The 57671-nt window shown below is 50.5% G+C and carries 53 protein-coding genes and 7 pseudogenes (2 of these 60 running past the window's edge); 28 read left to right on the forward strand and 32 right to left on the reverse strand.

Annotated features, from left to right (window positions below):
• The 3 genes in view from F3I20_RS16425 to F3I20_RS16435 are tightly spaced (at most 10 nt apart) and all read right to left on the reverse strand, a layout consistent with a single transcriptional unit that may run on beyond the window.
• A protein-coding gene (locus F3I20_RS16425) for a sugar ABC transporter permease (protein ID WP_013196085.1) crosses the window boundary here: on the reverse strand, positions 1–646 show its 5' portion. The gene continues 206 nt to the left of window position 1, outside the view; the window shows 646 of its 852 coding nt (coding positions 1–646); its start codon is at positions 644–646; its stop codon lies off the left edge, out of view.
• Between the two features lie 10 nt (positions 647–656).
• The gene (locus tag F3I20_RS16430) at positions 657–2006 is read right to left on the reverse strand and encodes a carbohydrate ABC transporter permease (protein WP_370513517.1); all 1350 of its coding nucleotides are present in this window, start codon (positions 2004–2006) and stop codon (positions 657–659) included.
• On the reverse strand, positions 2006–3226 hold the full coding sequence (locus F3I20_RS16435) for an extracellular solute-binding protein (RefSeq protein ID WP_150037957.1): 1221 nt from the start codon (positions 3224–3226) through the stop codon (positions 2006–2008). The genes F3I20_RS16430 and F3I20_RS16435 overlap by 1 nt, the downstream gene beginning before the upstream one ends.
• Before the next feature lie 324 nt (positions 3227–3550).
• Here F3I20_RS16435 and F3I20_RS16440 point away from each other — a divergent pair, with 324 nt between their 5' ends.
• Positions 3551–4669 (forward strand): ABC transporter ATP-binding protein, encoded by a 1119-nt coding sequence (locus F3I20_RS16440; protein ID WP_150015424.1) that lies wholly within the window; start codon positions 3551–3553, stop codon positions 4667–4669.
• Between the two features lie 174 nt (positions 4670–4843).
• Here F3I20_RS16440 and F3I20_RS16445 read toward each other — a convergent pair whose 3' ends face one another.
• The 6 genes from F3I20_RS16445 to F3I20_RS16485 form a co-directional block, all read right to left on the reverse strand.
• Complete coding sequence (locus F3I20_RS16445) at positions 4844–5155, reverse strand: cupin domain-containing protein (RefSeq protein ID WP_150015425.1); 312 nt, start codon at positions 5153–5155, stop codon at positions 4844–4846.
• Between the two features lie 2110 nt (positions 5156–7265).
• Positions 7266–7685: a hypothetical protein gene (locus tag F3I20_RS16460; RefSeq protein WP_072052758.1), complete on the reverse strand. Its 420-nt coding sequence runs from the start codon at positions 7683–7685 to the stop codon at positions 7266–7268.
• An 890-nt stretch (positions 7686–8575) separates the two neighbouring features.
• On the reverse strand, positions 8576–8947 hold the full coding sequence (locus tag F3I20_RS16470; protein ID WP_150015427.1) for a hypothetical protein: 372 nt from the start codon (positions 8945–8947) through the stop codon (positions 8576–8578).
• A gap of 129 nt (positions 8948–9076) precedes the next feature.
• The gene (locus F3I20_RS16475; RefSeq protein ID WP_150015428.1) at positions 9077–9781 is read right to left on the reverse strand and encodes a DUF1868 domain-containing protein; all 705 of its coding nucleotides are present in this window, start codon (positions 9779–9781) and stop codon (positions 9077–9079) included.
• A 70-nt stretch (positions 9782–9851) separates the two neighbouring features.
• Positions 9852–10970 carry an ROK family transcriptional regulator gene (locus tag F3I20_RS16480; RefSeq protein WP_150015429.1) on the reverse strand — a complete coding sequence of 373 codons (1119 nt, stop codon included), beginning with the start codon at positions 10968–10970 and terminating at the stop codon, positions 9852–9854.
• Between the two features lie 29 nt (positions 10971–10999).
• Positions 11000–11827, reverse strand: coding sequence for a glycerophosphodiester phosphodiesterase (locus F3I20_RS16485; RefSeq protein WP_046102943.1), 828 nt, complete (start codon positions 11825–11827; stop codon positions 11000–11002).
• Positions 11828–12042: 215 nt separating this feature from the next.
• Between F3I20_RS16485 and F3I20_RS16490 the strand changes: the two genes are divergently transcribed.
• The 6 genes and pseudogenes from F3I20_RS16490 (at position 12043) to F3I20_RS16510 (ending at position 18344) form a co-directional block, all read left to right on the forward strand.
• Complete coding sequence (locus tag F3I20_RS16490) at positions 12043–13110, forward strand: ABC transporter ATP-binding protein (RefSeq protein ID WP_150015440.1); 1068 nt, start codon at positions 12043–12045, stop codon at positions 13108–13110.
• Positions 13107–13976: an ABC transporter permease gene (locus tag F3I20_RS16495; RefSeq protein WP_150015430.1), complete on the forward strand. Its 870-nt coding sequence runs from the start codon at positions 13107–13109 to the stop codon at positions 13974–13976. Before F3I20_RS16490 ends, F3I20_RS16495 begins: the two co-directional genes overlap by 4 nt.
• Positions 13973–14815: an ABC transporter permease gene (locus F3I20_RS16500; protein WP_150037956.1), complete on the forward strand. Its 843-nt coding sequence runs from the start codon at positions 13973–13975 to the stop codon at positions 14813–14815. Before F3I20_RS16495 ends, F3I20_RS16500 begins: the two co-directional genes overlap by 4 nt.
• 15 nt (positions 14816–14830) lie before the next feature.
• Positions 14831–15931 carry an ABC transporter substrate-binding protein gene (locus tag F3I20_RS16505; protein WP_150015432.1) on the forward strand — a complete coding sequence of 367 codons (1101 nt, stop codon included), beginning with the start codon at positions 14831–14833 and terminating at the stop codon, positions 15929–15931.
• A gap of 435 nt (positions 15932–16366) precedes the next feature.
• A pseudogene (locus F3I20_RS24595) lies at positions 16367–16506 on the forward strand (DUF1281 domain-containing protein); the annotation flags it as partial.
• A gap of 197 nt (positions 16507–16703) precedes the next feature.
• Positions 16704–18344: a methyl-accepting chemotaxis protein gene (locus tag F3I20_RS16510; protein WP_150014236.1), complete on the forward strand. Its 1641-nt coding sequence runs from the start codon at positions 16704–16706 to the stop codon at positions 18342–18344.
• A gap of 35 nt (positions 18345–18379) precedes the next feature.
• Here the strand turns inward: F3I20_RS16510 and F3I20_RS24195 are convergent.
• A pseudogene (locus F3I20_RS24195) lies at positions 18380–18682 on the reverse strand (IS66 family transposase); the annotation flags it as partial.
• A gap of 127 nt (positions 18683–18809) precedes the next feature.
• On the opposite strand from F3I20_RS24195, the gene F3I20_RS16520 reads away from it, so the two are divergent.
• On the forward strand, positions 18810–19412 hold the full coding sequence (locus tag F3I20_RS16520; protein ID WP_150014238.1) for a site-specific integrase: 603 nt from the start codon (positions 18810–18812) through the stop codon (positions 19410–19412).
• An 84-nt stretch (positions 19413–19496) separates the two neighbouring features.
• Here the strand turns inward: F3I20_RS16520 and F3I20_RS16525 are convergent, their stop codons facing one another.
• The 3 genes from F3I20_RS16525 to F3I20_RS16535 form a co-directional block, all read right to left on the reverse strand.
• Entirely contained in the window at positions 19497–20111 is a 615-nt protein-coding gene (locus tag F3I20_RS16525) for a LysE family translocator (RefSeq protein WP_084690480.1), read from the reverse strand.
• A gap of 94 nt (positions 20112–20205) precedes the next feature.
• Complete coding sequence (locus F3I20_RS16530; protein WP_223811707.1) at positions 20206–21078, reverse strand: AraC family transcriptional regulator; 873 nt, start codon at positions 21076–21078, stop codon at positions 20206–20208.
• Positions 21020–21316 carry a chorismate mutase gene (locus F3I20_RS16535; RefSeq protein ID WP_150014240.1) on the reverse strand — a complete coding sequence of 99 codons (297 nt, stop codon included), beginning with the start codon at positions 21314–21316 and terminating at the stop codon, positions 21020–21022. The genes F3I20_RS16530 and F3I20_RS16535 overlap by 59 nt, the downstream gene beginning before the upstream one ends.
• A 275-nt stretch (positions 21317–21591) precedes the next feature.
• Here F3I20_RS16535 and F3I20_RS16540 point away from each other — a divergent pair, with 275 nt between their 5' ends.
• On the forward strand, positions 21592–22110 hold the full coding sequence (locus tag F3I20_RS16540; RefSeq protein ID WP_150037955.1) for a GNAT family N-acetyltransferase: 519 nt from the start codon (positions 21592–21594) through the stop codon (positions 22108–22110).
• Positions 22111–22345: 235 nt separating this feature from the next.
• Here the strand turns inward: F3I20_RS16540 and F3I20_RS16545 are convergent, their stop codons facing one another.
• From F3I20_RS16545 to F3I20_RS16560, 4 genes are all read right to left on the reverse strand, one after another.
• Positions 22346–22699: a YgiW/YdeI family stress tolerance OB fold protein gene (locus F3I20_RS16545; protein WP_223811688.1), complete on the reverse strand. Its 354-nt coding sequence runs from the start codon at positions 22697–22699 to the stop codon at positions 22346–22348.
• A gap of 93 nt (positions 22700–22792) precedes the next feature.
• Positions 22793–23593, reverse strand: a complete 801-nt coding sequence (locus tag F3I20_RS16550) for a glucose 1-dehydrogenase (protein ID WP_150014242.1) — start codon at positions 23591–23593, stop codon at positions 22793–22795.
• Between the two features lie 122 nt (positions 23594–23715).
• Entirely contained in the window at positions 23716–24366 is a 651-nt protein-coding gene (locus tag F3I20_RS16555) for an endonuclease III domain-containing protein (RefSeq protein ID WP_046102933.1), read from the reverse strand.
• A gap of 69 nt (positions 24367–24435) precedes the next feature.
• On the reverse strand, positions 24436–25551 hold the full coding sequence (locus tag F3I20_RS16560; protein WP_150014244.1) for an alcohol dehydrogenase catalytic domain-containing protein: 1116 nt from the start codon (positions 25549–25551) through the stop codon (positions 24436–24438).
• A 324-nt stretch (positions 25552–25875) separates the two neighbouring features.
• On the opposite strand from F3I20_RS16560, the gene F3I20_RS16565 reads away from it, so the two are divergent.
• The 3 genes and pseudogenes from F3I20_RS16565 to F3I20_RS16580 all read left to right on the forward strand — a co-directional run bounded on the left by F3I20_RS16565 (position 25876) and on the right by F3I20_RS16580 (position 29270).
• A complete protein-coding gene (locus tag F3I20_RS16565; RefSeq protein ID WP_150014246.1) occupies positions 25876–26712 on the forward strand; it encodes a helix-turn-helix domain-containing protein in 837 nt (278 codons plus the stop codon).
• A 248-nt stretch (positions 26713–26960) separates the two neighbouring features.
• Positions 26961–28150: pseudogene (locus F3I20_RS16570) on the forward strand (MFS transporter).
• Positions 28151–28757: 607 nt separating this feature from the next.
• The gene (locus F3I20_RS16580) at positions 28758–29270 is read left to right on the forward strand and encodes a GrpB family protein (RefSeq protein WP_150014250.1); all 513 of its coding nucleotides are present in this window, start codon (positions 28758–28760) and stop codon (positions 29268–29270) included.
• 191 nt (positions 29271–29461) lie between these two features.
• Here F3I20_RS16580 and F3I20_RS16585 read toward each other — a convergent pair whose 3' ends face one another.
• Positions 29462–29887 (reverse strand): VOC family protein, encoded by a 426-nt coding sequence (locus F3I20_RS16585; RefSeq protein WP_150014252.1) that lies wholly within the window; start codon positions 29885–29887, stop codon positions 29462–29464.
• Positions 29888–30341: 454 nt separating this feature from the next.
• Here F3I20_RS16585 and F3I20_RS16590 point away from each other — a divergent pair, with 454 nt between their 5' ends.
• Positions 30342–30962, forward strand: a complete 621-nt coding sequence (locus F3I20_RS16590) for a protein phosphatase CheZ (RefSeq protein ID WP_150014254.1) — start codon at positions 30342–30344, stop codon at positions 30960–30962.
• A 147-nt stretch (positions 30963–31109) separates the two neighbouring features.
• On the opposite strand, the gene F3I20_RS16595 is transcribed toward F3I20_RS16590, so the two are convergent.
• On the reverse strand, positions 31110–31835 hold the full coding sequence (locus F3I20_RS16595; protein WP_150014256.1) for a type 1 glutamine amidotransferase: 726 nt from the start codon (positions 31833–31835) through the stop codon (positions 31110–31112).
• 116 nt (positions 31836–31951) lie between these two features.
• Here F3I20_RS16595 and F3I20_RS24450 point away from each other — a divergent pair.
• Positions 31952–32724: pseudogene (locus F3I20_RS24450) on the forward strand (AraC family transcriptional regulator).
• 96 nt (positions 32725–32820) lie between these two features.
• On the opposite strand, the gene F3I20_RS16610 reads toward F3I20_RS24450, so the two are convergent.
• Complete coding sequence (locus F3I20_RS16610) at positions 32821–34179, reverse strand: esterase-like activity of phytase family protein (protein WP_150037954.1); 1359 nt, start codon at positions 34177–34179, stop codon at positions 32821–32823.
• Between the two features lie 312 nt (positions 34180–34491).
• Between F3I20_RS16610 and F3I20_RS24600 the strand changes: the two are divergent.
• Positions 34492–34644, forward strand: a pseudogene (locus F3I20_RS24600) (phage tail protein); the annotation flags it as partial.
• Positions 34637–35129 (forward strand): annotated as a pseudogene (locus F3I20_RS16620) (phage virion morphogenesis protein). The pseudogenes F3I20_RS24600 and F3I20_RS16620, both read left to right, overlap by 8 nt.
• On the opposite strand, the gene F3I20_RS16625 reads toward F3I20_RS16620, so the two are convergent.
• A complete protein-coding gene (locus F3I20_RS16625) occupies positions 35086–35781 on the reverse strand; it encodes a hypothetical protein (protein WP_150037953.1) in 696 nt (231 codons plus the stop codon). The pseudogene F3I20_RS16620 and the gene F3I20_RS16625 overlap by 44 nt on opposite strands.
• A 99-nt stretch (positions 35782–35880) precedes the next feature.
• On the opposite strand from F3I20_RS16625, the pseudogene F3I20_RS24205 reads away from it, so the two are divergent.
• The 8 genes and pseudogenes from F3I20_RS24205 to F3I20_RS16665 all read left to right on the forward strand — a co-directional run.
• Positions 35881–36224, forward strand: a pseudogene (locus F3I20_RS24205) (phage baseplate assembly protein V); the annotation flags it as partial.
• A 300-nt stretch (positions 36225–36524) separates the two neighbouring features.
• Positions 36525–36980, forward strand: a complete 456-nt coding sequence (locus F3I20_RS16635) for an STM2901 family protein (RefSeq protein WP_150014266.1) — start codon at positions 36525–36527, stop codon at positions 36978–36980.
• A complete protein-coding gene (locus F3I20_RS16640) occupies positions 36977–37300 on the forward strand; it encodes a DUF1493 family protein (protein ID WP_150014268.1) in 324 nt (107 codons plus the stop codon). Before F3I20_RS16635 ends, F3I20_RS16640 begins: the two co-directional genes overlap by 4 nt.
• 432 nt (positions 37301–37732) lie before the next feature.
• On the forward strand, positions 37733–39943 hold the full coding sequence (locus F3I20_RS16645) for a DUF4401 domain-containing protein (RefSeq protein WP_150037952.1): 2211 nt from the start codon (positions 37733–37735) through the stop codon (positions 39941–39943).
• Complete coding sequence (locus F3I20_RS16650) at positions 39936–40466, forward strand: GDYXXLXY domain-containing protein (RefSeq protein ID WP_150037951.1); 531 nt, start codon at positions 39936–39938, stop codon at positions 40464–40466. The genes F3I20_RS16645 and F3I20_RS16650 overlap by 8 nt, the downstream gene beginning before the upstream one ends.
• A gap of 191 nt (positions 40467–40657) precedes the next feature.
• A complete protein-coding gene (locus tag F3I20_RS16655) occupies positions 40658–41344 on the forward strand; it encodes a hypothetical protein (protein ID WP_150037950.1) in 687 nt (228 codons plus the stop codon).
• Between the two features lie 365 nt (positions 41345–41709).
• Positions 41710–42330, forward strand: a complete 621-nt coding sequence (locus F3I20_RS16660; protein WP_150037949.1) for a dTMP kinase — start codon at positions 41710–41712, stop codon at positions 42328–42330.
• Between the two features lie 190 nt (positions 42331–42520).
• Positions 42521–43834: an NAD(P)/FAD-dependent oxidoreductase gene (locus tag F3I20_RS16665; RefSeq protein ID WP_150037948.1), complete on the forward strand. Its 1314-nt coding sequence runs from the start codon at positions 42521–42523 to the stop codon at positions 43832–43834.
• Positions 43835–44843: 1009 nt separating this feature from the next.
• Here F3I20_RS16665 and F3I20_RS16670 read toward each other — a convergent pair.
• Complete coding sequence (locus tag F3I20_RS16670) at positions 44844–45752, reverse strand: LysR family transcriptional regulator (RefSeq protein ID WP_150014280.1); 909 nt, start codon at positions 45750–45752, stop codon at positions 44844–44846.
• 128 nt (positions 45753–45880) lie between these two features.
• Between F3I20_RS16670 and F3I20_RS16675 the strand changes: the two genes are divergently transcribed.
• From F3I20_RS16675 to F3I20_RS16685, 3 genes are read left to right on the forward strand one after another with little or no spacing between them, the layout of a single operon-like run.
• Positions 45881–47191: an MFS transporter gene (locus F3I20_RS16675; protein ID WP_150037947.1), complete on the forward strand. Its 1311-nt coding sequence runs from the start codon at positions 45881–45883 to the stop codon at positions 47189–47191.
• Positions 47192–47205: 14 nt separating this feature from the next.
• On the forward strand, positions 47206–48294 hold the full coding sequence (locus tag F3I20_RS16680) for a tartrate dehydrogenase (RefSeq protein WP_150014285.1): 1089 nt from the start codon (positions 47206–47208) through the stop codon (positions 48292–48294).
• 2 nt (positions 48295–48296) lie between these two features.
• Positions 48297–49556, forward strand: a complete 1260-nt coding sequence (locus F3I20_RS16685) for a glycerate kinase type-2 family protein (RefSeq protein ID WP_150037946.1) — start codon at positions 48297–48299, stop codon at positions 49554–49556.
• Positions 49557–49784: 228 nt separating this feature from the next.
• On the opposite strand, the gene F3I20_RS16690 is transcribed toward F3I20_RS16685, so the two are convergent.
• The 4 genes from F3I20_RS16690 to F3I20_RS16705 form a co-directional block, all read right to left on the reverse strand.
• Positions 49785–50462: an anti-sigma factor gene (locus F3I20_RS16690; protein WP_150014289.1), complete on the reverse strand. Its 678-nt coding sequence runs from the start codon at positions 50460–50462 to the stop codon at positions 49785–49787.
• Positions 50459–51007, reverse strand: coding sequence for a sigma-70 family RNA polymerase sigma factor (locus F3I20_RS16695; RefSeq protein WP_150037945.1), 549 nt, complete (start codon positions 51005–51007; stop codon positions 50459–50461). Before F3I20_RS16695 ends, F3I20_RS16690 begins: the two co-directional genes overlap by 4 nt.
• A 61-nt stretch (positions 51008–51068) precedes the next feature.
• Positions 51069–51629: a fasciclin domain-containing protein gene (locus F3I20_RS16700; protein ID WP_150037944.1), complete on the reverse strand. Its 561-nt coding sequence runs from the start codon at positions 51627–51629 to the stop codon at positions 51069–51071.
• A gap of 129 nt (positions 51630–51758) precedes the next feature.
• The gene (locus F3I20_RS16705; RefSeq protein WP_150037943.1) at positions 51759–52160 is read right to left on the reverse strand and encodes a RidA family protein; all 402 of its coding nucleotides are present in this window, start codon (positions 52158–52160) and stop codon (positions 51759–51761) included.
• Between the two features lie 143 nt (positions 52161–52303).
• Between F3I20_RS16705 and F3I20_RS16710 the strand changes: the two genes are divergently transcribed.
• The gene (locus F3I20_RS16710; RefSeq protein ID WP_150014297.1) at positions 52304–52897 is read left to right on the forward strand and encodes a TetR/AcrR family transcriptional regulator; all 594 of its coding nucleotides are present in this window, start codon (positions 52304–52306) and stop codon (positions 52895–52897) included.
• 64 nt (positions 52898–52961) lie between these two features.
• On the opposite strand, the gene F3I20_RS16715 is transcribed toward F3I20_RS16710, so the two are convergent.
• The 6 genes from F3I20_RS16715 to F3I20_RS16740 all read right to left on the reverse strand — a co-directional run.
• Positions 52962–53741: an ABC transporter ATP-binding protein gene (locus F3I20_RS16715; RefSeq protein WP_150037942.1), complete on the reverse strand. Its 780-nt coding sequence runs from the start codon at positions 53739–53741 to the stop codon at positions 52962–52964.
• Entirely contained in the window at positions 53738–54424 is a 687-nt protein-coding gene (locus F3I20_RS16720) for an ABC transporter permease (RefSeq protein WP_150014299.1), read from the reverse strand. Before F3I20_RS16720 ends, F3I20_RS16715 begins: the two co-directional genes overlap by 4 nt.
• A 9-nt stretch (positions 54425–54433) precedes the next feature.
• Positions 54434–55159 (reverse strand): ABC transporter permease, encoded by a 726-nt coding sequence (locus F3I20_RS16725; RefSeq protein WP_010246779.1) that lies wholly within the window; start codon positions 55157–55159, stop codon positions 54434–54436.
• 6 nt (positions 55160–55165) lie between these two features.
• Positions 55166–56014, reverse strand: coding sequence for an ABC transporter substrate-binding protein (locus F3I20_RS16730; protein WP_190285970.1), 849 nt, complete (start codon positions 56012–56014; stop codon positions 55166–55168).
• 21 nt (positions 56015–56035) lie between these two features.
• Complete coding sequence (locus tag F3I20_RS16735) at positions 56036–57223, reverse strand: M20 metallopeptidase family protein (RefSeq protein WP_150014301.1); 1188 nt, start codon at positions 57221–57223, stop codon at positions 56036–56038.
• A gap of 273 nt (positions 57224–57496) precedes the next feature.
• On the reverse strand, positions 57497–57671 hold the final stretch of the coding sequence (locus F3I20_RS16740; protein ID WP_150037941.1) for an alpha/beta fold hydrolase. 692 nt of this gene lie beyond the right edge of the window; the window shows 175 of its 867 coding nt (coding positions 693–867); its start codon lies beyond the right edge, outside the window; the stop codon is at positions 57497–57499.

Consider the following 57671-nt stretch of genomic DNA (forward strand, 5'->3'; position numbering starts at 1 on the left):
AATCGCCCAGCGGCCCCGTGAACGAAAACAGTGCAACGACCGCCAGAATCGGCTTCGACAGCGGCATGATGATCTCAACAAAGATGCGGAAGTTGCCCGCGCCATCCATGCGCGCTGACTCATCCAGATCTTTGGGAATCGAGTCGAGATAGCCCTTCATCAGATACGTGTTCATCGGGATCATCCCGCCGACATAGATCAGTACCAGCGCCAGGTGGCTGTTAATCAATCCCAGCAGTTGCGACAGGACGAAGATCGCGATCAGCGCCGAAAACTGCGGGATCATCTGCAGCAGCAGAAACAGCATCAGTCCGTTCTGCCGTCCCTTAAACCGAAAACGGGAAAAGGCGTAAGCGGTACAGCTGACGCTGATTAATGTCAGCACCATGGTCAGGAAACTGATTTTCATCGAATTCCAGTACCAGGTCAGGTAAGGCACCGTACCGTTGAACAGGTCGCGATAATGCTGAAGCGACGCATTCTCCGGAATGATCGAACTGCTGAGCAGACTGTTGCCCGCATTCAGTGATGCCCCTACCGTCCAGACCAGCGGATAAATGATGATGGTCGAGACGGCCAGCACCACCAGCCAGGTCAGCGACAGGCGTATCCACCTTTCGCGTTTAATACTGCCGGACTTCGCCATAACTGCTCCCTTACGCCATCTCATCTTGTTTAAACGACCGGGTCGCGCGGAACTGCCACAGCGCCAGACCTACCACGAAAATCGACAGCAGAATGGTGATCGTGGCGGCGATAGCATATTGCGACGACGACATGGTGAGCTTGTAGATCCATGACACCAGAATATCGGTGCCTCCGGCATTCGATCCCGCCACCGCCGGACCACCGTTGTTAAACAGATAAATGATGTTGAAATTATTAAAGTTGAAGGTGTATTGCGTAATGATGATCGGCGCAATGGCGTAAAGCACCAGCGGCAGCGTGATGGTTTTCAGCCGCGTCCAGGCGCTGGCACCATCCATGATTGCCGCCTCATAGAGGTCGTCCGGAATCGCCTGCAGCACCCCGGTGGTCATCGCAAAGACAAACGGGAAGCCGAGCCAGGTCTGCATCATAATCAGCGCGGTTTTGGTCCAGAACGGATCGGTCATCCAGGCTTTCGGTGCGATGCCAAAGAAGTCGAGAATCGCATTGTTAATCACCCCAAAGCTGTCGTTGAACATCCCGGCAAACACCAGAATGGTGACAAAACCCGGCACCGCCCACGGCAGGATAAAGATAGTGCGGATCAGCGGTTTAAAGCGCAGGTCTTTCTGATTGACCAGAATCGCCAGCATCACGCCGACGGTGCACTGCAGCGTGGTCGCCAGCAGCGTCCAGACCACCGTCCACTGCAGCACATCGAAGAAGGTGGAACGCCAGATCGACAGCGTGAAAATGTTGATGAAGTTTTTGAATCCTACCCAGTCCACCAGCTTCGCCGGCGGCGTGTGATAGAGGTTGTAGTTGGTGAAGGCGATGGCAAAACCAAACAGAATCGGAAACACCACCACGAACACCAGCAGAATAAAGCCCGGCGAAATCATCAGGTAGGGGAAGCCGTCGCGCAGCAGCAGCTGATACTGCTGACGCACGCTGTTAAGCTGCTGCCCCCTGTCGCGCTTAACGCCATTGACCCAGGCATCGCGCACCGACAATCCCCAGATTGCCACGCCAAAGGCGGCGATCAGCACGCTGATAATTCCCTCCGCCAGCAGGAAAATGGAGTTATCGCGCGGCACCGATTCACCCAGCGTGTATAGCCCCCAGAATCCCTCACGCAGAAAATCGTAAAAGACGCCGGTAAAACTGCTGAGCAGAATCAGAAAGCACAGGCCTTTCGCCCACTGGCGGTGATAAAACTGGCCGAAGCCAGGCAGCAGTGCCAGCAACGCACCGGCCGTCGCATGACGACACGGACGCTTAGCGGTCACCAGATGTTCATCGGAAGATATAGCCACACTCTGATCCTTATCCTGTACGGTTATCCCGTGAACCGGCATTACTGGTTGCTGGCCTGCATCGCTTCAATCTGCATGCTGATCTGTTTCACCGCGTTATCCAGTGCCGCTTTTGGCTCCTGCTTGCCGGAAACGCTCAGCTCCAGCGCCGCATTGGCCGGACCCCACACTTCCTGCATCTCCGGCACGCCTGGCATGGCTGAGGCTCGCGTCGCCTGCACCGCGACCGCGTTGGCTTTCTCATCATCTTTGATAATCGGATCGTTCATCAGCGCAGTAACAGGCGGAATCTCCTGGGTTTTCTGATAGCGCGCTTTCACGTACTGCGGCTGGTTGATAAAGGTAAGGAACTTCTGTGCCAGCGCCTGATCTTTGCTCCAGGTCGATACCACATAGCCTTTAACGCCCAGGAAGGAACTCATCGGCTTGCCGTTTGGCAGTAGCGGCAGGGGTGCCACGCCGTAGTTGATCCCGGCCGCCTGATAAGGCTGAAACGCCCACGGCCCGTTGATCACCGCTGCCGCTTTCTTCTCGGTAAACAGCGAGTCGATAGCGTTAAGGCCGTTGTCGCCCATGATGCCGCCAGGCAACAATCCTTCGCTGAAGAAGCGCTTCAGGTACGTCACCGCCTCCACGCTGCCTGGGGTGTTCAGCCCGATATCCTGAGTGTTAATTGCGCCTTTTGCATCTTTACCAAAAATGTAAGACCCCATGGGTGCCATCACGCCCCAGCTGTAGTAAATCTGGTCGAACTTCGCCAGCAGGCCATACTGTTTTGCCTCGCGCTGCTTCTGCGAGAACGCGCGATACTCATCCAGGGTTTTCAGCGGCGCGGGCAGCAGATCTTTGTTGTAGATCAGCACCAGGGTTTCAACCGCCTTAGGAACGCCGTAGACCACGTTATTCTGTGTGAACGCGGCCATTGCCGAAGGCGTATAAGCGCTCTGCTCTGCCGCATCGATTTTCAGCGGAGCCAGCAAGCCCTGCACCACCGCACTGCCGAGCTGGTCGTTGGGGATCACCAGCACATCCGGGCCGATACCTGCCGGACCATCCAGACGCAGCTTCTCAATCTGCTGCGCAAACGGCATCTCCTGTACTTTCACTTCTACGCCGAACTGTTTCTGAAAATCGGCGATCGCCGTTTTGATGCCGTCCGATTTCTTAATGTCTTCCCAGACGGTGAGTTGCTGAGCGGCCCAGACGGATTGACTAAGCATCATTGCTGACAGGAGTAGCGTTACGCTGATTTTGATTTTCATTACCGGCCTCGTGTGAAGGTATGACATTTTTAGCTGTCACTTGCTGTTGTTCTTTTTTCAGGCACATGCTGAACAGGGATTAATCGGTCATCTATACGTGAATAACGTATCGCATTTGTGCCCTACGCTACGCGGAATGCGTAACGTGCTCCAGCCCGTTCGCACCAATGTGTGATCGCTATTACAGAAATCAAAAACAGCGATAGGGCGTACCCTGACGGAACGTTATAGTCAACGCAGGCACCATAAGGGCTGACGTGGAAACTGACCAACTGTTATACGTCGTACATTTTAGCCGCCAAATTCCTTGCCATGAGGTTCAGTATGTCCAGCATCAGATTGAGAAATGTCACCAAACGCTTTGGTAAAACAGAAACGCTGAAAAGTATCGCACTCGATATCGAAGCTGGTGAGTTTGCAGTATTCGTCGGTCCGTCAGGCTGCGGAAAATCCACGCTGCTGCGGTTGATTGCCGGGCTGGAAGAGATCAGTGACGGTGAGATTCTGATTGGCGATGAGGTGATGAATGATGTAGCGCCCTCGCACCGCGGCGTGGCGATGGTGTTTCAGTCTTACGCGCTCTATCCCCATATGACGGTAGCGGAGAATATTGGCTACGGACTGAAAGTGAACGGGCTACCCAAAGCGCAGATTCAGCATCAGGTGGAGATGGTGGCGAAGACGCTTCAGCTGGCGCACCTGCTGGATCGTAAACCTAAACAGCTTTCCGGCGGACAGCGTCAGCGTGTCGCCATTGGTCGCGCCATTGTGCGTAATCCCCGGGTGTTTATGTTTGATGAGCCACTGTCGAACCTGGATGCAGAGCTGCGTGTCGATATGCGGCTGCACATTGCTAAGCTCCATCAGGAGCTGAAAACCACCATGGTTTATGTGACGCACGATCAGACGGAGGCGATGACGCTGGCCGACAAGATTGTGGTGATGAACTACGGCAAGGTGGAACAGGTCGGTTCGCCGATGGAACTCTACTACAATCCGATCAACCGCTTCGTAGCGGGTTTTATCGGCTCGCCGAAGATGAACTTCCTGCCCGGGCGCGTAGAGCAGTGTGGCCCTGGCGGGCTGGTCGCTCTGATCAATGACGGCGAACACCGGCTGCAACTCCCCTCACCTATCAGCCCGCTGCAGCCCGGAGATGAGATCACTCTGGGTATCCGGCCGGAACAGTTGCAGATCAACGGCGATGCACCCCTGAATATCGACTTCCACTGCGAGGTCGTGGAACGGCTCGGCAATAATACGTATCTGTTTGGTCAGAGCCACGGCCACGACGGCTTTAAGATGCTCCTGCCGGGCGATGTGCATTTCCGCCCTTATCAGACGCTGCGGCCCAGCTTCCATCCGCACCACTGCATGGTGTTTGATGCCGACGGTGCTCGTATCAGCGCAGATATTGCGATGCCGCAGGTGCGCGCGGCCTGAGGTTTTATGAATCTGGCAGGCTGGATAAGACATCGACAGCCTGCCCCTGGCAAATAAAGGTCTGGTCTGCCGGTTCCTGCAGGATTATCCCGTTCACAGGTAGCTGGCTGATATTACTGATGGCCAAAACGGACACTGACCTCAGGCTTTACCGGTTAACTGATCAGACCTTCGTTAAACCGATCCCTCTTTTTCAATGACCAGCACGCGGGCGACACCTTGCGGACGCGCAATATGTTCTATACCTTCGCTGGCATAGAAAATATCACCTGCGGTGAGTGCTCTGCTTTTGATTTTACCGTTTTCTTTGTATTGCATCTCAACACACCCATCCATGACAGCAAAAACCTCCTGTCCATCATTGATGTGCCATTTATAAGGCTGATCGGTCCAGTGAAGTTTCACGCTGATATTATCGAAGCTGGCAATGTGTTGAGCATCCCAGGCTTTAGAGCCGGTAAATGCTTTACTGCGATAAAAGTTCATCTTTTCTCTCTCAACAGACGTGATTTAACGTCATGAATAGCAGAGAGCGTTAGTGTGTTCTATACGCTTGCCGTCTGTTGTCCTGATTTGTCCCTGGGTTGTCCGTTTGATGGTAAAGCTGGGATGTGGGATTAGAGAACGAGGGCGGGGAAATCGGGTGCGGTTTGAACCTGAGTGTTTTGAAGTCTGAACCCTTTTCTTTATCAGATGACTGCCCGATGAACTCTGTGTGTGACTAACGCTCTCTTGCGGCATATCCCAGACCCGGGACGGAGCCGATGTCCGCTCTGTGCCAGAAGCGGACATTACCTAATTAAGTACCCGCAGCCGATGGCCAGCAGTGAGCGTTTGACGATGCAGACGTCGTCAAAGCTGCTATCACCGCACATCAGATAAGTAGCAACCATCGATACTGGTTCTGAAAAAAGTATCGCTGTCTGCGGCCGCACAGAACGCCTGGTAAACCTTTGCCGGTACGGCAAGCCAGCGCCTGCACGCCCGTAGTCGCGTCGCATCCCGCGCTTCTGAAAAGCGCAGATGTAACTTCATGTCTGTTCATAGTGTTCTTCCGGGCAGGTCCCTGATGTAGGGAATATTTGATCGTAAAAGCGCGGGGCCCCCGCACACATTGCCTGTACTGGGTAAAATAAAATCGCATATGGCATGCTGTTTACTTGCGGCTAATCCACTGCAAGTCCTTCACTATGAACTGCCCCGGGCGTTTACTGAAAATTTATAACGTACTGATTTTATTTGTTATAGGTCTTAACCGGTTTACACGTAGGCGTGCTTACAGTTGGCTCCTGTAACGGAAGACCAGGAATCACGTGGGCTTCACAGTCTAAAATACGCCCCTTATCAGTAGTTGCGCGATACGATATCACCTGAGACCCGAGCGCATCAGGCTTAGACATGGAAACATTAGTCACAGTTATCTCATCGGAAGACCCCAGGCCTAACATTTTAGAAGTATCAGCCTGTAGTATCGGGATTGCGAGATCAGGAGACATCGTAGTACACGCACTTAAAAGAAAAGAAACAGCTGAAATACAGATAATTTTTTTCATGATTTTAACTCCAGATTGTTCAGGCAAAATTTTATTTGTTAATTACCAATATTCTAACAGCAACATGTTAGAAAATAGTTAGTACATCGATAAAAAGTCAATACTGTTGATATGAGTATCTCTTTTAAGTAAAGGTTTTTATTTAATTCCCAGAAGGTATTCTGGTCAGTTTATTCCCCAATAATGTAATATGCCGGTTGTACCGAATTACCAGCCTCCCAATCCACAGTTACCTTTGACTTCGTAGTAATCGATTATGTTCGTTTTCGGATCAGCCCAGAATCCAACTTTACATGACTCCTGCACATGTTGTGTTTCGAACTGATTAACCAGAATCGGACGGCCTTGTGATGTATCCATATAAGAACCGTTGAACTTTTCCTGATCGTATTCAAGCCCCTTAAAATAAAACTGATAAAAATTATGTCCGTAAAATTTACTTTACGTACTTACACTTGTTCCTGTACTAACAAACAATCGATTACCGAAAACCCTGTAGGCTTCATTGATATTTTTCCCATCAGATTTTCTGCTGCCGTCCGCTCCGGAGCCAGGGTAGAACATCCTGCTAGCAGCCAGGCAGCTGAAATAGTAACAGCTATTTTATTAATCCGTTTACACATTTTTTAAGGCCTTCATAAAACTAGACCCACTCAAAAAAACAGCACCGTATATTAAAAAGTGGTAATAAATTCTTGATTCATGGCCTGTCAGGGTGCCCTTATTTCATTTCCCTTATTGTTAGAGTTGCCACCTGGCGAAGACCATTTTGTTAATGTGCACTGTTAAAAAAACTGATGACAGGTTATTTTATAATCCTGAATCCAGAAGTTATGCAGTATATTTTATTTCCAGTCATGACACATACCGTCCATGCCGAATCCCTACATCGCCAGCCAAAGTTAGCTTTACTATTTTCGCTCCCGCCAGATAACGGTAAGGTTTCTGGCGGAAAAACGGGGCGGATGCGAGCGGCTGAGAATCAAAAAATAAAACTAATTAGTCAGGAATGATTTTATTTCCTCAGCTCGCTCATGAATTAATTACATAATCCAGTCGGAAACAACTTTGTTTTTGGTAAAGTAAATTGTCAAAGAGTCGCTACGATGCTCTGAATTTCCGGTTACTTTATCAGAAACAGAACTTATATCATCCTTGGTGTTCTGTGCTATAGTCGCACTAGTCATGGCGCCGCTTAGTGCTGAGGTTCCGGGAATGTATGAAAGCGCTTTTGAAAGCGAACTCATGTTACCATCCTTATTAAACGACCATACGTAACTACCGTCTGAATGTGATGTCTGTCTGTCTGGTGTGCCATAGAGAGTCTTAACTTCAGATTCCGTTGTTTTATTAGGCGTGATGTGAGCTGAAACATAACTCCGGGTAAACTTATCCTCACCGCTGAAGGAGCTGCATCCTGAAACGAATAGCATAAATGCAATTGCTACCACATAAATCTTCATAATATTGACCTTATGATATTTCCTGAGTTGATTGGATTTTTATGACAATTTCCACCGAAGTTTTGTCAAAGTTTTTTCTTATACTGAAAAGCCCGTTTTTAACTGAAATTCTCCCAGTAAATGCCGGATTATGTAAGCTTTCCCCATATTAAATCCAGGTAAGCGCAAAACTTACTAAAGAGTTGGTTTTGGTACCGGTATACTTCCATCAATCAATTTTGCACCTTCAGGTCTTTTTGGACAGCCACCTGATGAATACCATCTTGTTATTATCCCTTGCTCAACCAGAAATCGCTTATCACAGTTTGCATATTCAGGAATATAGTTCCACATACTTGAATCGGATCCATTTACAATCCAGTTATACTGGTAATCAAGTATGCTGCTTCCGTTACTCAGAGCCTGGCTGTTTTGAGGCGGTCCCCACGCCATTACAAGTTCGTCTGCCGACGACCCGACCCATGATGCAGCGATATCCGAACTGGTCTGATAACGTTTATTAAAAATCAGGTTGCCGAGTGGAGAGCCTGCACATCCAGTCAGTATTAATACAGAAATAATTAAATAAATGCACCGCATATGATTTCCCTTAAGTCATTATTTATAAATTAAGATGTTTTATTTTCATAGTTTCAGTTACTTTTCAACATAACACCCCTTTAACCAAGGGGTTTAATATTGCTCAGGCTGAATCCAATAAAATAAAAAGTTTCCTAGCATCGTTAGTACTCCACATCTCTACATGCATTTTTCTATGACGCCGCGCAGCTTTGTGACGGCTCAATGTTAAAATCGTTGAGCGGCCCCTTAATTAAAGACACATTTTTTCAGTAATACAGCGACAGATTTGCAAAGTATAAAATGAATCGCTGATTCATATGCCGGCTGTATTACTGCAGTCCAATTTTCTGCCTTTTGTTAGAAAGACCACCTGTCGAAAGCCATTTTGTTAGTATGCCCTGCTCGACAAAAAAAACATGGGCACAGGTTTCATAATCCGGCATATGATTGCGCGTTGTTAAACCATATTCATTTACAGGCCTGTTATACAGGTAAGTCAGTGTGCTACATCCGGCACTCCGATTCAGTCTATATTGCGGCGTACCCCATGCAATCAGCAGTTCATCCTGCGATATCCCTACCCATGATGCAGCAATATCTGAAGCAATCTGATCACATTTGTTAAGTATAAGATTACCGACTGGAGAGCCTGCGCTCCCAGACAAAATTAAGACAGGCCTGATTAAAGAAAGCCACCTCATTTGTTTCTCCTTCCCAGAAAACTTAATTTTTCAGAAGCGACATTGGAAGATACTTCTTCAACTTTCTCAACCGGGCATCTCTATATCAGATCATCTTAAAGCGGTCCTGTTAGAGAGTTGATAATATTGCTAGATTGTGCAAATTCTGCGGAATGAGTACATGTCTCGTAATGTACAGAACTCAAATTCCCGAATGATAATTTTGCCAGCCTTCGAGATCATTTCTCTCCACTCCATACTTTTGTCCCTGTATTCCAGTTTTTCCGCTCCATCAAGCGTCTCCAGAAGATACCCCAGCGTAATATGGTACTGATAGGAGTAATGATCGTCACGACGAATACCCGTTATTTCTGACAACTCACCTCTTATTTTCTGAAGACGGTTGTATGTGGTCTGATCGGCCGGTTTTAGTGGGATGAAAAAATTATCATTTTTTCCTGGCAATGGTGCGTCTGAGTCCACCATGAAATCAAAGGATTCAGACAGGCCTGGCTGACGTAAATTAAGTTTATCCAGAAAACATCTGTTAAGCTCGTCCAGCGCCAGCTCACGAGATATACCGGCTGGCCATGGGCCTGAATGACGATCGCACTCGTTTACACCGGTAAAAAGCGTAATGTGGTAACTGCTGGATGGAAGGGCCGCCATTTTCCTGAAAAAACTGGTTTCCGGCAGTGCTCTGTATACATTAAGTATTGTATCAAAAGTCTTAAATCCTTCCCCCTGCTGTTCAAGGTGGCCAAGAAACGTATTACCCGCAAAAGGTAAAGGACACCCGGAGGATGAAAATTTTCTTCCCACATCCGGGGCGTAACTGACAAAATCACGTGACATATCCCATCCTCTTTTACTGATATACGGGCCGGCGTACCCTTTACACCAGAGTAAAACTAATCCGGCACTGCTACTTTTTTATATTCAGTGTGTAATATAAGGGCAGCATTGCTGCCCCGCGTGACGCACCCTCTTTACTGAAAGCAGAAGCTTCAATTTGTGCTGATGACCGTAACGGCTCTAATCGTCCGCTGACTCTCAGCCTGAGCTCCTTCACCAGCCGGCCGACGATTTTTTTAGGCATCGCGCCACCCAGCGTGATAACTTCAGGATCCAGCCACTGGATACAGCTGAATATAATGGGTTCGAGTTGTTCACTGACACGCGCTATCCAGCACTCAATAACCTTATTCCCGCTGCCAGCAAGGCCATCAAGTTCATCGGGATCCAGACCGGCCTTCTCCAGAGTGATAAGCAAATCTTTATAAGAAGGCCTTGGCAGTTCGAGTGGGAAACTCATTCCAAGTTCTCCGGCATTCGAAAACCCCCCACTCAGAAGCTTATTGTCAGCAATAATGCCTGCAGCAATTCCGTAACCCAGGTCAATAAGGACCAGGTCAGAAATGTTACTGTGATTACCGGAGTAATATTCGGCAATGACAGAAGCATTTACGATGTTTTCTACCCAGGTCGGGTAAGGTAACGCTGCTGCAAAGACTGCCTGGAGGTCAACCTCCCTCCAGGTATCAAGCCATGCTACTGTCTGTCTTTTACGGCCGTCTTTTTTCAGGAATCCCGGAACGGCATATCCAATGCCCAGTATTCGTGAGTTACTTAAACGTTTCTTTTTAAGTGCACCGGCAACCATCTGTATGACCTGATTGACCGTATGGGATATTTCACGGTTTTCAGTATGTTTTTCTGAAACCTGTATGAGCGGTTTTCCGCTAAGGTCAACGACGGCAATGTCAATAAACCCAGGACTGAAGGAAACGCCTATAGAGCAGGCCCCTCCTGGATTCAGGCGCAGGGGTAAAGAAGGCTGACCACGCTTGCCATCATGTACAGGCTCACCCTCGATGATCAGACCGGTAAAAATGAGTTCACGACACTGCTGTGTTATAGCTCCCGGAGTCAGTCCTGAGAGACGACTGAGCTCGGCCCGTGTAACGGTGCCATGATTCCTGATCAGGTCGATCAGGTTACGCTGCGTCGCGCTCAGTTCTAAAGGTGCACTGACTAAATTCATGATAATTCCTATATACGGGCATCAAATGGTTAAGCACATTTTAACCCGGCGTCTTTGATGAGTCTTTTGACATACAGGACGTCATCATGGCTGACCATGTCAATCAGACCTTCCTTCATCCAGAACAGTATCTCGCTGCGGACATCATGCCCGAACTTAAAACGGTAGTACTCCAGCGTATCGAGACCGAGCTTGCCCGGAGTAAGGTAAAGGCGTACACCTAATCCCGCCTGCTTATAGGCCTTCAGATCGTCTATATGTGTATGTTCATATTCAAGACAAACACAATCAGCACCCGAACCGAGAATAGCTTCAAGCTGATTTTTATAGCGTTCAAGTGAGACTGTCTGAATCTTCAGACCCGGAACACTGTCCCTGACCTGATTAAGCAGTACATGGTTAAACCCCAGTAACTGCATTCTTTCGATAATGCCTGTACTGGTGTTCACCAGTTGGGTGAATCTTTCAATAAAGCGGTCAAGACGACAGCGCTGTTTTATCTCTACGACAAGACCCATATCGTGCCTGATCGCCCAGTCAAAGATGTCATCCAGTAGCGGTATAGCAGCCTTTCCTTCTTCGGAGGAAACGCTGACGCCAAAGTCATACGTTCTCAGTTCGTCGAGAGTCATATTTGCCACATAACCAGAGCCATCCGATACTCTGTCAATGCGGTAATCATGAATAACCACCATTTTCTCATCCTTAGTCATGTGCACATCGAGTTCAATACTCGACATTCCAGCCAGGCGTGCGCCTTCAAATGCCAAAAGCGTATTTTCAGGATACTTACTGGAGTATCCACGATGGCCGTTCGCCAGTACGACCCCTTTACTGGCCTGATGGAAGTTGAACACGTTCAGCACCTTTGAGAAAAAGTATTATCCTTCGCTATTAAGTATGTTATCTAAACTTAATAAAAAAAGCAGCGAAAATCTAATTTATTTTTTTATTTAATAAAATCATATATATACAGTTTTCTTAATGAGGGATATCCTCAAGTAATTCACTGTCACAAAATTTTAATGTTTAAACATTAAAGTTAATCGTGATGATAATTAGGGACTGCATGATGGCTAAACTGAGACTTGAAAAAATTACAAAGCGTTTTGACGAGTACTATGCAGCGAGAGAGATCTCTTTCGATGTTGAAGAAGGGGAGTTTGTCACCCTGCTGGGACCCAGCGGATGCGGTAAAACAACCCTTCTGAAGATGATTGCGGGATTCGTTACCCCAGACAGTGGAAACATCATTCTGAACGGTCAGGCAATTAATACACTACCCCCGGAGAAGCGAAGCACTGCGATGTGTTTCCAGTCTTACGCTTTATTCCCTCATCTGAATGTTGTTCACAATATTGCTTATGGGCTGAAGCAGAAGAGGATCCCCCCTGGCGAACAGAAAGCTACGGTGAATACCGTGCTGAAACAGATGGGCCTCGGATCACAAAGACACAAAATGCCTTCTCAGCTTTCAGGCGGGCAACAGCAAAGAGTTGCGATCGCGAGAGCCATGGTAACAAAGCCTCACGTCATGCTTTTTGATGAACCTCTTTCCAATCTGGATGCAAAGCTGCGTGAAAGTGTGAGATATGAAATCAAGCAGCTTCAGGAGCGCCACAACCTTACATCAGTTTATGTGACGCATGACCAGAGTGAAGCGCTCTCCATGTCAGACAAAATTGTGGTACTTAATGCAGGGAACATTGCGCAGGCAGGCACACCTGAAGAAATATACTATCAGCCGGCAAACCGCTTTATTGCCGATTTTATTGGTGCGGCAAATATTATGCAGGCAACCATATGCAGGGCAGAACAACCCGGCTATTACAGGGTATCCACTTCAATGGGGGGCTTCTACGTCAGCTCTTCCAGAGTACCTGAAAGCGATCATTGCTGGATATGCTGGCGACCCGAAGATGCTGTATACATTCCGGAAAGCAGAAAAGACTCTAATCACTTTACCATCACCGTTGAAAGTATGGCTTTTATGGGAAACCATACCGAGGCTTTGGGGCACACAAGCGATGGAACCGGTGTGCGGCTGCAACTTATAAAAAAACCTTCCTTTAAAACCGGTGGGCAGGCATGTTTCTATTTGCCTGAAAATGCCATCGTATTTCTGGAGCCTGTGATATGAAAACCAATGTACGGCAGGAGTTATTTGCCTGGCTTCTTATGATAAGCGGGCTTGGTACTATCCTTATGCTTATGGGCTCAACATTCTATGTTCTGATAGCGCAGAGTATTGGCTATTTTAACCTGACGGGTGAAAGTTATTTTACACTTCAGTACTGGTCCGGGATGCTTCGCGATCCCGTACTGGTGAGCTCACTTCTTTATTCATTAAAAGTTTCACTTCTCGGAGCCCTGGGGGCCGTTATTCTCGCCTACCCCATTGCTTTATGGCTGAGAAAGCCGCTGCCCATGAAAGAAAGTGTCATTGCCATACTGCGTATACCTATGTTTATTCCTGGCCTTGTTGCAGCCTTTTTATTTATTAACATTATTTCATTCCATGGTGTTATTAATGAGTTCCTTCTCGCCGCAAAAGTTATCAGAGCGCCGCTGCGTATGCAGAATGACAGTTTCGGCACGGGAGTCATTGTCCTGCAGATATGGAAGAATATGCCCTTTGCGCTGATTCTGATAAGCAGCTCAGTGAATACTGTGAAAAATGATCTTTTAAACGCATCGGTAAATTTAGGCGCTAATAAGTGGCAGAGGTTTATCACTATTGTACTGCCACTTACCCTGCCCGCAGTGCAGGTGGCATTGATTATTGTATTCATTGATGCGATCGGTGACTTTGCTTTTTATTCAGTCGCCGGGCCTCATGATGTTTATTCACTTGCGCGACTGATGCAGTCAACGGCTATGGAGTACGGAGAATGGAATAACGCTGCCGTGATTGCCATGATCATCATGATAACCTCACTATTATTCAGTATAGCAGTTAAGTTAATGATAACACCTTTCATGACATGCAAAGGCGACCTGAAATGAACGTGAACAGTCCAGAAAAGACCAGTGTAGTCATGAGAGTTTCGGTAGCTTTTTTTCTCATTGCTAATTTTATATGGCTTGGGCTGCCCGTGGGCATGGCGGTAATATGGTCGATGGTTGACCCTGCACATCCCTGGAGTTTCCCTGACATATTTCCGGACAGCCTCTCTTTCACAAGATGGGTAAATATGTGGCAGACGACATCGCTTCCTGACGCTATGTTCAACAGTTATTCGATAGCGTTAACAGTAGCTCCCCTGAGTCTGTTACTGGCTCTTCCTACTGCTTATGCTTTCGGACGCATACCTTTCAGAGGAAAAGGGATAGCTGAAATCCTGACGCTGATCCCCCTCGTTATGCCGGGTATGTTGATCGGCATATTTTTCAGCGCCATGATCTTGCAACTCGATATCGAAAATCCTTTTATCAGCATCGTTACGGGACATACTGTCCTCGCACTGCCTTATGCAATAAGAATACTTTCCGCCGGTTTCCGGGCTGTACCGCAGGAGATGATTGACGCCAGCCGCGATCTGGGTTCGGACAGGTGGGCAACATTCAGGAATGCTTATCTGCCTTTTCTGAAGAGTGCCATTCTTGCTACTCTGATACTGTGTTTCGTCAGGAGTCTTGAGGAATTTTCCGTTTCATATGTACTGGGTTCACCGGATTTTATTACCATTCCGACAATACTTTATTCTTTCCTTGGATACACGTTTGTAAGACCAGACGCAGCAGTTGTATCAATAATACTCATCATTCCTAACATCTTCCTTATGATCATCATTGAAAGAGCGCTGAAGGATAATTATGCGGCTGAGTCAACTGGCAAATATTAATATGAAGAGGTTAATATGAAACGCTTTTTAACTTTAACTACCGTTATAACGGTTACTGGTCTCTCTTTTTCTGCGGCAAAGGGAGCGCAGCTTTCAGAAATGACGTGGAGCGAGGTTGTCTCCCAGGCAAAAAACGAAGGGACAGTTAACTTTAATGTCTGGTATCTCAAGCCACAATGGCGAAATTTTGTAAAAGAATTTGAATATGAGTACGGTATTAAAGTAATCATTCCTGAATCGACCATAGACGGGAATCTGAATAAAATTCTTGCTGAAAAAAATAAAGAAACCGGGAAGCTTGATGTAGTAGGTTTTACGATGAGCCAGATGCCACTTGTCCTTAACTCTCATACCGTTTCGCCAGTAGCATGGCTTCCTGAATACCAGAATGGCTATAGTCAAGTCAATGGTACCGACTTCCTCGGATATGGCCTTGCATTCTGGGGAAGCCAGACCGGGTTTGCGTATGACCCGCTGCAAATGCAGGACAAAAAACTGCCTCAGACTCTGGAGGAGCTTCAGGGCTTCATCGACAACAATCCAAATTTGTTTGGATACAATGATCCGCAAAATGGCGGGGCTGGTGAAGCTTTTATACAGAGAGTACTGACACTCCACGGACAGGGAGAGCATAAGTTAGCTGATAAAGCAGACCCGGCCGTTCTCCAGCAGTGGGATAAAGGATGGGAATGGTTTATTAAAAATAAAAGTAAGATCACGCTCACAAAATCGCAGGCAGACAGTCTTACCCGTATCAATGATGGCGAGCTTATTCTGGCACCTGCGTGGGAAGACCACCTGCTGACTCTTAAAAAAACAGGTGCAGTGACATCACGCATAAAATTTTATGTACCCGGGTTTGATATGCCTGCCGGTGCCAACGCTGTAGTAATAGCTAAAAATTCAGCACACCCCGCTGCATCTGCTCTGTTTGTCAACTGGCTGATCAGTGAAAAAACGCAAAGCGAACTCCATAACGTTTTTGGTTCAATTACGGTAAATAAACATCTGAATAAAGAATTCGATGATAAATTTCAGAAGGTAAGCTTTTATAACGCCCCATACAGCGTTGAGCTCAAAAAAGAATTTTCAAGGCGGGTATTGCTGGGACGATAAAATTTTCCGCATAATAAATGATTTTTATCAGATTACACATCCTGTCTCTTACCAACAAGGTGCTATATCAGCTCTGGTATATGCACCTTTTGTCCTGTTCACGATGCGCGTGACTCACGCTCGCTTTCTGTGACCGCATTAATGGCTATATCTGGCACAAAGGTAAGGTGCCAGTAAGATGTTATTCCCAGGTGAAATTTCGTGTATTAAGTTAAAAATCATTAACTGTACATTGTAGGGTCTAGCAGAATGGATTCTGATTTTCGCCCAAAGCAGACCCTCTCTGATTGATTGTGCTGAATCAACAAAACCTACCAGCTAAAGTCTAAGCTGATGCACCTTCATACAAGTGTCAACACTGTCAGACGCTTACAAACAGGCTGCGTATGACCGGCCTGAAGGAGAACGTGAATTAGGTGCGGGCGCTGACGGCGGCGGGACGGGGCAGAACTGACGGACAAAACAGTGACCGGCTACATGACCTGTGGCTGGCTACCGGACTCCGCAGCCGCACTTGGGATGCGCTGGATGATGAGGCCCGGGCAGTGATGAATGGCCTGTGGAAGCGAAAGCATTTCGTAAGCGGCACATATAGGCCGTATTGGCACTTATACATATTTGAGATCTGCTTTCTTTAGTGGCCGGTCATGTGGCAGCTTCACCTGATAAACAGCACTTGTTGAACTTATTTTAAACAATATACCTGTAGTTACTCACGTAAAGTAATTTATTGCCGATGATGTTTTAAACACTCATTATACGGAACCACAACATGTTCAAAAATCTCAGGCTGACGACCGGCATTGCCGCAGTACTCATCATCTTCACTGCCCTGCTTGCCCTAACGGGTGCGCTTTTTTACGCCTCAGCCCTGAAGGCCGACAAAAATTTTATCAGTGCCCGCCAGCTTACCCTGCAGCAGCAGTATCTTGGCGATACGGTCCAGACGCTTATAAAAACACGCGTTACCATTAACCGCGTAGCCATTCGCTTTCTGAAAAACCAGAGTGACCCGGCTTCACTTGCCGCGATGTCTGCACTTCTTGATAACGCGGTGCAGACGGCCACCGAGGCCCAGACTTTATTCAGAGCCTGGCAGGCCGTTCACCGTGAGACAGGTCAGAGCAAAGCGGAAGACGTCAAAGTGGCCAGTGCATTCCAGGCTATGTATACCACGATGCAGGCATCTGCCAATTTCCTTAAGCAGGGAAATTATCAGGCCTATGGTCATCTTGACGCACAAGCTGCACAGGACCAGCTTGAGCGTAACTATGAGAGCTGGCGGACGGTTAACAATAACCTGATGCAGCAGACCTTACAACAGAACCAGCAGGGGCTGGCGGATGTGCGGTGGACGCTGCTGGCTGTGGCATTTTCAGCCTTTTTCATCATCATTGCCGTCTGGCTGGGGCTGAAAACGTTACTGCTCGGTCCGGTCAACAGGCTGACGGGCTATATCCGCGCAATTTCCGCAGGTAACCTTGTGTCGGAAATCAGTGATGAGGGCCGAAATGAGGTAGGGCTCCTCGTGGCTGAATTAAAGTTGATGCGGAATGCGCTTGCCACTACCGTCAGGTCAGTTGGTGACGCGGCGCATTCTATCTTAACCGGCGCGTCAGAGGTTTCTGCCGGCAGCACGGATTTGTCCTCGCGTACAGAACAGCAGGCGGCGGCGCTTGAAGAAACCGCCGCCAGCATGGAGCAGATTACATCCACGGTGAAACTGAATGCCGAAAATGCCCAGCAGGCGTCTGCTGTGGCCAGAGAAGCGGCGGCCATAGCTACGCAGGGCGGTGAAACCGTTGGCAGGGTTATCACCAACATGGAAAGTATCAGTGAAAGCTCAGAGAAAATGGCGGGTATTATCGAAATTATCGACGGCATAGCCTTCCAGACTAATATTCTGGCCCTCAATGCTGCCGTTGAAGCCGCACGTGCGGGCGAGCAGGGGCGCGGGTTTGCTGTCGTTGCGGGTGAGGTCCGCTCCCTGGCGGGCCGCAGTGCGGTAGCCGCACAGGATATAAAACAGCTTATTGAACAGTCGGCACTGCGTATCAGAAGCGGTGCTGATCATGCCTTAGAGGCCGGGAAATCGATGTCCGGTATTGTCATCTCTGTCAACCGTGTGACTACGCTGACGGAAGAAATCGCATCCTCATCAGTGGAACAGACGCGCGGTATTGAGCAGGTCAGCAAAGCCGTTTCGGAAATGGATGGCGTCACCCAGCAGAACGCAGCACTGGTTGAACAGTCGGCCAGCGCGGCGGCGTCCCTTGAGGAGCAGGCTGCCCATCTGCGTCAGGCCGTTGAGATCTTTAAAACCGGCAGGTCTGACGAAAAACTTACTGAAGCTGCTACGCCTGTAAAAAATATGAGCTTGACAACCACAAGTTCTGGCTGGCAGTCATTCTGATAAAATCCGGTTCCGGTTTCTGCCATGGTAACAGATGCAAGATCCGGTTTACTGGCCACTGCTGAGGTGCTGCTGATGAGCTCCAGCTGTTCCGACACGTCGCAGCCCAGCGGACTAAGTTCACAACCACACGCCGGGCAGAGCGCCTCCTCCGGCTGCAGCGTTAAGGTTTCGCATTGCAGATACGCCAGCAGCGGTTCACGGGCGGAAGACTAGCGTAGCGGCTATGGCAGTGCAGGGTCATGCTGCTCACCCAGAACCTCACATATCTCTTCCAGCAGGCCGCTGATGCGCTCCTCAGTATCGCATATTTGACGCTGCGTTTTCTTCCGCAACTCTAGGGCGCAGCTGAACTGAATGCCAACGCTCAAGAATGTTCAGTCCTGCCCATATCTATTAATATGTCCGCTTCTCGCTCATATTGGACGACCATAATCACATCTCCTAACCCAAAGGAGATTGAGCATGACAACATTCCCATGGAACAAGGGCCGTCTTATTGGCCAGAAACGGCCTCTTCAGATCTCTCATATCTGGGGAATCCGTATCAGACTTGAGCTGGAAGGAAAAGTACGCGATTTAGCTCTGTTTAACATGGCTCTGGACAGTAAACTTCGGGGCTGTGATCTGGTTAAGCTAAAAGTTTCTGATGTGGCCTATGGGCACTCTGTTTCGGGCAGAGCGACAGTGCTGCAGCAAAAAACGGGAAGCCCCGTTCAGTTTGAACTGACTAAGGGAACCAGAGAGGCTGTAACCGCGTGGATTAAAATGGCTCATCTACTTAGTAGCGACTATCTGTTCCAGTCCCGCGTCGGTTCTTCACGACATATCTCAACAAGGCAATATAACCGTATTTTTCATGGATGGATTGATAAGCTGGGTCTCGACGAGACTCTGTACAGTACGCATTCTATGCGAAGAACCAAGCCATATCTGATCTATAAAAAAACGAAAAATCTTCGAGTAATCCAGCTACTGTTAGGTCACAAAAAACTCGAAAGTACAGTCCGTTATCTCGGTATTGAAGTGGATGATGCCCTGGAGATATCTGAGTCTATTGAAGTTTAATTTGTGAGGGCTGCAACAGCAGCCCTGTGCCAGAAGCGGACGTTCAATCCTCCCCTTTCAGGCGTTATCTATCACAAGTCTTTACTATTGCACAGCCATCGCCAGGCGAATCCCAACTGCAGTAAAGGCCAGTGCCACGCTCCAACGAATGCCGGTCATCACCCTAGGATTTCCTAATACATAATGACTAACAGATGATGCAAAAGCACCATACAGAGAAAATACTGCAAAAGTCAGGGCCGTAAAAATAGCTGAAAGAATCAACATACTCTGTGTGGGATGTACATCACCGGAGGCGATAAACTGCGGAAGGAATGCTAGGAAAAATAGCGAAAGTTTGGGATTAAGAAGATTGGCAACTACCGCCCGTATTATCAAGGCGCCAGGAGATAACTCCTGCCTGAGACCATCAGCGGTTAAAAGTGTCTTATCCCGTAGAGTTTGCCACGCCATAAGCAGCAGGTAAGCCACACCGGTATACTTCACAATGGAAAATAGTAACGGACTGGCATGTAGCAGGGCGGCAAGGCCTGTAACTGCAGCCAGCATATGAGGCAAAACCCCGAGAGTGCATCCGGCAGCAGCAATTATTGCGCTACGTTTACCCTGCCTGAGGCCGGCAGAAAGCGTGATGATGGCACCAGTACCGGGTGACATAACAATTAGCAGAGATGTCACCAGAAAATCGTTATAGAGTATCAAATTTTACCCCTCATCGACAGCTGAAATAATCGTTTCAGTATTCGATTAAGAGGTTTCTCTGTCTTGAATAAAATTGCAGCGACACTGACAGCTATATTTTTGAAATCTGTTGCGCATAAAGGCCCGGCGTATAGCCATAGCTGCGACCAAACAGACGGGTCATGTGGCTTTGATCCGCAAATCCACCCGCAATGGCTGCATCAGCAAGGTTCATTCCGCCCCTGATAAGCTTTCGAACCAGGGACAGGCGTCGCTGCATAAGATAGGCATGCGGGGTCAGTCCACTGTAATGCGCAAAAGCGCGTAAAAATGTAAACTGCCCGAGTCCGGCAATCGCCGCCAGTTCAGTAAGAGATGTGGCACTCTCCGGCGCGTCATCCATTTTTTGCTTCGCGTATAACACACCTTTTATGGGCATGTTCATCTGAATCCGGGGCATTTGGGCCAATGCTTTGGTCAGGACTAACAATGCTTCATCCGCAGCCAGCTTTTCTACATCGCTATTACCACTGATAATGACTTGATATAACTGGTTGAAGTTTTTTGCCATGCCAGCATTCGTCGATACAGGCAGGGCAAATTCTCCGCTGGCATATTTACCATCAGAAATATCGATAAAGCATTGATTTATAATTTCTTTATCAAAATAAAGCATCCGCCAGGATCGCGGGCCATTGAGTGGTGTCCCGTCGTGAACTTCCCCCGGGTTAACAGCGATAACATCACCCGCGTTCGACTCGACATGTCCGCGCCCACTCAGGGATTTTTGCCCGCCGCTGTCCATCAAACCAATACCGAACTGGTCGTGAGTATGCCGCCCGAATGAAATGTCGCTGTTGGCGTTTATTGCCTCGACACCCGCTACAGTTATGGGGAGGAGTTCAATGGAATGTTGACGCACGATGTCAGCATTTCTCCTGTCGCAGTTGGTCGTGTTGCGTGAGTTCATAATCGATAAACGCATCGATCATAGTCCGGCAGACCTTTTCGATAATCCCTGTAGGAAGTCCTGCTTCAGTCGCCTGTTTACTTACCTTGTCGATTACCTGCTTGACACGGTCTGGAGCACGCACGGCTGAATGGTCACTTTTGAAAGCTGCTGCAGCTTTAACACACTGGCTGCATTGCGCGATCATTTTAACCAGTTCACTGTCAATCTGATCGATACGGTTTCTGACGTCCTCAATTGACGAAAAACTCATCACAACCCCATCTAACTAGTACATGGATGCGATAGATTACACAAATTTTCGTTTCAAAACAGTAAAGTCTGTCTAAAAGAGAGATATACCAAAGAATTCAATCAAGAATATGCCGGTATTAGCAATGCGATAAAAGAGATAGGGCAAATGTCTGCTCTTCGCTCATAGCTGACCTTACTATGCTGCCAGAAGCTGACGCAGCTTAACATCGTGCTATGGTGATTTATTTTGAGAAGTTCAGCGAAAGTAATTCTTTCAAGTAAAAGGAGTGTCAAATGAATTTAGAAACTGCGCGCTTAAGGCTTGAACCCTACCATGACTCACACTACGAAGGCTTAAGGGTAATGGAAAGCGATTCTGGCGTGATGCGGTATATCAGCAAAGGGGTTGTTAAAACACCAGAAGAGACTTGGGAAAGCATCAGGCGTGTTCAGGCCAGATGGCAGAAATATGGATTTTCGTGGTGGGTTCTCAAAGAGAAGGCTTCCGGGGTCATTGTTGGAGCAGCATGCCTTCAATATCTGGCAAACGTTGAAGGTGCACCCTTAGAGATTGGCTGGCGGCTCGTCCCAGAACAGAATGGCAAAGGCTATGCAACAGAAGCGGCTAAAGCGATTATTGATTTCGCGGCAGAGCAGATAGGCGCAACGTATTTAGTGGCTGTTGCCGACCCTGAAAATTCGCCCTCTCAGCGAGTGATGCAGCGATTAGGCATGACTTACAAAGCAATAGAACAGCATTATGATGTGCCCTGCGTAGTTTATGAACTTAGCATTCAGCGTGCTCAATCGTAATGGGGATGTGAACACGATGTCCGCTTTTTGCCAGAAGCAGACACAACAAAATTTTTTGTACACGTACGACTTTCAGGCGCTCAGATTGCTAAAAGCAAGTTGCAGCACTTTCACCTGACGTCAGGGTTTCTGCCCGTTCTGGAGCTATCAGTAATCTTATACTACACATAAGCGCAGAATGCAGAATGTTCAACGGACCGGATTAAGCACGGTCCGTTGTCCACTTTTAGGCTGTTCAGGGCCTATCGATCCGGCTCACTTTCATAAACGTTTCATCCGCTTTACCGTAGACACGCCCACTGACGCGGACCTTTTCACTGGCCTGATACACCTGACCGCGAAAGGCGCTGCGGGGAGCCATGAACCTGACGGTGTCGCTTGAGTCGCGGAAGAGATAGTGCCCTGGCTTCTGCTCATGAATGATATAACCCTCAAGCGTTACGTACCCCCCCTGCCTGAAGTCCCTGATTACTTTTGCTTTAGTCGCAAGCGTATCTTCTGTACCCTTTTTCGCGGCGTCTTCTCTGTGTGGGGGGGCGCTTTTTCTCCTGCCCGGTATCCGCCTGAAGATGCTCCGGCATTTCCGCAAAGGGCAGCAAGCAAAACTGCAAAAAATAGCTTTTTCTTCATTGTCAGCTCCTCTTGAAGTTACCTGTCAGTTGGGGAAGGAAGTGACCGTCAGTCAGCCATTGTTGCGGAAGCCGGGATAAAGGCTCATTCCCCCGTCGATAAACAGCGTCGCACCGTGCACGTAATCTGACAGGTCGCTTGCCAGCCAGACCACGGCGTTTGCCACATCTTCCGGCACGCCGATCCGGCCATAGGGAACAAGCTCAAGCAGTTTTTCTTCTGCTCCGCCCTTAATTGAGTCAGCGTTGATGGCCGTTTTGATGGCGCCGGGAGCCACCGCATTCACGCGAATACGCTCTTCTCCTATCTCCTGGGCAATACTCCGCATCAGAAGATCCACGCCACCCTTTGATGCTGAATAGTTGACATGTCCTGCCCAGGGAATAACCTGATGCACCGAGCTCATGTGAACTATCTTGCCGGCGGCGCGGCTCAGCTCAGGTTTAAACTGCTGCTGCCTGAACTGACGCAGGGCGGCGCGGGCGCAGAGTAACTGTCCGGTCAGGTTAACACTGATAACGCTGTTCCAGTCGGCAAGCGTCATATCACCGAACGACGCGTCTTTCTGCAGGCCAGAGTTCGCCACAAGAATATCCAGCCGGCCAAAGGTGCTTACCGCGGCCGCAATCAGTTTATCGACATCCGCTTCGACAGACACATCGCCAGCCACAGCGATAGCCTGGCCTCCGTGCGCCCGAATCTTTTCTGCCAGCGATTCAGCAGGCTCGCGGTGGCTGTGATAATTGATGGTGACGGCTGCACCAGCAGCAGCCAGCGCCTCAGCGCAGGCGTAGCCCAGCCCTGAGCTGGCGCCGGTTACTAGGGCTACCTGTCCTTCAAGTGAAATTCGCATTAAAACTCTCCTGATTAAATTTGCCTGGGTCATCGCTAAGCAGGAAGCAGGCGTCCTAAACTAAAATCATTAAGCGCAAGACGGGTTGTCCGTTTGCCATTTATGCGCAGCGCGCAGGGCCTTCAGGCTGCGCGCTGCCGGTAATAATCGCAGTAGGCCGAAACTGGACATTCACTGCAGTGAGGCTTACGGGGCTTACAGATATTCATGCCCACGGCAATCAGCCACTCGTGCGCGTGTTTTTTGTATTCTTCCGGCGTAATGTCATTGAGCTGTTCGGCTGATTTTTCGTGCGTTGATGCCCTGACAATACCGAGACGATTTATCACCCTGTGAATATGTGTATCCACTGCGATAACGGGCTTTTCATATTTATAATTCAGCATCAGGTTCGCGCATTTTTGACCAATGCCGGGTAGCCTGAGAAGTTCTTCCTTTGTATCAGGGATACGGTTGTCATAATCGTCAACAATAATGTCGCACATCTTTTTTAAAGTGCGTGCCTTACGGTTATAATGAGCAACCGGCTTTATCAGCTCAATCAGCCTTTCATCAGAAAGCTTCCTGATGTCATCGAAATTTTTTACTTCGGCGTAGAGCGCATTGCAGGCCTTTACAGTACGTGCAGTGGTCGTGACCGTAGACAAAGCACACGAGACCAGATGCTTGAAAGGCGTACTCGACAGCCCGTTCCTCATCCAGTCATGCTCTGTTTCTTCATAGGTTGGCTGAGTATCTTTTAAAATCTCATAAATCTTTATGACTTTGTTCATGCTGTCTTACTGTAATTAATGAGGGAGACGGGGCTGCGGATCTCCTGCGGCGGCAGGAGACCCTCATCTTTATGGCGTGATCACAATATTCGTGAAGCCGCCGCTCCGGTCTTCGGTGCCGTCGACAGCATCGTTAATCCGCTCCAGGGGGTAAGCCTTATTTTCATAAAAGGACAAGTCAAGCGCTCCCGCGCCGACCAGATCTGCCATTTCCTGCCCCTGTTCAGTTGAAAACCAGCAGGAACCTATGTGACTGATGTTGTTAGACATCATCCAGAATACATCCAGCGGAACCTCTTCACTTACCATGCCTACGTTGACCAGACACCCTCCTCTGTTAAGGGTTTTTATGGCCTCTTTCATCGGCTCTGGCGGCGCTCCGGGATTGAGTGCATCAATAGCAATATCAACACCGCGCCCCTCAGTGACTCTCTGACTCCATTCATCAGCAGACTCCTCTCCGGATTTCAGAATCTCGATGCGTCCAGGCTCAGCCAGCTGCTTTACACGCTCAAAGAGTGATTCATTACGTGCAGTACCGAGTATCTGTCTGACTCCGAGCGCCAGCGCCAGCGCCACCGCACCAAGCCCCAGCGTGCCGGTAATACCGTTGATTAACACCGTTTTCCCCGGCCCGGCCTTGCCGCGCTTCAGTGCACGATATGCGGTGCCGAGATAGCCCAGGCGGGCTGCAGTGCTGAAGTCGAGGTTATCAGGCAGGCGCACAAGGCTGTCCTGCGGTGCAGGCATGTACTCAGCATATCCTCCATACCTGTAATCCTTAAAAAGTGCGGCGCTTTCAGGCTTAATCCCGAAATAGCCATTCAGGATCATCCTTTCGCAGTCGAGATGGTGACCATTTCGGCACGCACTGCACGACCCACAGGCGCGCAGTGGATTGACGTAGACCCTGTCGCCCGGCTGAAAGTCGGTTACGCGATCACCAGTGCTGACCACTTCACCTGACACGTCCAGTCCAAAGATAGCGGGCATTTCAGGCAACGGTAAGTCCGGTGCCAGCTCGTCCCATTTTTCCAGTACATTCTGGAGATTAGGTACCATGCCGCACGCCTTAACCCGAACCAGAACTTCAGTAGGGCGAACAGATGGCCGGTCAATTTCATCTATAACCAGAGGTTTTCCCTTTCCGTGCATTCTGGCTGCACGCATGATGTCTGAACTCATATACTTTCCTCTGCGTGAAAAAAAAAGAAAAAACTGAATAAGGGATCGTAGCCTAAAAATTAACTTAAAAAAATTCCGCCTAATACTTGACGGAATAGGTGACACCTGCGCAAATTAAATAAATGATAATAAACATAAAGTTAAAATATCAGCTCATTTATTATGCGCGACTTCTGAAATAATTTGTTTCACTTGAAAATAATTTTATCTATGACAGGATAAAATGATTATTGCGCACAGTAAGACCCGGGATTCAATTTATTTTTTTTAGATAGAACAAATGTAAGGGAAGCTATATTATGCGGCGGCACACACCTGGAGTTAATGATGAATAGCTTTACGCGTGACTTAGTCATCTGGATTGAAAACAACCTTGAAAGAAAAGTATTACTGGAGGATGTTTCCGTAAAGGCCGGATACAGCAAATGGTTTCTGCAGCGGTTGTTCAGGGCTGAAACCGGCCTTGCGCTGGCCTCATACATTCGCTACCGAAAACTTTCCCGGGCGGCAATTTTACTGAAAATGACCAGTCTGCCCGTGACGGAAATAACTTACAGGCTGGGATTCAGTACGCAACAGGCATTTACCCGTACTTTCAAACAACATTTCGGTCAGGCCCCTGGTCGTTACAGAGAAGCGGCTCTGTGGAGTTTTGAAGGGCTCCTGCCTGAATTAACCGGCGAAAAGCCTGATTTGCCGCACCCGCAGCTCGTCATGACCCGTCTGAAGTCATTGCAGGGGATCAATCTGGGTTATACCTGCACCGGCTCTGAGCTGGAGAACATAGACTTCCATACTGAACAGCGCCGAAATTTACTGCATAAAGCCAGAGAAAAAATGGAAGGACATTTTCCGGCTTATGTCGCTGAAACTTATGGACCCGCGCCTGGTAATTCAGAAAGGATTAAATTTAGCCTGACCTTTGATTCAGGTCTTCAACAGAGCGATCCCACTCAGGAAGGCTCTGCTGCATTTCTGCGTTTTCCGTTCCACGGCACGCCTGACCAACTGACAGCAATGAAGGTAAATATTTACAGGCACATTATGCCATTCAGGCGTGAATCTCGCAGAGCGGGGCATGATTTTTTCATACGCGAAAACAAGGCAGTACCAGCTGATTGTGCTCCTGTCCTGGAGGGCTTCTATTACATACCTGTATAAGTCATCTCCAACGACCAGATTCTTTAACATTCTATACTTTTCAACATTTTGTCCGCTTTTCGCTCATAGCGGACATTACGCTGGATAGCGTCCGCTTTTTGCCAGAAACAGAAGTTATGCTTGCCTGCTTAAAAAGGCGCAACTTGAGTTTCGTCCTGAGAACCGTAGTTTGTTAAGAAAAATGATTCTCATTAACATGTAACGTGATGTGATGTTTAATAGCGCTTTTCTTTTTCAAAGGATGTGAAATGAGTGTTCGATTTTCAACATTGCGGCGTATTCCCGGTGGAGTCTGGATTATTGGTTTTGTCAGTCTTTTGATGGATGTTTCATCTGAAATGATCCACAGCCTACTTCCGCTTTTCATGGCAACTGCTTTAGGCACTCCGGTAGTCATCATTGGCCTTATTGAAGGACTGGCTGAAGCAACAGCTTTGTGTGTCAAAGTTTTTTCGGGCGTTATCAGCGATTACATTGGCAAACTTAAAGGGTTGCAATTCTTGGATATGGTCTGGGTGCGCTCAGCAAGCCGCTGTTTGCACTGGCCTCCACATCTGGAATGATATTCAGTGCGCGCATGATTGATCGTGTAGGATAAAGAATAAGGGGTGCACCCCGGGACGCTCTTGTTGCCGACGTTACACCACCCGAAATCAGAGGGGCGGTTTATGGCCTGCGCCAGACGCTGGACACTATGGGAGGATTTCTCGGACCGCTGCTAGCAGTGGGGCTAATGCTATTATGGAGTAATGATTTTCGCGCTGTTTACTGGGTGGCGGTCGTGCCGGCAATTCTGGCCGTTGCCCTGTTATTCTTTGGATTACATGAACCTCGCACACATGTAGTAAAAGCAACAACAAACCCAGTAAAAAAAGAAAATCTGAAAAGGCTGGGCGTACATTGTTGGTGGGTAATAGGGCTGGGCGGGGTCTTTACCCTCGCCAGGTTTAGTGAGGCCTTCCTGGTTCTGAGAGCACAGGAGGTCAATATCCCTCTTGCTCTCATTCCTCTCGTAATGGTCGCCATGAATATTGTCTTTTCTTTTACAGCTTACCCGTTTGGACGCTTATCCGACAGGAGCAGTCACAGGCGATTGCTGCAAATGGGCCTCGTTGTGCTCATTATGGCAGATTTAGTGCTTGCTCTGAGTGATACCTGGGTAGGGATCATAATTGGCGTAGCATTATGGGGTGTACATATGGGAATGACTCAGGGCCTGCTTAACACCATGATCGCTCGTACTGCACCAGCAGACCTTCGCGGAACAGCGTTTGGATTTTTCAGTTTGTTAAGTGGCATGGGATTGCTTATAGCAAGTCTGGGGGCAGGACTTTTATGGGATATATGGGGTTCTGCCTCTACATTTTTTGCAGGCGCGGTGATCTGTGTCATTACGTTACTTCTGAATCAGTTTGTACCTGAAAAGCAGAGTAATTAATCTGTTTCTGCGACGTTCTGAACATACCGGTTAAACCTAATTACCCTGCTAAAAATGACTCTGTGTTACTGAAGAGGGTTTACTCTCTGTCCGTTTCTCGCTCTTTGCAGACACTATGTCCATCAGAAATTGCCTGTATCAGGAGTTAAGATACAGGCGCACTGTTATGATCATTAAAACATCCGCCATAATTATTCGAGGATAAGCAGAATGCTTCTGGAAAAGCTCAGATTGCTTGAGTGCAGCCTTCATAGTGACAGACGAAGCGATCGGGCGTGGCTTGAGTTGATTCTTCATCCTGAGTTCCGGGAAATCAGCCGGTCAGGAGTGACTGTCAGCCGATCAGAGACCATTACGGCGCTGCTAAGTGAGAAGGCCGCACCCTTTATTCTCAGCAGTGATTTCCGGCTCACGGAGATGGGCTGCGGTTGTGCCCTGCTTCACTATCGGACGTTTTACGCTGATGGCAGTCATGCTGCATTACGTTCCTCTTACTGGATTTGTTCAGATGAAGGCCAGTGGATGCTGTTTTTTCACCAGGGAACGCCAGCGGCAGGCACAAAGGTTCAGGGATGAGTTGTATACTCAGGGCTGAGGAGGTGTTTTGATGCGGACGGTTATAGTTGTGCCATACGATGATAAATGGCCTGAGATGTTTGAAACGGAAAGTTTACTGATAAAGTCACTGCTCGGTGGAGTGGCTAAAAATATCCATCACATTGGCAGCACATCCGTCCCTGGTCTCTCAGCAAAGCCCATTATCGACATCTTGCTGGAAGTCTCCGACATCAATGAACTGGATAGATACAATCGTGCAATGGCCCACGCCGGTTATGTTGCCCGCGGTGAGAACAGGATGTCAGGACGCAGATATTTCATCAAGGGTGGCGATCAGCGTAGTCATCAGGTGCATGCCTTTGCTAGTGGCGATATGCAGGTACTAAGACATCTTGTCTTCCGCGATTATTTACGAAAAAACACAACCATCGCAGGGTTATATGCTGAGCTGAAGCATTCAGCAGCACGACTCAGCAGGAACGATGCTCATCGCTACAGCGCGCTCAAAGCGAACTTTATAGCGCATCATTTACGTCTGGCCCATGCTGAGTCAGAACAATAAGGAATGAGTTCATTGCGGGATGTCCTGTCCTCTTTTAGCCTTCAGCAGACCTCGCCCAGCTAATATGTTCGCTTTACGCCAGAATCGCAGTACGCCAGCCGCGCAGTGAATTGAGATTTTTCGCCGGGAATGCTTGAATTCACAGTTGATTTAGTCACCGCTAAAATCGTGAAATTTTATCAATGGGGTGACTACTGTTCATCTGTGTCGTTATCTGCTTCAGGAGAATAACCCCGATAAACGCATGCCAGCTTATGTCCGTCAGGATCGCGCAGATAGGCAACATAAAAGTCGGGGCCATATGTGGTTCGTGTGCCTGGATCTCCTTCATTCTCTCCACCCGCAAGAAGGCCAGCTGCATGAAAGCGTCTGACAAGCTCGGCGTTATCTGCACTGAATGCGAACATCGTTCCGTTTCCAGCCGTCGCGGTATATCCGTCAAAGGGAGGGCAAATACAAAAGCTGAACCCCTCATCCGGATTATCATCATCTCCCCACATTGCCCAGCCCTCTGTCCAGGCTGGCTGTCGCGAATAGCCGAGGACGTTAAAAATAGCGTCATAAAAGTCCACGGATCGCTGAAGGTCATTTGTACCAGTCGTGATATACGTCAGCATTTGATTACAACCTCTCGCTGTTTGTCTCAACAGATATTATACCGTTCACAGCAGCAATAAATATTTACCTGATGCACCAGTTTCCGCTTCAAATCATCGCACCGGCTATCAAAAGCACCTTATTAAGGGCGGCAGCGGGCATGCCCTCCTTTAATCAATAAGTGACTTTGCTGACGGTAACGTCCTCTGCTGTAGAACCACAACTGATGTCCACTTCCTGATCAAATCAAACGTAACCGCTGGCATCATGCTCCAGGCAGAAAAGCCCGCGGTGTAAACACAGCTATTCAGCCACATTTTTCCCTTACTCAAACCTGGCAATATCCGCACTGTGGCGTCTTCTTAACATTCTGATACCTCTGTCCTATGGGAAAAATCACAGGAAATTTAAAAAACCGCCGGATTCTGCCGATAACCTCAGATATCGAAACTCTGTCCGCAGGAAACAATATTTATGTCACCATCCGACACTCATAGTAAGCAGCAGGAAATTGGCGAAATCACGGCGCGTGCTGGCTACATCCTGCGGCAGCTTCGCGACAGTCTGCAACAGCTTGGGCTTGATAAAACCATTGCCGATGTGGCGGGAAGTATCCCGAACGCCCGTGAAAGGCTGGGTTATGTGGTCACTATGACCCGTGAAGCCGCAGAGGGCGTCATCAATAGCGTGGAGATCACGCAGCCTCTGCAAACCGAACTGGGCGAAAAAGCGGAGAAGCTCACTCAACGCTGGGATGCCACTTCCGGGAATCCGTCGGACAAAGAACAGGATCAGGCATTAGCTGCTGATACTGTTGCTTTGCTTAATGAGGTGCCCCGTATCACAGGTCTGACACAACAGCAGTTGCACGCGATTATGATGTCACAGGGCTTCCAGGATCTCACCGGACAGATAGTCCAGGCGATGATGGCCGTGCTGAATCAGGCTGAGCAGCAACTGATACAGGTCATCCGTGATAACACCGGCTCACATGGCACGACCGAGCGCGCAGCGCCGTCTAAACCCGCTTCCTCATCAGAAACCCCTGCCAGTCAGGATGATGTAGACGACCTGCTGGCCAGTCTGGGAATGTAAGCAGATATAAAAAAGTAAGGCTGAGAATGGATGATTGAGAAGAGGAAGGTCGGCGGCAAGTCAATCTTACGGAAAGCCATAACCCTCTTCATACTCAACACCCGCTTTCTGTCATAAAACCGGCAACAGTTTACATCCGGAATGACATTATGCCTGAGCGGCTTTATAACGTTTTTCCAGCTTGTTCAGAAATTCAAAGAGTACCTGATTCATTTCGCTGTAATCATGCGCCCGAAGTTTTTCCGGCGTGTCAACGAAGCGGTATTCTGCAGCACGGCTCAGATCTTTGTCAGAATGCGCGATCAGCAGCTCAACAACATCCGGCGTCATTTCCATATGGCACTGGAACCCAAACACACGGTCTGAATATGAAACGATCTGGCGCGGACAGCCTTCGCTGAAAGCAATAATTTTTGCTTCCGGAGTAAGACCCGGCATGTCGTTATGCCAGTGGCCGACGTCGAGCGACTTCGCAAAGTGAGAGAACAACGCATCCCTTCTACCCTCTTCAGTCAGGGTAATCGGGAATTTGCCAATCTCTTTTTCCGGGCTATGGGCGAACGGCGCACCGAGCGCTTCACCGATCAACTGTGATCCCAGACAGATACCGATCACAGCCTTACCGGCTTTAACAGCGGAGGCAATCAGCGCCTGCTCACCTTTTGAATCGAAGTGCGGGCACGCTTCAGATGTTGTGGCTGGATCTTGTGGACCGCCCATAACGATTAGTAAATCGATGCCCTGGGCGTCGGCTGGCAACGCATCACCTGCGTATAAGTGTGAGTAAGTCACATCATGACCCCGTTTTCTCGCCCATGTTTCATATGCCCCTGGCGCTTCGAAACGTTCATGTACGATAAAGTGTACCCGCATTAAGATAGGCTCCTGTTATACCTGTGATAATCTGGCGATAAACATTCTCCATCCAGTGAGCTCGTACACCGGATGGTTCCGATTTACGTATCATAGTGGCAGGGTCTGAATCTGAAATGCCAGGTAGTATAGATAAAGCGCCAGGACATGAAGACGTTCCTGGCTGGTCTGGCACGGCTATAAGCTATCAACGTGGAGAAACCGATCCTCCCCATCATCATCTTGAGGTACAGTTGCTCTATGCCACCAGGGGAGTCATGCTGGTTGAAACGGAAAACAACCGATGGGTTATCCGCCCTCAGCGTGCATTGTGGCTGCCGCCTCTGCAGATCCATAGTTACAATTTGCTGTCTCATACCGATCTGCGGGCTGTCTATTTTAGTTGCAGCCTTATCGCAGAATGCACCAATTTTACGAAGAGTGACCAGGTACACGTCATTACGGCGACGCCACTGGTGAAAGAACTGATAGCAGGTTTGTTCAATGAGAACTACAACAGACCGAGTCAGCGCAAGATGGCCCTGTTGCTTCTGGATTACTCAGCGAAACTCAACCATTAACTACAGCACTTCCAATGCCAAATAATGAGCGCTTATTCTCTGCTGTAAGGGAACTAGTGGTTAACCAACGCTGGGAAGCATCGATGAGTGACCTCGCTTTTATAGCGGCGATGTCAGAACGTACCTTTTCGCGATTGTTTATTAAAGATACGGGCTTTAGTTTCAGAACCTGGAAGCAAAGAGCCAGGATTTATGCTTCGCTGGATCAACTCGCGAATGGTATTCCAGTCAAACAGGTCGCTTACGAGCCTGGCTTTTCATGTCCTGCGTCCTATACCGCTGCTTTCCGTTCAATTCTGAGTTCAACACCGCGCGATTTTTTGCCTTGACCGATGAATTTCCCGCAGAACGGTTCAATAAGTATGTTGCGTCTATCAGTTCAACTCACAGGCAAAAGCGGACGTTGACTTTTATCTCCTTGAATCTTATTTCAGCGCTTCCGCCAGCGTGATAATCCACAACTCACTGTCTGACTCCGGTTTCTTCAGCGGCCTCAGACCGATGGTCGTGGCAACCGGCTTGTCATCCACCGTAAGCGTCCCCTGCTCCGTCACCCGATAATCCTTACGCTTCTTACCTTCAACCGGATTCTGCATCACCGCTTTCACGCCAAAGTCATTATCATTGGTGACCGCCAGCGTTTTATCGTCGATCATCGCCAGCCCTTCAGCTTTCTCCTGCTGCCAGCCGAGCTGACGTAAATCAACCACCCGCTTTTTAGCGGCAAACTTAATGCCGCGCTTCACCAGCGCTTTTTCGTCATCGAACTCCGGATATTCACCGGGCTTATCAAATGCTGAAAGCTCGGTAGCGGAGCTGAGATCCACCTTATAGACAAGGTTGCGCATCGCATCGTTTTTGTCGCTGCCCTGTTCGATCAGCAGGATATGCTGATTGTCGATCGCCACGATATCACCAATCTTTGCGTCACTGTTTTTACTGTAAGCCGCGCTGTCGATCGGGTATCCATACATTGCAGTTTTCCCGGTCGCCGGATCGAAACTCACCAGGCGGGTAAAGCGCGCCTGCTTTTTGCTTTTCCCGTCGATATCCAGTGTGCTCTGCACCGCGGCGAGGATACGCCCATCGGGCATGCGGGTGATCCCCTCAAAGCCACGGTTTGGCTGACGCCATTTGAGTATGTTCGGAAGACCGCCTGCGATGGATTTCTCCCCTTCGGCGGCCTGCGGCCCGTGAATCGCCAGGATTTTACCGCGCTCATCTACGTTAATCAGGAACGGGCCATACTCATCACACAGCCAGTATCCGCCCTTGCCATCCGGCGTAACGCCTTCCGTATCCAGACCACGGTTATCGCCCTGCAGCGCTTTCAGCGTATCGCTTAGCGCGACTTCATTGGTTGAGCCGATGACGCCATCCTGCAACGGCAATCCGTTAACGTTGCCCTTATCGTCATGCAATGGTCGGGCATCTGTGGCCTCGGCTTTTCCATTCTGTACCCGAATATTCATCAGTAGTGGCGCGAAGCCTGGCGTAACGAATATTTTTGATTCTTTCTTACCCACATCAGGCGAGTCGGCATTGGGCCCGCGATCGGTGACGGTAACAAAGGTCAGCGCATCTCCCTGCTTACCGTTAAACAGCAAACCAGAGCCGATACCCACCGGCAGACCCTGAGGAAATGCGCTGGCGAAGGCACCGTTGTAGCTCACGCGCGCTCCTTCGGGGAAACTGACGATGTAGCGTTCGACCTTCGGCTGTGCCGCTAATGTTGATAAAGAGAGTGCGCAACCGACAACCAGAGAAATCGCTTTTATTTTCATATTTTTATATCCGTTAAGGAAAGCCACGAGCCTAAAGAACAAAAATGACAGAAAAATGAAATCACCGGGAAACATTGCAAGTTAACAGGTTGATTATTCCAACTTTAACAAAGCGGGATTAAGCCGTTTCTGGACAACGGCCAAATGCTTCCCATGTCCGCTGTCTCCCTGTGGTTGGTATATCGCTACACGCTGAGCGTGGGAATTACTGATTTTACAGGTGAACAGAACCTGCTGATGGCACGGGTGCTTATATAGCTACGCTAAACCTAGAAAGACGCGCGGCAGAATAGTTAGGCGCGTAAGAAATTATTTTCGTTTGATGTCAACATTCTGGCAAATGACCGCTGCGACATCAGCATGGACCTGAAGCTAAGCGAGCGCGTGACAGTGATGGTTGAGAACGTAAGAGCACATATTGAGGCGGAGCCGGAGGAGGAGTTTTGGATGGTGAGACGTGGCTGAACTGCATGAAGTGGATGCCTGGCTGACTGCGCTTTTCTCACAGCTGGAACCGGCGGTACGTAAGACATGGATGCAGGAGTAAGCACACCACTTGCGTCGCGTTCAGCAGGGAACATCATCGCACAACAGTCCCTTGACGACACCGCATAAGAACCCCGCTGAGTCAGCGCCCGCAACAAAATTGGTTGCGTCCGTCGCGGAATGTTTACGAAGCTGAAAACTGAAAATATCTTAAAGCGCAGGCAGGTGCAGACGCCGCTGAGGTTGCCTTTGTTCCGGTGGTGCAGTGGCTGGCCCGCGTCAATCACTACGGCCTGCGGGACCGGGTAAGCCGTCGAGTTCCGATGGTGAAATATGCTGAACGTCCGCTGCCAGGGGTTAGTCAGAGAGTTGAAGAAAACATACTTTCCATTCTACTTAACTCTCTCTTATCCCAGAAAGTTACGTTAGGTACTCGAAACTTTTTTTTGCTTCAGTATGATTAAACTTCGTTATTCTATTTGTTATGTATATGTCAATAATCATCCCTGTCCCAAGCGATATGAAGTATAGGCAGGAAAAAATAATGATAGGTGACATTACCATTATGGATATGGATGTTTTACGCGTGCTTTTCGCTAAAGATTCTTTTTCTTCGCTCAAAAGCATATATCTACAAATAAAATCCTTAGTTTGCCCATGGATGCCAGCTAATACTTTGAGTTCAGAAGGTGACAGGCAGGTCTCTGGAGTGATTTTCCAGATTTCTTCATTCGAAGGATTTTTTGCTTCACCGGGCTTTATCCAGAATTTATCATGTGTTGCTGAGTAGGTATAATCTATCCATAGGACTGGCCCCTTTAAAAGTAATGCGCTGAATGAAAATAGAAAAGATGTGAAGACGATTATAAACACCAAACCGAAAGTGGATTGAATGTAATTTGCCTTTTTTGTCCTTGCTTTAGTGTTTTTTCGATATTTACAGTAACTCATCCTGATCAGCGGAGCCGATATGTTTAAATCATCGGTTAAAAACTTTTCTTCTGGATAAATTTTATTTAGCCATCCCCATAAGGTTTTAATTGCCCCAGCAAGCCATTTGAACATCAGACTGCCAATTGCTGTGGCCAGGAAGGCATTTATTTTATCGATGTCCATTAATTATCGCCCTTTAAAGACTATGACAGGTAATTTGTATCAGATATCACACAATGAATACTAATTTTATATAAATATTTTTTACGGCATCATGCTTTTATGAATATTCAACTTACTAAAATCATGCGCCTTATAACCAACCTGATATGCACCGGCACCAGGTTCAAAGTGGATCCGGTGAACTAGCTGTGCCGGGTGAAAACGGGCGACCTTGAAACCAACTGGATTAACTGGCTCACCCTGCGTGCTGCCAGCACCCGCACATGGTGACAGCCTACCGTCGATAAACAGGTTATGCTGCTGAGCCTGGGCGGCAATCTTGAAACTACATTTGCGCTGCCCACCATTTATTCGATGCCTTCCCGCAGCCTGACTACCCGGAAAACGGCACCACCGCCGTGTTTAAGGAAGGCGGCTGGTTTCAGTACGAGCCAGAAATTGGCGAAGCTCTCACGGACATCGAACGCACCCGACAGAGCATGCGCGACATCCTGATCACCCCCAAAGCAACCGCATCGCCCGGCGTGATTAAAGTTCGCTGCTCTCGGTGCTGATTGACCTGCATCAGAACGACGTGATTCGCCTGCAGGTTTTCCCGGCTGCATGCACCGCAGATTATTGAGGTGCCGGCCTTTGAAACGCAAAAGCCCGACTTACAGACGACCCGGTAATGGATTAACAACCTGTCACACAGATGGTAAAGTTAAAATACGTTAACCAGTTGACTAAAGGGATTAGCAGGTATGGATACAACAGAGCAGCTGGGTGGTACGTATTATTTCAATGGCTTGCCGAATCTGACGCCGCAGGAATTGCTGTTCTGGGTGCTGGTAGATGAGACACAAAAACAGCTGGGCGTGCAGGATATTGTGGCCATTACGGGACTAATTTTAGGCAACAATAATATCGACGTACCCGGGAAACCCAACACGGCAACTCCCGGTACTTCCGTTGCGTCTATCTTTTTCCGCAAACACCTTTCTTACAAATTCCGGCGCCGCATTCTGCCAACGCTGACCGCCAAATCTTTCAGTTTGCGTGGGCTGAAGATTTTCTGGGTTAACAACCTGGGAGCATTCGTTGGCAGGGCCGTACCTGTTGTCGGATGGGTGATTCTGGCAAACGATGTTGCACAAATCAGTTTCCGCACCGTCCACCGCTACAACATGATTGTGCGGCCTGAAGATAAAATTTGGTGAATATTATGACAGTAACCCCTGATGCGGTGCGCGAATTCATTTTGCGTGAACTGCCGCTGGTGACGACGTTCCTTTTCAAGAAAATTGAAATCGGCGAGGATGACATTTTGCAGGAGCAGTATGAAGCGGATGATATCGCTGAAATGGCGGAGAAGTTTTTTAAAGATTTTAACGTGCAGCCAGCAGGCTTCGATCTCGCTGCTTATTTCCCCTGGAAAAACTCCTCACTGTTCTCACGTACCCCCGTAAAACATAATAAAGAGCCACTGACTATAAGAATGTTTATTGAGTCAGCCCGTGCGGGACGCTGGCTTTTCTGATTGCTCACAGCAGGTGATACAGTTGCTCGTACTCTCAGCAGCGCATCTTAAACCTTGAAGATCTGGCGAAACCAGCCGTCTTCACCGTTGCAGTCAGCGGCCAGTGACTGAACGGTTGCGTTTTTTTTCCTGGCATTTCAGCAATGCGGTATCTCAGATAGTAAGCAGTAAAGCCTGCCTGCAGGGTTAGAATTCGTCGGGGCGAATGTCATTTCCAGGCTACCAAAACAGGGCCGCGGTGCTCCTGATCATAACAATGCGACAGATCGCGCAGCGTTCACTCCCCGCCTTTGATTTACGCTGTTATATCCCGGAAAAGATGTTTACATTTGTTCAGCAAAGTTATCTGCCGCTCATCAAAGCGCCATAACAGGGAAGAACCGTGGTTAACATCATCATCAAAGTCACACCGCAAACAGAGGCAGGGAAAGTATGTGGGAGATTACGGCCGATAAGATAACCGGGATGCCATCACGAACGGCAGCATATCTTTGCCGTCAGATTGCTGGTCTCATCAAAGCAGGAAGCATGAGCCCGGAAACATGCCAGCGCATCTTTGCTTTCTGTGGTATCAGGCCGTCAGATGCGCAGTGGCGTCAGTTTCTTATCCCGGTGCTTGGCTGTCTGGGATTGCTGGCACTGGTTGCTGGATCGGTGTTTTTTATTGCCTGGAACTGGGCCTGGCTGCCGAAAATGGCGAAATTTGCCCTGGCCGAACTGCTGATCGTCGCGCTGGCGGTAGTAGTCTGGTGGCGCTGGTACAGCACGCTGGCACGCAGCGCATTGCTGGCAGCAGGATTAAGTTTCGGTGCTCTCTTTGCGCTTTACGGACAGATTTATCAGACGGGTGCAGATAGCTGGGAGCTATTTCGGGCCTGGTTATGCGTTCTTCTGCCGCTGGCGCTGATTGCCCGGCAAAACAGCCTGTGGTTTTGCAGTTGGCTGGTCGCTAACCTGGCATTCCAGCTCTACTACACCACCACGTTACCGACGTCACTGCTGGAACTCGCCGTGTCTGACAGCCTCTTCCGGCTCCCGACGACAGTGCTGCACGGCTATCTGGCGCTGCTGGCAGCCTGCCTGATTATCAGGGAAGTTCTGGCCTGGCGGGCAATAACGCATCACCCTGAGAGCTGGCTGGCAAGCCGCTGGTTCTCACGCGTCATGGCGGGATTTTTACTACTGCTGCTGACCGCCATCGTGGCCGGGAATATTTCTGACTGGCACGGTGGTAACCACTTTACGTTAGTGACGGGCGGCTGGATGGTTACCCTGCTGGCAGGCTATTACCTGTACCGTTATCGCCATGTTGATCTCTGTATGCTGACAATAGGCATCGCCAGTCTGACAGTTGTGGGCTGCGCACTGATCATGCAGTTATTCCTGGTGGCCTATGTTACGGGTGACCTTTATCTGACCGGCGTCATGATGATTTTCTGGGTAGCGGCAAATGGCTCGATCCTGCTGAAGTGGCAGCGCAAACTGGCTGAAAAGGGACCGTTCGATCAGGCTCCGCCCAGACTGACCTTACTGACAGATGCCCTGCGTCAGCAGGGCCTGCTGAGCGACGCACAGATCAGGGAGATTCAGCAACGCGGTCACGCATTCGATCTGCCCTGGTATCTGAGGCTGGCGCTGAGCATCGGAGGCTGGGTCGCCGCGATCATCACTCTGTTACTGATGGCGCTGGTGCTCTATAGCACTGACCTGCTCGACGACCCGAATGCTGTCACCCTTATCGTGCCTTCACTCGTGCTCGCCGTGATTGCCCGCGGCCTGTTACGCAGCGATCGTGACGGTAAGTATCACCTCGGGCTGGCATGGGCCATTGCGGCGACGTGCGGGCTGATTTTAGGCGTTGTGTTACAAATCAAGAGCGATGACGTCAGCTTTATGATGCTGAGTTCACTGAGCGCGTTACCGATTCTTGCGGCGATGGCGGTGGCGATGCCTGACCGCACTTACCGCTTTATGGCCATCACTGCCCTGACTTTTTTCCTGGTGCTGGCGGGCTATTTACTTTCCCTGCACTACCTGTCGCCAACGGCAGGTTGCGTTGCTGTTTCCCTGCTGGTGGCAGCGGTGATGTTTTTGTGGCTTTGGATTGTCAGTCATCAACTGAGATTACTGGCAGGGCGGTATGCTGACGCCGTACATCTCCTGCTGTATGGCATCCCGGCGGGTCTGATGCTGCTGAGTTTCCCTGGGATAAACGCGGCGGTTCTGATGGATTTCTTCTGGTCTCCTGGGCAGTTTTCTATGCTTCAGTCTGCGACAGGCACCGGTATTGCGGCAGGTTTAGTGCTGAGTGCGCTCAGTCAGAAAAGGATCGGTCAGCCGCTGTTTTCGATAATCACACTGCCCGCCGCCCTTATCTGCGGAGCTGCCGCCCTTTATGCGCCGGGTATCGGGCTGGGCTTGTGGCTGATTCTGATGGCGCGTTATCTGGGAAGTCCGGGATTGATGGTGGTCAGTGCCGGGTTCATGGTGCTGTATGTCATTGGCTGGTATTACTTCCTTGAGGTGACTCTGCTGCAGAAAACACTGTTACTGCTGGCTGGCGGTCTGGTTTTGCTGGGGCTGGCGTGGGTCGTCGCAAAAGTGTTACCCGCAAAAATCGGAGGTGCGAGTGAGAATGCGTAAAAAGAGCCGATGGCTGGCAGGCGCAGTGATAGCGCTGGCGCTGGTGGCCGTCAATGTCAGCATCTGGCAAAAAGAACAATTACTGAAACAGGGCGCGATCATGATTTTATCCCTGGCACCGGTTGACCCGCGCTCCCTGATGCAGGGTGATTACATGGCGCTGAATTATGCCCTCACCCGACCGCTGGAGCAGACGCTATATCAACAGGCGGTGGCCTGCGGCGCGGCGCGGTCATCTCCATGCCTGCCCACCAGCGGGGCTCTGATTGTGGATCTCGATGCGCAGCGTCATGCGATTCAGGCCCGGTTTGATCAGGGTGAGCCGCTGCAGGCAAATCAGTTACGGGTGAAATATCATCAACATTCCGGCTCGCTGACCGTCGGCACCAACGCTTATTTCTTTCAGGAAGGTCATGGCGAGCGTTTCGCGCAGGCACGATACGGGGCATTCCGCGTGGGAGATGATGGCACAGCACTCCTGACAGACCTGCTTGATGAACAGGGGAAGGTCATTCAGCCTTAGTTATGCAAGACGCTCGCTGAACAGTACAAAACAGACTGGCAGTGGCCTTAATAGCTTTACTGAAAGGATTTCTGTAGCGGAGCACCACAATGCCTTTGCAGGTCTGCGGCCATCAGATTAATCAGGTAGCCTGAAACGTCAGACAGAAATATCTTTAACGACAAGCTGATTTAAATGGCAAAAGGTCTGATATGAAATCGATGAATCTGCACAACATTTACCGTTCTGCAAATGAAAAAACCGTTGCGATGTGGAGAGAAAATGCAGGCATTGGCGATATCAGGCAAGGGAATTACTACGATCCGGTAAAACTCGCTCTCGCAACAGGCATACAGCCATCTGTATCCTCTGATGTCTCACGTCTGCTGCGTGAACTGCAACAGCTTACCAGAGATGATCCGCTGGCCGATGTTCTGCCAGCAGACGGTTTTCATTTTACCTTTTTACCTCTGACCCTGCCGCTCTATCACGAAAACGCGCCGTTGCCCGATAAAGTGGATCAGCTGACGGCTATCTGGACCGGATTTGAGGCGAAGAAAATCGTTATCAGGGATCTCCGGCTCGTTGCGTTGCCCGGTCAGTTGTTGCTCGCAGGGATCCCTGAAAATCCTGCTGTAACCATGCGCCAGTCATTCTGCGAAAAAGTGCTCGATTCTGACTGGGAAAATGAGCTGATGATGCGTCATTCGGGCAGCCCATTACCGGCCCCCTTCTGGCACAGCACCCTGCTGCGCTACAACGCGGCATTTTTACCCGTAACCTTACGTCGCTATTTTCTGGAACGTCAGACAGTTGATTTTGGGGATGTCGCCGGAGAACTGACGCTGGCAAAGGTCAACTACAACTGGACAAAATGTTATCCGTTACGGGTTAACTGAAGCGATGCGATTCCCTGTCAGAAACGATTTATGGCCTGCAATTACATGAGAGTCGCATGCGTTCAGGTCCGTTTTTCTCTCAAACCCTCCGTTTGCAGACTTAATCAGGATCTTTTTGTTTACCTGGCTGTTCCCGTAAACTAGAGGACGCAGGTTTTAATTCATGCACCAGAAAAGAGGGTGATTAAGCCTGCCATGCAGAGCCAGTTTTAGCGTATCCATCATTGTCTGTGAATACGCCTCAATTCTGTTCTCGCAAAGATGGCCGACGGCTTAAGAAAATATCCGCTTCTCACCCCAGGAAATAACATGCTTTTGGCAGATGTATCTTTTACTGAAATCCTGACTCAATCGTCACTCCTGACATGAGTCGTCAACTGTTTGTTTCTCTGGATGGCCCCAAGGGAGCCGGTAAAACCACGCTGCTGGAGGCCATCACGCACGTGCTGAGGGCAGACAACATGAAAGTGATCCGACTCAGCGAGAAAAAGAGCGATCCTTTCAGGGCGGAATCCATGGCGCTGGTTAACCGGCTTGCCAGAGATCCCTCGGCAGATCTGGAATGGGACATCTGTCAGCGCTTTGCCGTCAGCCGCGCCTGGATTTCGCAGAACGTACTGGCTAAACAGCCGCAGGACAGCGTTATTCTGATGGATCGCTGGTATCCATCGGATGCCGCGTTTCGCCGGATGGTTCCTTTTACAGAGATTCTGCAGCTAAACCGTGAGCACAAGGTCCGCGCGCCAGATCTGCATGTCGGGGTGGTCACTGCACCGGAAATTTCCTGGGAAAGAGCCGCAGCCCGGTCGCGTGGACTGGGAAGTACGGTAATTTACCGACTGGAAGAACATATCGCCTGCACCCGCGCGTTTGAACAGGAAATTGCCAGCAACGGCTGGTTTTTATGTCGCAATGAAGGGAGCATTGAAGAGGCAACGATGCAGGTGGTGGCTGAAATTTACAGCGTGCTTATCGGACCCGAATAGCAGAAACATAAAACTCTGTGGGCGCGTTATCCTCTCTTATCCGCACATCCGCACATCCGCACACATCGGTTGTGCAGAAGAAAACCTTTATTTTACTTGTCTGAAATCAAGATTAGTCAGATTACCGCTGGCACAGACATCCCGCTTTCCCCTATAAAATTGCTTTATTTTTCATATAAGGCACAGGGAATTGCGCTACGCGTCGATACCATTCAATCATAATCAATCGGGCTGGCCTGCGGGTGAGCACAGTTTTTCGCCACAGCCAGCGTTGCAGAGCGATATCACTGCAGACTGGGTCATCGTCGGGGCAGGATTTGCAGGCGTCGCCTTTGCGCGCCGTCTGGCGGAAATCAATCCGAAGCTAAAAATTATTATCGTCGAGGCTCATAGCACACAGCAAAGCGCATCGGCACGTAATTCCGGGTTCGTTATCGGTCTGCCGCATAATATTGGCAGTTCAACTGCCGAATTAAAAAAGGCAAACGCATACCGGAATTTGCTTCAGGAAGGCATTCGCCAGCTGGAGCAGGTTATTTCCCGGCATCATCTTCAGTGCGACTGGGAACGGGTCGGCAAATATCACTGTCAGGCTGAACCTGGTAATGACGCTCTTTTAAAGGAGTATGCCAGTCATCTCGATCTGATGAATGAGCCGTGGCAGATGTCAGACAGCGAGGAGCTGTACCAGAAACTCGGTACACGCTTTTACAGCAAAGGGATTTATACACCGGGCTGCGTGTTGGTTAATCCGGCGCAGCTGATTGCCGGCCTGAACGCGTGTTTACCTGAGAATGTTCAGCGCTTCGATAACACACCCGTGCTGGGGATCCGTTACGGCAGCATGGCTGAAGTGCTTACACCATTTGGGGTGATCAAAACGCCAAAAGTGATGCTGGCTACCAATGCACTATCGCCGGAGCTGCGTCCGGGGCTTTCGCGTCAGGCTGCTATGGCTACCTTCGCCAGCATCACCGATCCGCTGACGGACGAACAACTGGCTACCCTGCCCCCCATGCAGAGCTGGGGGCTCACGCCGGTTAACGCGATTGCCGGAGCGACCTTCCGTTTTACCTCAGATCGCCGTTTCCTGATTCGCCAGCATGTCATACCCGCGCTCAGGGGTCAGGTAAATGCAGCCCGGACTTATGAGGCGACCCAATTGCATGAGCACTTATTTAAGAAAGTCTATCCGACGCTGAGCAATGTGAAGATCACTCACACCTGGTCGGGCACCATCAGCGTCACGCGTAACGGCGCGCCAGAATGGGGTATGCTGAACAAATTTCTCTGCACGGCGGGCGGCTGTAACGGTGCAGGCATTTCAAAGCAGACCGTGGCAGGCACGCTGCTGGCGGATTTCATGATGAAACAGGATAATCCGCATATTGCAGATATGCTGTCACTGGGCAAAGCGAATGTCATGCCCCCCTCGCCAGCGCTGGATATCGGCATTGCACTGTCGCTAATGAAAGAGCGATATCTGGGCCGTAAGGAAATTTAATTATCAGAAAAAGTGATCATAAAAGACGTGCCGGATTTTATTACTGAAGTGGTGATTTAAGACGTGCACATTGGCGGGACTTTATTAATCGCTTTTTGCACAAGAAGCGTAACAATGAACGCATGGTCACTCTTACTGCTCACTCCGGTGCGTACTGGACGTTCATTCCCGCAAACGTAGTTTATAACCCTCTATATTTACTGATTGCATCAGTGAGTATTGTAAGTCACAGTTCCAGTTAAAAATTATTTCAATAACATTAATTTTCCGACAATTGCAGTGTGCCAGATTCGAAAACCGCATTCTCTTCAAACAGACCGGCGTGATCAGCATCAAAAATTAACGACATGAACCGCACAACGTGCAGCAAAAAGTTCATTTTCAATTAACATTAGCAGGATGAAAAAATGAGCCCTGCCTGGATCTATCAGATCACTAATAATACTAAGCAAATGTTTTACGGCAGTTGTTACCATCATAACTGTCATCACCTTTCTTAACTCAAGATTGCTGGAATATAAATTTTATTAACGCTTACTGATTATTTCAGAAAGAACTTTATTGATATATTTCCGCAAGGTTATGGCATACCTTTATGCCACGATTTAATGTCAGTCAGCCCGTATTGCCCCGCGCCGCGTTCATACTGTTATTCTCACTTTATATCGCTGTTTTTCTCCATTCCGCTTTTTACAAACAGGCCTGGTCACTTATCGCGCCGGACGGGATGCGCAATATTCTTTTTTTCCTTTCCATGCCGATTGCCGCGTTGTGTGTGATAAAAGTGTAGTAACGCTGGCCTCCTTTTCTGGCTGGACAGCATAACCCTTGCGCTGTTTATCATTGTCGCTGCCATAGCCGAAATAAGCCCGCAGGAAAGTAAACGTGATAAGGCCCCCGGTTGGGGCTTTTATCTGGCTGGAAGCTCTCTGCAAAACGGTGCATCGCGCAGGTAAAAATAAATTATCTGCTCCGGTTATGTGTGTCTGAAAATAATCCGAGTTGCTATTCACAGGTCACGTGTCAGCGCGTCGAGATTATCAGCGAGCATATCCAGCAGGGCTCTGACATAAAGATTATTGTTTCCCTGATGCCACATCGCACTGAGCGGCAGCCCCTCAATATCTATGGCAGGCGAAAGGGTCAGATACTTAACCCCGTCAGCATTCATATTTTTATAGGATGACGGCACCAGAGCAATGCCCAGACCGGCGGCAACAAAGCTCAGGATGGTCTGTTTCTCTTCAGCATACTGTGCAATGACAGGTGTGCAGCCACCCGCTTTGAACACATTCATCGTGAGATCATGGCTGTGAGGCCGGGTACGCCTTTCTGGCATGATCACCGGCTCATGACAAAAATCACGGATGGTGACCTCGGAATAATTAACAAGCCGGTGATGGGCAGGAACAGCGAGCACGCAGGTTTCATTCGCGATGAAACGCGTCGTCAGCATGGCATCAACCTGTTCAGGAGGGCGTATCAGGACTACATCGAGCCACCCCGATAAAAGCCGCGGAATAAGAGTGTGAGATTTATCTTCCGTAATATGGATATCCGCTTCAGGAAACTGCCTGACAAAGAGATTAATTAATTTCGGCAATAATCCTCTGGCAGCGCTGTCTATAGCGCCAATTCGCAGCGTTCTTTTCTGCGTTAATCTGTTTTTGAGGAACCGCAACCGCAGTCCATCAAAATCCGCAAGAACGGTTTTGGCCTCATTGAGGAAAGCCGCCCCTTCAGGCGTCAGCGAAACATTTCGGGTTGAACGGTTCAGCAGCCTTATTCCCAAGTCATCTTCAAGCAATCTGATGAAGCGACTCAGTGACGCAGGCATCATTTCAAGCTTACGGGCAGCCCGTCCAAAGTGAAGCTCATCACCCAGCACAACAAAGCAACGTAACTGATTTATATCCATTTTTTTACCCGAACCTGATTATGCAAATTATTTGTATAAAGCAGTGCCGATGATAAAGCTGCTCAAAACTTCATACTGAGATTATTACAAAACAATAACAACCCTACATGACTGTGGAGCATCGCGAAATGAATAATGACCTCGAAAAAAAGGTTATGCGCAAGGTTACCCTTCGCATCATTCCTTTTATCATGCTGCTGTATTTCATCGCATTTCTGGACCGGGTGAACATCGGTTTTGCGGCCCTGACCATGAATGAGGATCTGGGATTTTCACCTACCGTATTCGGGCTGGGCGCTGGCATTTTCTTTCTCGGTTATTTTCTGTTTGAGGTCCCGTCAAACTTAATTCTGCATAAAGTCGGTGCCCGCATCTGGATTGCCCGCGTGATGATCACCTGGGGCCTGGTTTCTGGCTGTATGGCCTTTGTGCAGGGCACAACCAGTTTTTATGTACTGCGTTTTCTGCTCGGTGTGGCAGAAGCCGGTTTTTTCCCCGGCATCATCCTCTATCTCAGCTACTGGTTCCCGGCAGCAAAACGCGCCCAGGTCACGGCGATTTTTATGGCTGCAGCGCCCCTTTCTACGGCACTCGGATCGCCCATCTCGGCGGCACTGCTGGAGATGCATGGCTTTCTGGGTTATGCCGGCTGGCAGTGGATGTTCGTCATTGAAGCGATACCGGCATTACTGCTCGGCGTAGTTGTCCTGTTCTTTCTTACCGACCGCCCGGCCAAAGCGAAATGGCTGACCGACGAAGAACGTACCTGGCTGGAAAACACCATGCGCGCCGAGGAGCAGACCCGGGCAGCTAAGCAGAGCCACACCAGCGCCTGGCAGGGACTGGCAGATAAACGCGTCCTGGCGCTGGCGCTGGTCTACTTCGGTACATCGGCCGGGTTGTACACGCTTGGGATCTGGTCACCGCAGATTATCCGCAGCTTCGGCGCAACCTCAATGGAGACAGGCTTCCTGAACGCCTTCCCGGCTGTGATCGGTGTTATCGCCATGATCATCTGGGCGCGGCACTCTGACCGCACCCGGGAACGCAGCTGGCACGTAATTGGTGCGTGCCTGCTGGCTGCCGTCGGACTGATTTATGCCGGTAATGTCAGCACGATTTTCACCGTCATCATCGCCCTGACCCTTGTCACCGCAGGCATCAGTGCCTCTAAGCCCCCACTGTGGAGTATGCCAACGCTCTTCCTCAGCGGGCCGGCGGCGGCGGCGGGCATCGCCACCATCAACTCGATTGGCAACCTCGGCGGATTTGTTGGCCCGATGATGATTGGCGTAATCCGTCAGCAGACGGGTAGCTATACCTGGGGTCTCTACTTTGTCGCCGGATTGCTGGGGCTCTCTGCTCTGGTTGTTCTGATTCTCACTGCCAGAACCAACAAGCCGCAAACAGCCGAAATTCCTCATCCTCATACTCATTAACTGGAGAAGTCACTATGCGTAATTACAAAATTGCTGCCATCCCTGCCGACGGTATCGGTCCGGAAGTTATTTCAGCGGGAATTGAAGTTCTGCAGGCGCTGACACGCCACAATCCGCAGCTGAAGTTTGAGATCGAGACGTTTGACTGGGGCTCAGACTATTACAAGCAGCATGGCGTGATGATGCCGGAAACCGGGCTGAATACGCTGAAGTCATTCGATGCTATTTATTTTGGCGCGGTCGGCGCACCGGATGTGCCTGACCACATTACGCTGTGGGGTCTGCGTCTGCCCATCTGCCAGGGTTTCGATCAGTACGCCAATGTCAGACCAACCAAAATTCTGCCGGGCGTAACCTCTCCGCTGCGAAACCGCGGTCCGGGCGACCTGGACTGGGTCATTGTGCGTGAAAACTCCGAAGGTGAATATTCCGGGAATGGCGGCCGTGCACATCGTGGTTTACCGGAAGAAGTGGGCACCGAGGTGGCGATCTTTACCCGCGTTGGCGTGACGCGGATTATGCGTTATGCCTTCAGACTGGCGCAGTCCCGTCCGCGCAAACTACTGACAGTAGTGACCAAATCAAATGCCCAGCGCCACGGGATGGTGATGTGGGATGAAATTGCCGCCGAAGTGGCGCTGGAGTTCCCGGATGTACAGTGGGACAAAATGCTGGTCGATGCCATGACACACCGCATGACGCTGCATCCGCAGACGCTGGATACCATCGTTGCCACTAACCTGCACGCCGATATCCTTTCAGACCTTGCCGGTGCGCTGGCCGGTAGTCTGGGCGTTGCACCGACCGCCAATATTGATCCTGAACGCCGCTTCCCTTCCATGTTTGAACCGATCCATGGCTCTGCCTTCGATATTACAGGCAAAGGCATCGCAAACCCGATAGCCACGTTCTGGACCGCAGTACAGATGCTGGAGCATCTGGGCGAACGTGACGCCGCTGCGCTGATTATGGACAGCATCGAATATGTTTGCGAGAAAGGCATTCTGACGCCGGATGTGGGTGGCACTGCCACGACCGCTGACGTTACCCGCGCGGTCGTGCAGTTTATCGAAGCCAGCGCTGACGTTACCGAGACGGCATAACCATGAGAAATGAACAGGCCGCGACAATCCTTCGCGATATTTTTCAGCACGCTGTTGACAGCGCCCGGGCCGGACCGGTTATCCCGCCGAACCTGCCGGAAAAACCGCGTGGCCGCTGTGTGGTGATCGGTGCCGGTAAAGCCTCAGCAGCGATGGCGGCAGCGGTCGATGCGGCCTGGCCGGATGTGGATCTGTCAGGCGTCGTCGTGACGCGTTACGGGCACGCGGTGCCTGCCGGACGCATCCGTATTATCGAGGCGGCCCACCCGGTGTCAGATGCCATGAGCGAGACGGCGGCGATGCTGATTGTGGAGACGTTGCGCGGGTTAACGCCGGATGATCTGGTACTGGCGTTGATTTCAGGGGGAGGATCAGCGCTGATGGTGCTGCCTGCACCGGGACTGACGCTGGCAGATAAGCAGAAGATTACCCGCGCACTGCTGCACAGCGGTGCCAGCATCAGGGAGATGAATCTGGTCCGTCGCCATCTTTCCGCAGTGAAAGGCGGCAAGCTGGCACGCCTGGCGCAGCCGGCGCGTATCGTGTCATTGATCATCAGCGATGTGCCGGGCGATGACCCGACGGACGTGGCTTCCGGTCCCACCGTTGCCGATCACAGTACGCCACCCGACGCGCTCAGGATGCTCGAACGTTACAGTATTGCGGTTCCGGAACCGGTTCGCAAAGTGCTGAACCAGCCCGCCAGTCCGGTGGAAAACGCAGTAAACAGTGAAGTCAGGCTGATCGCGACACCTGCGCTGGCGTTACAGGCGGCGGCGCAGGCCGCAAACAGGCACGGGCTCACGCCGCTGATTCTGGGGGACGCTATTGAGGGTGAAAGCCGTGAAGTGGCGGTAGTGATGGCCGGTATCGCCAGGTCGGTGAAGCAGCATGGTCAGCCGGTTCGCGGCCCTGCGCTGCTGCTGTCGGGCGGTGAAACCACCGTGACTGTCAGGCAGGGGCAGGCTGGAAAAGGGGGGCGTAACACCGAGTTTCTGCTCAGCCTTGCCTGTGCATTGCAGGGTCAGGAGGGTATCTGGGCCGTCGCTGGTGACAGTGACGGTATTGATGGCACAGAAGATGCGGCAGGTGCGCTGGTCTTCCCGGATACACTCACACGCGGCAAACTGAGCGGCCTTAATGCGCTTGCTGCTCTCGATGGCCATGATAGTTACAGCTATTTTCACGCGCTTGATGATCTGCTGATCACCGGCCCTACGTTAACAAACGTCAACGATATCCGGGCAATCCTGATTGCGTGAGCATGTCGCTCCTCCGCGTGCCGGGGGAGCGACATTTTATGGGTTAACGCAGATGACTGCCCTGGCCATTCAGAAACGGGTTGGCTGACGGGCCGACTCATTGCAGCTATAAATCATAAAAACAGACTGACCGTCCGATGGACGTTTTGATCGTTGCCTGTCTACCCCTCTTCAAGGCCAAAACGTGCAATAACCGCCAGGCGGCAGATAAATCCCTGCTGATGAAGGTTAAAGCAGCGTAACTTTGCCCTGGAAAATCACCGGCCCGGACGGCCCGCTGAGTTTAGACCCCCCCACCGGTTCCAGACTTACCGCCAGTATGGTCTTATTATCCAGCTCTCCGGAAGGCAACTTAAAGGCATTCCTGTCGCGGTGATCGATCAGTCCCAGTGATTGTGGCGGAGCACTGTCCTTTATGAGCCATAGCTGTAAGTTTTTATTTTCTGGCAGCGTGACGTTCAGTGCTGAGACCTGAATTAATGATGCGCTCTTGTCCAGACTCACGACAAACTGTGCATCGGGCTGCGCGCCGCTGAGAACCGCTATCGGCTGCAGATCGTGCGTCACATCAGGCTTCGTCACCCAGCTCAATATGAGGATGCCGGTCATTACCGCGGCCAGGCTCCAGCCGAGCCAGAATCCGGGATGCCACTGTTTGCGTTTTTTGCCGGGGGTGCCAGGTTTCCGGTCGAGATCCTGCGCAATCTGCGGCCAGAGTGCAGAAGGCGGTGTGATCTCCTGAGTCGTCAGATCAATGCCACTGAACGCGCTCTGCCAGCGCACCACCTCTGCGGCAAAGGCTGCATCGTCGTTAAAGCGTTTATCAAGCCGTTGCCGGGTGTCAGCGTCCGTTAGCCCCAGCACATATTCCGCGGCAGTGAGATCATCATTTTCCTGACCAGTCATAAGCCTATGCACTCCCGAAGATGGGTTAACGCGCGACGGATCCAGCTTTTTACCGTGCCTTCGGGCTGACTCATGGAGAGTGCGATCTCACTCTGTGACAGGCCACGATAATAGGCAAGCGAAAGGCTTTGTCGCTGTTCTGACGGTAACTGCGCCATACAGTGCTGAAGGCGGCGCGCCTCTGCAGGACTGTCGTCAGAGGGACGTGAACGCTGAAAACCCGCTTCTGCTTCGCTGATTTCCTCCATCGAACAGCATCTGTTCTCGTGTCTACGCAGAAAATCGATCGCCTTGTTTCTTGCAATGTGACTGAGCCAGATGAGCGGTTCACTGCGCTTAGGGTCGTAGTAGTTTGCCGACTGCCAGATTTGAATAAAGGTGTCGTGGAGGATCTCTTCTGCCCAGTCGCGCCGTCTGACCATACGCAGAATAATGCCGTAAAGCCGGGGTGAGAGGACGTGATAGAGCTGCGCCAGCGCAGATTTATCGCCGCAGGCAATCTGGTTCATTACGTCAGCCTGAATATGAGGCACAGTGTTTGTCATCGGCTTCCCTGTTAAAGGTGTAGCCACAGTATCAGTGGCTACACACAGTATAGGTAACGTGTTATGGCATCAGCACGGTATCGATAACGTCAATGACGCCGTTACTCTGATTCACATCATAAGTGGTAATGTTAGCGACATTGCCCTGAGCATCTTTAAGCTGAATGTTGTGCGGGCCGTTTGCCATTACCCACAGGGATGCGCCATTTACCGTTTTCAGCGCCGCTTTGCCTCCACCCGCTTTGATTTTTTTCTCCAGCGCTTTCATGTCCAGTTTTCCTGCGACTACGTGATAGGTCAGAACGCTGGTGAGCTTCTGTTTGTTCTCTGGCTTAAGCAGAGAGTCGACGGTGCCCTGCGGCAATTTTGCAAAGGCGGCATTGGTCGGCGCAAAAACGGTAAATGGCCCCTTCCCTTCGAGCGTCGGAACCAGACCGGCGGCCTTAACAGCCGCGACCAGCGTGGTGTGATCTTTCGAGTTAACAGCATTCTCAACAATATTTTTTGACGGGTACATGGCAGTGCCACCGACCATGACCGTATTGCTGTCCATGGATGCCGCATAGGTGGCACCGCTGAAAACGAATGCAGAAAAAAGCAGAGTTGGCAGGAATGGTTTCATTTTCACTTCCCTCATTGAGTTTGCAGGCAGGGCCGATATGCCCTCATCTGTTAATACGAATGAGCGAAGAAAACGGATGCAAAAAATTTTAATGATTTTCTTCCGGCATCCGTTTACGGCATGAACAGATTATTTTTGTTGTGCCGGAATGCGGGCAACCACCTTGATTTCAAAATCAAATCCAGCCAGCCAGGTGACCCCCACCGCGGTCCAGTTAGGGTAAGGCGGCTGCGGAAAAATGGACTGCTTCACCAGCATGATGGTTTCAAACTGGTTCTCCGGATCGGTGTGGAACGTGGTGACATCGATCAGGTCGTCAAAAGTGCAGCCTGCCGCAGCGAGTGTTGCCGCCAGATTTTCAAACGCCCGTTCAACCTGAGCAGCAAAATCGGGTTCGGGCGTGCCGTCAGCACGGCTGCCCACCTGACCGGAGACAAACAGCAGATCGCCTGATCGGATGGCAGCAGAATAACCATGCTGCTCGTAAAGGGCATGACGGTTAGCGGGGAAAACAGGTTCGCGCGTAATCATAGTGGTTCCTTTCATAGCGTCAGTCGGGAAAGCAGGATGCGGCGTACACAGGATTGATTTAATATACGCGGCGTATGTCACATTAATCACGCATACGCCGCGTATGTCAAACAATATACGATCCGTATGTGAAAGGAGAGCTTATGGCCGCGAAACGTCGCGCGGAAACAATGGAAGAGAATCGTGCAAAGCTGATTGCAGCAGCGCGCAGCGCATTTGCTGAAAAAGGCTTTGCGGCGGCATCTATGGATGAACTGACGGCCAGCGTGGGCCTGACCCGTGGTGCGCTTTACCATAACTTCGGCGATAAAAAGGGGCTGCTGGCGGCGGTGGTTGCGCAGGTAGATAGTGAGATGGCGCAGCGGGCTAAAGCAGCTGCATCCGGTGTGGAAGATGAGTGGGAGAGGCTGGTGGCAGAAGGCATCGCCTATATTCGGTTAGCCATGGAGGCTGAAGTGCAGCGTATTGTGCTGCGCGATGGCCCGGCATTTCTGGGTGATCCCGCGCAGTGGCCCAGCCAGAACAGCTGTCTGGCTGCCACGCGCGAAACGATTGTGAAGCTGACCGAAAGCGGAACCATCAAGCCGGTAGACGCCGATGCCGCCGCGCATCTGCTGAACAGCGCAGCGCTGAATGCCGCACTCTGGGTCGGCTCCAGTAGTGACCCGGAAAAGGCACTGCCAAAGATGATCGAGGTGTTCACCCAGCTGGCGGGTGGCCTGCGCCAGATCGATTGATCCTGAACATGGCTTCAAACGATAGTCATCAGTGCTGAAGCCAGCTTGCATTATCCCGGTTACTTTAGCCTGCATTGCGCTCAAAGTGGCTGTTCACAAAGGCACGACAGCGTGGCGAGATCGGATCGAGGAACACCTGTTCCGGTGAACCCGACTCCTCAATCATACCCTGATGCAGAAACACCGCTTTGTTCGACACGTCACGCGCAAAGCCCATTTCATGGGTCACGATAATCATGGTGCGCCCTTCTTCTGCCAGACTGCGGATCACCCGCAGCACTTCACCCACCAGCTCCGGATCCAGCGCAGAGGTCGGTTCATCAAACAGGATCGCTTTCGGCTGCTGCGCCAGCGCCCGGGCAATCGCCACGCGCTGCTGCTGTCCGCCTGACAGCTGCGACGGCCAGGCGTCGCGTTTTGCGTAAAGCCCCACTTTATGCAGCAGCGCTTCGGCTTCTTCAATTGCCTCTTTATGGCTGCGCTTCTGTACATGAACCGGCGCTTCAATGATGTTCTGCATCACCGTTTTATGCGGCCACAGATTAAAGCTCTGAAACACAAAACCAAGCTGCATCCGCATCACCTTGATACGGCGGCGCTGCTCGCGGCTCAGCTTTTCGTCAGCGTTATCCAGCGTGACGTTTACCTCGCCGACCGCAATTTCGCCCGCCTGCGGCACTTCAAGAAACGGAATACAGCGTAACAGCGTACTTTTTCCTGAGCCGCTGGCACCAATCAGCGAAATCACATCACCATCCTGCGCGGTCAGGCTGATGTCGTGCAGCACTTCGTGTCCCGCATAACTCTTTCTGAGATGGCTCAGCATGATAGTAGGCGCGGTCATGATCGTGCTCCGAAATAGTAAGGTGATAAACGCCGTTCCAGCATTGATACACCTTTGCTGACCAGCATGGTCAGTATCAGGTAAATCACCGCCGCGCTCAGAAATACCTCCAGCGCCCGGAACGTGGAGGAAACAATTGAGTCGGCAATGCCAGTCATCTCCATCAGGCTGATGGTGCTGACCAGCGACGTCGCTTTAATCATTGAGATGATTTCATTGCTGTAGGCCGGCAGCGCCTGACGAATCGCAATCGGTAAAGTGATGCGGGTAAAGATCTTGTACGACGACATGCCCGAGACTTTAGCGGCCTCCAGCGACTGCTGACTGACGGCGCGCAGCCCGCCGCGCAGGATTTCTGAGGTGTAAGCCGCATCGTTGAGGATCAACGCCAGTAAGCCGCACCAGTAAGGATCGCGCAGCAGCGGCCAGAAAAGGCTGTCGCGCACTGCCGGTAAACTGCCGAGGCCGTAATAGACCATAAAAATCTGGATCAGCAATGGCGTACCGCGAAACAGCCAGACGTAGAAACGGCAGAACAGGCTGCCGACGCGCGACATACGCAGCAGATTAAGCAGCAACGCCAGCACGCCGCCTCCCAGCAGCGAGAGCAGCGCCAGATTGATCGTCAGCGGCAATCCTTTCAGCAGCGCCAGCAGCGTCTGCTGTAAAAACATCATATCCACGTGGACTCCTTAGCCTTTTACGCGCTGTTGACCGCGCATCGCAAACTTTTCCACGTAGCGGAAAACCATATCGGAACAGGTGGTGATAATCAGGTAGATCACCGCACCCACGCTGTAGAAGAAAAAGGACATCTGAGTGGAGTTGGCTGCGGTCGAGACCTGATTCATGGTTTCTACCAGCCCGGTGACCGAGACCAGCGCCGACTCTTTGATCACCGATTGCCACTGGTTGCCCATACCCGGCAGCGCGGTGCGTAACGCCTGTGGCACGATAATGCGGCGAAACATCATCAGCCGTCCCATGCCGGTGACAGTCGCCGCTTCCAGCGTACCGCCCGGAATAGCGTAGAACGCACCGCGAAATACGCCGCTCTGATAGGCACCGGAGATCAGGCCAATGGCGATCGCGCCCGCCACAAAACCGTTCACATCGAACGGCCCCTGGAAGCCCAGCGCGGTACCCACTGTGGAGACCACCTGACGTCCACCGAAGTAGAAGAGGTAGATCACCAGCAGTTCCGGCACACCGCGAAACAGCGTGATGTAACCTGCCGCCAGCCGCTGTTGCCAGCGCGAACCGGCAATCTGCATCCAGCAGAGCACGCTGCCCAACAGGGCACCCAGCAGCCAGGCGCAGAGCGACACGCTGACCGTGACGGCGGCGGCGTTAAGCAGCACGCCTCCCCAGCCCTCATCCCCGAAGCCCAGTATCTGCCAGTCAATATTCATCAGCATCAGCAGTTACGCTTTTGGCGCGACATCTTCGCCAAACCATTTCATCGACAGTTTGCTCAGCGTGCCGTCTTTGATCATCGACTCCAGCGCCTGATTCAGCACCTGCTGCAGCTCGCTGTTGCCTTTACGCAGACCAATCGCCGAGCCTGCACCCAGCACACCACCCGAGAAGCCATAACCGCTGCTGCTAATCGCATCGCTGTGTTTTTTCACAAAGGCGTTGAGGTTGGTACGTGAAGCCATGACGGCATCCACGCGGCCATTCATCAGGTCAGCGAAGGTTTCAGGACCCGCCTGATAGGTGCGGATAGTGGCAACATCGCCCAGGTATTTCTGCAGGAAGTCCGCCTGAATAGTGGCGACCTGCACCGCAATAGTTTTGCCTTTGAACGTGGTTTTCAGGTCGTCGATTGCTTTTTTCATGCCGGCGTCGTCATCCGCCGTCACCACCGTGCCGCTGCCTGGCAGCGTAGCCAGCGGGCTTTTTTTCGCGGTCACAAAGCTGGAGACGCTGACAGTGTACTGATGAGTAAAATCGATTGCTTCAGCGCGCTTTGGCGTCACCGTCACCGCGTCTATCACCGCATCATATTTACCGTCGATCAGGCCCGGGATCATGCCTGACCATTTCTGGGCGATGATTTCATATTTAAAACCTGCACGCTTCGCCAGCTCCGCCACCATATCCGGCTCGTAGCCGACGATTTTTCCGCTCGGGGTCGTCTGGTTAAACGGAGGATAAGCCGCTTCGGTAGCAAACTTCAGGGTGCCGAAATCTTTCGCCTGACTGAAGGCGGAAGTGGCAAGCAGCACCACGGTCAGAGACGCCTTCAGGAGACGGTTACGCATCATCATAGAAACCTCATGTCTTTATTATTAAGAGAGTAAATCAATCGCAAGACGGGTCAGCGCCTGCGTCCCGGCGGCAATGCTGCGTTCGTCCGGCTGATAGTCGGAGTTATGCAGATGATCGTCACGGCCCGGCGTAGCGGATCCAATATGAATCTGACAACCCGGTACCCGTTCCGTAAACAGTGAAAAATCTTCGGCACCAAAGCTGGCGCTAGGCTGCGCGATGATGGCCTTCTCAAACTGATGCGAAAGAATCTGCTCCAGTGAATCGATGAGGCGGTCGTCGTTCATTAAGGGTGGAACGCCACGCTGGAAGTTAACTTCTATGCGGACGTTTTGCGCCAGCGCCACCCCTTCGCACATCCGTTTAAATGACGCTTCCATCGCAGCCCGCACCTCCGGCGATTTAGTGCGGATGGTGCCCTGAAACAGACAGCAGTCAGGAATGATGTTGTGGGTGGTGCCGCCCTGAATGTGCCCGATGGTTAACACGGCGGAGTGAGCAGGATCGCGTTCACGCGAGATGATGGTCTGGAGCTGGCTGATGAGATGCACGGTGGCGATAATCGGATCGGTGCCCATATGCGGACGGGCCGCGTGGGTCGATATGCCGTGCACCGTCACGTCGAATTCGTCGCTGGAGGCGGTACTGGCTCCACGCGTCAGGGCAACGTCACCCGCAGCCAGTTCAGGTTTGTTATGCAGGGTTACTGCCCAGTCAATGCCGTCGGCCACCCCGTCTGCGATCATCGCCTCAGCACCGCTTTCTGGCGTCTCTTCCGCAGGCTGGAAGATCAGCCGGACGCGGCCTTTTAGCTGCTGACGATAGTGCGGCAGGATTGTGGCCACACCCAGCATCGTCGCCGTGTGAATGTCGTGACCACAGGCGTGCATTTTGCCGGGATAGCGGCTGGCAAAGGGTAAACCCGTCTGTTCATGTATGGGCAGCGCGTCCATATCAGCACGCAATAGCAATGTCTTACCCGGCTCCGCGCCGTCGATATCCACCACGACACCGCTGCGACCAACGCCGGTCCGGGGATGCAATCCCAGCGCCTGCAGATACTCTGTGACCAGGCTGGCGGTACGCAATGTATCAAAGCCTAATTCCGGATGCGCATGGATATCACGCCGAATCGCCACCAATTGCGTTTCAATCTCTTTAACTCTGGCTTTTATTTCCCCGGCCAGTCGTGCTTTTTCCTGATTCATCGCAGCCCCGGCAATATGAGGACGGCAGTCTGGTGCCGGCCCTCTTTTAAATCTCATCCTGACGTTGGATGATGTTGACCGTTTATTTATTCACAGCACGTGACAGAAAGCAACGCGTTATAACATACGAGGAACTATGAAAAATCAGTAGCTTATGTTTATTTATTGGAAAGCCGTATGAGATAGCAGCGGATCAGCAATAATATTAATAATCCGCCGCGCGACATTACTTTCCCTACTTTCAGGCGGTGTTATTCAGCGTATATCCGGAGGTTAAATAAAGAAGTCTGCCAGTATTTCCGCTAATTTCTCTGGTTGTTCATCAGGAATAAAATGACCGCAGTTGAGAATAGTTTCACTGTTTACCTGCTGCGCCACAGCGCGTAACGGCGTAGCCATATCGGGTATCGATCCCTGGTCAGCACTCACCGCCAGCAGCGGCATTGCC

This window comes from Candidatus Pantoea gossypiicola (genome assembly GCF_008632075.1).
Classification (GTDB): Bacteria; Pseudomonadota; Gammaproteobacteria; order Enterobacterales; family Enterobacteriaceae; genus Pantoea; species Pantoea gossypiicola.

Bases quoted from the DNA above. Each gene is read 5' to 3' on its own strand.
- F3I20_RS16430 (WP_370513517.1), bottom strand. From the start codon at position 2,006: ATGCCGGTTCACGGGATAACCGTACAGGATAAGGATCAGAGTGTGGCT.
- F3I20_RS16435 (WP_150037957.1), bottom strand. From the start codon at position 3,226: ATGAAAATCAAAATCAGCGTAACGCTACTCCTGTCAGCAATGATGCTT.
- F3I20_RS16440 (WP_150015424.1), top strand. From the start codon at position 3,551: ATGTCCAGCATCAGATTGAGAAATGTCACCAAACGCTTTGGTAAAACA.
- F3I20_RS16445 (WP_150015425.1), bottom strand. From the start codon at position 5,155: ATGAACTTTTATCGCAGTAAAGCATTTACCGGCTCTAAAGCCTGGGAT.
- F3I20_RS16460 (WP_072052758.1), bottom strand. From the start codon at position 7,685: ATGAAGATTTATGTGGTAGCAATTGCATTTATGCTATTCGTTTCAGGA.
- F3I20_RS16470 (WP_150015427.1), bottom strand. From the start codon at position 8,947: ATGAGGTGGCTTTCTTTAATCAGGCCTGTCTTAATTTTGTCTGGGAGC.
- F3I20_RS16475 (WP_150015428.1), bottom strand. From the start codon at position 9,781: ATGTCACGTGATTTTGTCAGTTACGCCCCGGATGTGGGAAGAAAATTT.
- F3I20_RS16480 (WP_150015429.1), bottom strand. From the start codon at position 10,970: ATGAATTTAGTCAGTGCACCTTTAGAACTGAGCGCGACGCAGCGTAAC.
- F3I20_RS16490 (WP_150015440.1), top strand. From the start codon at position 12,043: ATGGCTAAACTGAGACTTGAAAAAATTACAAAGCGTTTTGACGAGTAC.
- F3I20_RS16495 (WP_150015430.1), top strand. From the start codon at position 13,107: ATGAAAACCAATGTACGGCAGGAGTTATTTGCCTGGCTTCTTATGATA.
- F3I20_RS16500 (WP_150037956.1), top strand. From the start codon at position 13,973: ATGAACGTGAACAGTCCAGAAAAGACCAGTGTAGTCATGAGAGTTTCG.
- F3I20_RS16505 (WP_150015432.1), top strand. From the start codon at position 14,831: ATGAAACGCTTTTTAACTTTAACTACCGTTATAACGGTTACTGGTCTC.
- F3I20_RS16510 (WP_150014236.1), top strand. From the start codon at position 16,704: ATGTTCAAAAATCTCAGGCTGACGACCGGCATTGCCGCAGTACTCATC.
- F3I20_RS16520 (WP_150014238.1), top strand. From the start codon at position 18,810: ATGACAACATTCCCATGGAACAAGGGCCGTCTTATTGGCCAGAAACGG.
- F3I20_RS16530 (WP_223811707.1), bottom strand. From the start codon at position 21,078: ATGCGTTTATCGATTATGAACTCACGCAACACGACCAACTGCGACAGG.
- F3I20_RS16535 (WP_150014240.1), bottom strand. From the start codon at position 21,316: ATGAGTTTTTCGTCAATTGAGGACGTCAGAAACCGTATCGATCAGATT.
- F3I20_RS16540 (WP_150037955.1), top strand. From the start codon at position 21,592: ATGAATTTAGAAACTGCGCGCTTAAGGCTTGAACCCTACCATGACTCA.
- F3I20_RS16550 (WP_150014242.1), bottom strand. From the start codon at position 23,593: ATGCGAATTTCACTTGAAGGACAGGTAGCCCTAGTAACCGGCGCCAGC.
- F3I20_RS16555 (WP_046102933.1), bottom strand. From the start codon at position 24,366: ATGAACAAAGTCATAAAGATTTATGAGATTTTAAAAGATACTCAGCCA.
- F3I20_RS16560 (WP_150014244.1), bottom strand. From the start codon at position 25,551: ATGAGTTCAGACATCATGCGTGCAGCCAGAATGCACGGAAAGGGAAAA.
- F3I20_RS16565 (WP_150014246.1), top strand. From the start codon at position 25,876: ATGATGAATAGCTTTACGCGTGACTTAGTCATCTGGATTGAAAACAAC.
- F3I20_RS16580 (WP_150014250.1), top strand. From the start codon at position 28,758: ATGCGGACGGTTATAGTTGTGCCATACGATGATAAATGGCCTGAGATG.
- F3I20_RS16585 (WP_150014252.1), bottom strand. From the start codon at position 29,887: ATGCTGACGTATATCACGACTGGTACAAATGACCTTCAGCGATCCGTG.
- F3I20_RS16590 (WP_150014254.1), top strand. From the start codon at position 30,342: ATGTCACCATCCGACACTCATAGTAAGCAGCAGGAAATTGGCGAAATC.
- F3I20_RS16595 (WP_150014256.1), bottom strand. From the start codon at position 31,835: ATGCGGGTACACTTTATCGTACATGAACGTTTCGAAGCGCCAGGGGCA.
- F3I20_RS16610 (WP_150037954.1), bottom strand. From the start codon at position 34,179: ATGAAAATAAAAGCGATTTCTCTGGTTGTCGGTTGCGCACTCTCTTTA.
- F3I20_RS16625 (WP_150037953.1), bottom strand. From the start codon at position 35,781: ATGGACATCGATAAAATAAATGCCTTCCTGGCCACAGCAATTGGCAGT.
- F3I20_RS16635 (WP_150014266.1), top strand. From the start codon at position 36,525: ATGGATACAACAGAGCAGCTGGGTGGTACGTATTATTTCAATGGCTTG.
- F3I20_RS16645 (WP_150037952.1), top strand. From the start codon at position 37,733: ATGTGGGAGATTACGGCCGATAAGATAACCGGGATGCCATCACGAACG.
- F3I20_RS16650 (WP_150037951.1), top strand. From the start codon at position 39,936: ATGCGTAAAAAGAGCCGATGGCTGGCAGGCGCAGTGATAGCGCTGGCG.
- F3I20_RS16655 (WP_150037950.1), top strand. From the start codon at position 40,658: ATGAAATCGATGAATCTGCACAACATTTACCGTTCTGCAAATGAAAAA.
- F3I20_RS16660 (WP_150037949.1), top strand. From the start codon at position 41,710: ATGAGTCGTCAACTGTTTGTTTCTCTGGATGGCCCCAAGGGAGCCGGT.
- F3I20_RS16670 (WP_150014280.1), bottom strand. From the start codon at position 45,752: ATGGATATAAATCAGTTACGTTGCTTTGTTGTGCTGGGTGATGAGCTT.
- F3I20_RS16675 (WP_150037947.1), top strand. From the start codon at position 45,881: ATGAATAATGACCTCGAAAAAAAGGTTATGCGCAAGGTTACCCTTCGC.
- F3I20_RS16680 (WP_150014285.1), top strand. From the start codon at position 47,206: ATGCGTAATTACAAAATTGCTGCCATCCCTGCCGACGGTATCGGTCCG.
- F3I20_RS16685 (WP_150037946.1), top strand. From the start codon at position 48,297: ATGAGAAATGAACAGGCCGCGACAATCCTTCGCGATATTTTTCAGCAC.
- F3I20_RS16690 (WP_150014289.1), bottom strand. From the start codon at position 50,462: ATGACTGGTCAGGAAAATGATGATCTCACTGCCGCGGAATATGTGCTG.
- F3I20_RS16695 (WP_150037945.1), bottom strand. From the start codon at position 51,007: ATGACAAACACTGTGCCTCATATTCAGGCTGACGTAATGAACCAGATT.
- F3I20_RS16700 (WP_150037944.1), bottom strand. From the start codon at position 51,629: ATGAAACCATTCCTGCCAACTCTGCTTTTTTCTGCATTCGTTTTCAGC.
- F3I20_RS16705 (WP_150037943.1), bottom strand. From the start codon at position 52,160: ATGATTACGCGCGAACCTGTTTTCCCCGCTAACCGTCATGCCCTTTAC.
- F3I20_RS16710 (WP_150014297.1), top strand. From the start codon at position 52,304: ATGGCCGCGAAACGTCGCGCGGAAACAATGGAAGAGAATCGTGCAAAG.
- F3I20_RS16715 (WP_150037942.1), bottom strand. From the start codon at position 53,741: ATGACCGCGCCTACTATCATGCTGAGCCATCTCAGAAAGAGTTATGCG.
- F3I20_RS16725 (WP_010246779.1), bottom strand. From the start codon at position 55,159: ATGCTGATGAATATTGACTGGCAGATACTGGGCTTCGGGGATGAGGGC.
- F3I20_RS16730 (WP_190285970.1), bottom strand. From the start codon at position 56,014: ATGATGATGCGTAACCGTCTCCTGAAGGCGTCTCTGACCGTGGTGCTG.
- F3I20_RS16735 (WP_150014301.1), bottom strand. From the start codon at position 57,223: ATGAATCAGGAAAAAGCACGACTGGCCGGGGAAATAAAAGCCAGAGTT.